At 38.1% G+C, this 53,378-nt stretch carries 43 protein-coding genes, 1 tRNA gene and 3 pseudogenes; 17 read left to right on the forward strand and 30 right to left on the reverse strand.

Annotated features, from left to right (window positions below; all coding sequences use genetic code 11):
* From WA249_RS17345 to efp, 8 genes and pseudogenes are all read right to left on the reverse strand, one after another.
* Window positions 1–373 (reverse strand): annotated as a pseudogene (locus WA249_RS17345) (DUF6714 family protein); the annotation flags it as partial.
* A 187-nt stretch (window positions 374–560) separates the two neighbouring features.
* Window positions 561–971, reverse strand: coding sequence for a hypothetical protein (locus WA249_RS17350; protein ID WP_336170558.1), 411 nt, complete (start codon window positions 969–971; stop codon window positions 561–563).
* Window positions 972–1,207: 236 nt separating this feature from the next.
* Window positions 1,208–2,026 (reverse strand): annotated as a pseudogene (locus WA249_RS17355) (hypothetical protein); the annotation flags it as partial.
* Window positions 2,027–2,290: 264 nt separating this feature from the next.
* Window positions 2,291–4,171, reverse strand: a complete 1,881-nt coding sequence (locus tag WA249_RS17360) for a potassium transporter Kup (protein ID WP_336170562.1) — start codon at window positions 4,169–4,171, stop codon at window positions 2,291–2,293.
* Window positions 4,172–4,457: 286 nt separating this feature from the next.
* A tRNA-Val gene (locus WA249_RS17365) sits at window positions 4,458–4,534 on the reverse strand.
* Window positions 4,535–4,701: 167 nt separating this feature from the next.
* On the reverse strand, window positions 4,702–5,007 hold the full coding sequence (locus WA249_RS17370) for a YbdD/YjiX family protein (protein WP_336170564.1): 306 nt from the start codon (window positions 5,005–5,007) through the stop codon (window positions 4,702–4,704).
* A complete protein-coding gene (locus WA249_RS17375) occupies window positions 5,007–7,103 on the reverse strand; it encodes a carbon starvation CstA family protein (RefSeq protein WP_336170566.1) in 2,097 nt (698 codons plus the stop codon). The genes WA249_RS17370 and WA249_RS17375 overlap by 1 nt, the downstream gene beginning before the upstream one ends.
* Before the next feature lie 164 nt (window positions 7,104–7,267).
* A complete protein-coding gene (gene efp, locus WA249_RS17380; protein WP_004643557.1) occupies window positions 7,268–7,837 on the reverse strand; it encodes an elongation factor P in 570 nt (189 codons plus the stop codon).
* A 73-nt stretch (window positions 7,838–7,910) separates the two neighbouring features.
* Here efp and epmB point away from each other — a divergent pair, with 73 nt between their 5' ends.
* From epmB to WA249_RS17395, 3 genes are read left to right on the forward strand one after another with little or no spacing between them, the layout of a single operon-like run.
* Window positions 7,911–8,927, forward strand: coding sequence for an EF-P beta-lysylation protein EpmB (epmB, locus tag WA249_RS17385; RefSeq protein WP_336170568.1), 1,017 nt, complete (start codon window positions 7,911–7,913; stop codon window positions 8,925–8,927).
* A gap of 15 nt (window positions 8,928–8,942) precedes the next feature.
* On the forward strand, window positions 8,943–10,688 hold the full coding sequence (locus WA249_RS17390; protein WP_336170625.1) for a GTPase: 1,746 nt from the start codon (window positions 8,943–8,945) through the stop codon (window positions 10,686–10,688).
* Window positions 10,685–12,796 carry an EAL domain-containing protein gene (locus WA249_RS17395; RefSeq protein WP_336170570.1) on the forward strand — a complete coding sequence of 704 codons (2,112 nt, stop codon included), beginning with the start codon at window positions 10,685–10,687 and terminating at the stop codon, window positions 12,794–12,796. Before WA249_RS17390 ends, WA249_RS17395 begins: the two co-directional genes overlap by 4 nt.
* 63 nt (window positions 12,797–12,859) lie before the next feature.
* Here WA249_RS17395 and rpmE read toward each other — a convergent pair whose 3' ends face one another.
* The 4 genes from rpmE to WA249_RS17415 form a co-directional block, all read right to left on the reverse strand.
* A complete protein-coding gene (rpmE, locus tag WA249_RS17400; protein WP_016137464.1) occupies window positions 12,860–13,084 on the reverse strand; it encodes a 50S ribosomal protein L31 in 225 nt (74 codons plus the stop codon).
* Window positions 13,085–13,278: 194 nt separating this feature from the next.
* A complete protein-coding gene (locus WA249_RS17405; RefSeq protein ID WP_336170574.1) occupies window positions 13,279–14,250 on the reverse strand; it encodes a bile acid:sodium symporter family protein in 972 nt (323 codons plus the stop codon).
* Between the two features lie 134 nt (window positions 14,251–14,384).
* A complete protein-coding gene (gloA, locus tag WA249_RS17410; RefSeq protein ID WP_336170575.1) occupies window positions 14,385–14,786 on the reverse strand; it encodes a lactoylglutathione lyase in 402 nt (133 codons plus the stop codon).
* Between the two features lie 2 nt (window positions 14,787–14,788).
* Entirely contained in the window at window positions 14,789–16,975 is a 2,187-nt protein-coding gene (locus tag WA249_RS17415) for an AmpG family muropeptide MFS transporter (RefSeq protein WP_336170576.1), read from the reverse strand.
* A 165-nt stretch (window positions 16,976–17,140) separates the two neighbouring features.
* On the opposite strand from WA249_RS17415, the gene WA249_RS17420 reads away from it, so the two are divergent.
* Window positions 17,141–19,759: a Lon protease family protein gene (locus WA249_RS17420; RefSeq protein ID WP_336170577.1), complete on the forward strand. Its 2,619-nt coding sequence runs from the start codon at window positions 17,141–17,143 to the stop codon at window positions 19,757–19,759.
* A 51-nt stretch (window positions 19,760–19,810) separates the two neighbouring features.
* On the opposite strand, the gene WA249_RS17425 is transcribed toward WA249_RS17420, so the two are convergent.
* The 3 genes from WA249_RS17425 to surE form a co-directional block, all read right to left on the reverse strand.
* The gene (locus WA249_RS17425; RefSeq protein ID WP_336170579.1) at window positions 19,811–20,740 is read right to left on the reverse strand and encodes a LysR family transcriptional regulator; all 930 of its coding nucleotides are present in this window, start codon (window positions 20,738–20,740) and stop codon (window positions 19,811–19,813) included.
* A gap of 101 nt (window positions 20,741–20,841) precedes the next feature.
* Window positions 20,842–21,669 (reverse strand): peptidoglycan DD-metalloendopeptidase family protein, encoded by an 828-nt coding sequence (locus WA249_RS17430; protein ID WP_336170581.1) that lies wholly within the window; start codon window positions 21,667–21,669, stop codon window positions 20,842–20,844.
* 111 nt (window positions 21,670–21,780) lie between these two features.
* Window positions 21,781–22,551, reverse strand: coding sequence for a 5'/3'-nucleotidase SurE (gene surE, locus WA249_RS17435; RefSeq protein WP_336170583.1), 771 nt, complete (start codon window positions 22,549–22,551; stop codon window positions 21,781–21,783).
* Window positions 22,552–22,651: 100 nt separating this feature from the next.
* On the opposite strand from surE, the gene WA249_RS17440 reads away from it, so the two are divergent.
* The 9 genes from WA249_RS17440 (at window position 22,652) to WA249_RS17480 (ending at window position 30,198) form a co-directional block, all read left to right on the forward strand.
* Window positions 22,652–23,023 carry an MCR_0457 family protein gene (locus WA249_RS17440; RefSeq protein WP_336170585.1) on the forward strand — a complete coding sequence of 124 codons (372 nt, stop codon included), beginning with the start codon at window positions 22,652–22,654 and terminating at the stop codon, window positions 23,021–23,023.
* 152 nt (window positions 23,024–23,175) lie between these two features.
* Window positions 23,176–23,598 carry an MCR_0457 family protein gene (locus tag WA249_RS17445; RefSeq protein WP_336170587.1) on the forward strand — a complete coding sequence of 141 codons (423 nt, stop codon included), beginning with the start codon at window positions 23,176–23,178 and terminating at the stop codon, window positions 23,596–23,598.
* A gap of 126 nt (window positions 23,599–23,724) precedes the next feature.
* Entirely contained in the window at window positions 23,725–24,873 is a 1,149-nt protein-coding gene (gene dacC, locus WA249_RS17450; protein ID WP_336170588.1) for a D-alanyl-D-alanine carboxypeptidase PBP5/6, read from the forward strand.
* Between the two features lie 90 nt (window positions 24,874–24,963).
* Window positions 24,964–25,515, forward strand: coding sequence for a gamma carbonic anhydrase family protein (locus WA249_RS17455; protein WP_016137453.1), 552 nt, complete (start codon window positions 24,964–24,966; stop codon window positions 25,513–25,515).
* 144 nt (window positions 25,516–25,659) lie between these two features.
* Window positions 25,660–26,148 carry an NUDIX hydrolase gene (locus WA249_RS17460; protein ID WP_151821808.1) on the forward strand — a complete coding sequence of 163 codons (489 nt, stop codon included), beginning with the start codon at window positions 25,660–25,662 and terminating at the stop codon, window positions 26,146–26,148.
* A gap of 4 nt (window positions 26,149–26,152) precedes the next feature.
* Window positions 26,153–27,286, forward strand: a complete 1,134-nt coding sequence (gene mnmA, locus WA249_RS17465) for a tRNA 2-thiouridine(34) synthase MnmA (RefSeq protein ID WP_336170592.1) — start codon at window positions 26,153–26,155, stop codon at window positions 27,284–27,286.
* Between the two features lie 13 nt (window positions 27,287–27,299).
* Window positions 27,300–28,031, forward strand: a complete 732-nt coding sequence (gene hflD, locus WA249_RS17470) for a high frequency lysogenization protein HflD (protein ID WP_004643577.1) — start codon at window positions 27,300–27,302, stop codon at window positions 28,029–28,031.
* A 55-nt stretch (window positions 28,032–28,086) separates the two neighbouring features.
* A complete protein-coding gene (purB, locus tag WA249_RS17475) occupies window positions 28,087–29,475 on the forward strand; it encodes an adenylosuccinate lyase (protein ID WP_336170594.1) in 1,389 nt (462 codons plus the stop codon).
* 81 nt (window positions 29,476–29,556) lie between these two features.
* On the forward strand, window positions 29,557–30,198 hold the full coding sequence (locus tag WA249_RS17480) for a DUF2238 domain-containing protein (protein ID WP_336170596.1): 642 nt from the start codon (window positions 29,557–29,559) through the stop codon (window positions 30,196–30,198).
* A 46-nt stretch (window positions 30,199–30,244) separates the two neighbouring features.
* On the opposite strand, the gene blp2 is transcribed toward WA249_RS17480, so the two are convergent.
* The 9 genes from blp2 to WA249_RS17525 all read right to left on the reverse strand — a co-directional run bounded on the left by blp2 (window position 30,245) and on the right by WA249_RS17525 (window position 43,071).
* Entirely contained in the window at window positions 30,245–32,422 is a 2,178-nt protein-coding gene (gene blp2, locus WA249_RS17485; RefSeq protein WP_336170598.1) for an Ig-like repeat protein Blp2, read from the reverse strand.
* A 242-nt stretch (window positions 32,423–32,664) separates the two neighbouring features.
* The gene (locus WA249_RS17490; RefSeq protein WP_336170600.1) at window positions 32,665–33,282 is read right to left on the reverse strand and encodes a cytochrome b/b6 domain-containing protein; all 618 of its coding nucleotides are present in this window, start codon (window positions 33,280–33,282) and stop codon (window positions 32,665–32,667) included.
* Window positions 33,283–33,420: 138 nt separating this feature from the next.
* Complete coding sequence (gene sohB / locus WA249_RS17495) at window positions 33,421–34,383, reverse strand: protease SohB (RefSeq protein ID WP_336170602.1); 963 nt, start codon at window positions 34,381–34,383, stop codon at window positions 33,421–33,423.
* A gap of 147 nt (window positions 34,384–34,530) precedes the next feature.
* Window positions 34,531–35,433, reverse strand: a complete 903-nt coding sequence (gene pstB / locus WA249_RS17500; protein WP_016137446.1) for a phosphate ABC transporter ATP-binding protein PstB — start codon at window positions 35,431–35,433, stop codon at window positions 34,531–34,533.
* Window positions 35,434–35,446: 13 nt separating this feature from the next.
* On the reverse strand, window positions 35,447–36,844 hold the full coding sequence (pstA, locus tag WA249_RS17505) for a phosphate ABC transporter permease PstA (protein WP_336170606.1): 1,398 nt from the start codon (window positions 36,842–36,844) through the stop codon (window positions 35,447–35,449).
* Window positions 36,841–38,220: a phosphate ABC transporter permease subunit PstC gene (gene pstC / locus WA249_RS17510; RefSeq protein WP_336170608.1), complete on the reverse strand. Its 1,380-nt coding sequence runs from the start codon at window positions 38,218–38,220 to the stop codon at window positions 36,841–36,843. The genes pstA and pstC overlap by 4 nt, the downstream gene beginning before the upstream one ends.
* A gap of 100 nt (window positions 38,221–38,320) precedes the next feature.
* Window positions 38,321–39,352 (reverse strand): substrate-binding domain-containing protein, encoded by a 1,032-nt coding sequence (locus WA249_RS17515; protein ID WP_336170610.1) that lies wholly within the window; start codon window positions 39,350–39,352, stop codon window positions 38,321–38,323.
* Window positions 39,353–39,828: 476 nt separating this feature from the next.
* Window positions 39,829–41,208 carry an amino acid permease gene (locus tag WA249_RS17520; RefSeq protein WP_336170612.1) on the reverse strand — a complete coding sequence of 460 codons (1,380 nt, stop codon included), beginning with the start codon at window positions 41,206–41,208 and terminating at the stop codon, window positions 39,829–39,831.
* A 141-nt stretch (window positions 41,209–41,349) separates the two neighbouring features.
* The gene (locus WA249_RS17525; protein WP_336170614.1) at window positions 41,350–43,071 is read right to left on the reverse strand and encodes an alpha-keto acid decarboxylase family protein; all 1,722 of its coding nucleotides are present in this window, start codon (window positions 43,069–43,071) and stop codon (window positions 41,350–41,352) included.
* Between the two features lie 134 nt (window positions 43,072–43,205).
* Between WA249_RS17525 and WA249_RS17530 the strand changes: the two genes are divergently transcribed.
* Complete coding sequence (locus tag WA249_RS17530; RefSeq protein WP_004643588.1) at window positions 43,206–43,691, forward strand: Lrp/AsnC family transcriptional regulator; 486 nt, start codon at window positions 43,206–43,208, stop codon at window positions 43,689–43,691.
* 70 nt (window positions 43,692–43,761) lie between these two features.
* On the opposite strand, the gene WA249_RS17535 is transcribed toward WA249_RS17530, so the two are convergent.
* From WA249_RS17535 to WA249_RS17545, 3 genes are all read right to left on the reverse strand, one after another.
* Complete coding sequence (locus WA249_RS17535; RefSeq protein WP_336170616.1) at window positions 43,762–45,192, reverse strand: aldehyde dehydrogenase family protein; 1,431 nt, start codon at window positions 45,190–45,192, stop codon at window positions 43,762–43,764.
* Between the two features lie 286 nt (window positions 45,193–45,478).
* Window positions 45,479–47,011: a pyridoxal phosphate-dependent decarboxylase family protein gene (locus WA249_RS17540; protein WP_336170617.1), complete on the reverse strand. Its 1,533-nt coding sequence runs from the start codon at window positions 47,009–47,011 to the stop codon at window positions 45,479–45,481.
* Between the two features lie 2 nt (window positions 47,012–47,013).
* Window positions 47,014–48,387, reverse strand: a complete 1,374-nt coding sequence (locus tag WA249_RS17545) for a diaminobutyrate--2-oxoglutarate transaminase (protein ID WP_016137437.1) — start codon at window positions 48,385–48,387, stop codon at window positions 47,014–47,016.
* A gap of 464 nt (window positions 48,388–48,851) precedes the next feature.
* Between WA249_RS17545 and WA249_RS17550 the strand changes: the two genes are divergently transcribed.
* A complete protein-coding gene (locus WA249_RS17550) occupies window positions 48,852–49,553 on the forward strand; it encodes an SIMPL domain-containing protein (RefSeq protein ID WP_336170619.1) in 702 nt (233 codons plus the stop codon).
* A 63-nt stretch (window positions 49,554–49,616) separates the two neighbouring features.
* Here the strand turns inward: WA249_RS17550 and WA249_RS17555 are convergent, their stop codons facing one another.
* Entirely contained in the window at window positions 49,617–50,240 is a 624-nt protein-coding gene (locus tag WA249_RS17555) for a TetR/AcrR family transcriptional regulator (RefSeq protein WP_336170621.1), read from the reverse strand.
* 118 nt (window positions 50,241–50,358) lie between these two features.
* Between WA249_RS17555 and WA249_RS17560 the strand changes: the two genes are divergently transcribed.
* The gene (locus WA249_RS17560; protein WP_336170622.1) at window positions 50,359–50,823 is read left to right on the forward strand and encodes a hotdog fold domain-containing protein; all 465 of its coding nucleotides are present in this window, start codon (window positions 50,359–50,361) and stop codon (window positions 50,821–50,823) included.
* A 35-nt stretch (window positions 50,824–50,858) separates the two neighbouring features.
* Here the strand turns inward: WA249_RS17560 and WA249_RS17565 are convergent, their stop codons facing one another.
* Together WA249_RS17565 and WA249_RS17570 are read right to left on the reverse strand one after the other, a co-directional pair.
* Complete coding sequence (locus tag WA249_RS17565; RefSeq protein WP_336170623.1) at window positions 50,859–51,953, reverse strand: fatty acid desaturase family protein; 1,095 nt, start codon at window positions 51,951–51,953, stop codon at window positions 50,859–50,861.
* 12 nt (window positions 51,954–51,965) lie between these two features.
* Window positions 51,966–53,033, reverse strand: coding sequence for a ferredoxin reductase (locus tag WA249_RS17570; protein ID WP_336170624.1), 1,068 nt, complete (start codon window positions 53,031–53,033; stop codon window positions 51,966–51,968).
* 140 nt (window positions 53,034–53,173) lie between these two features.
* On the opposite strand from WA249_RS17570, the pseudogene WA249_RS17575 reads away from it, so the two are divergent.
* Window positions 53,174–53,378: pseudogene (locus tag WA249_RS17575) on the forward strand (TetR family transcriptional regulator); the annotation flags it as partial.

Consider the following 53,378-nt stretch of genomic DNA (forward strand, 5'->3'; position numbering starts at 1 on the left):
AATAGTGCTTCATAATCGCAGGAGTATAAAATAAATATGCTTGAGGAGCTAAGTAACTGAAACCTGTAAAGTGCATATTTAGATATAATGAAGGTATTTCTAAAGGGTTGCTAAATCTATTAACCATCTTCTTTTTTTCTTTGATTGCTTGAATAGCCTCTTCCTGATCTGCTGCAAGCCACCCACATGTTTCAAAAAAACCAAGCTCCTGACTCGCCCATTCCTCTGCTGTTAAATGAGAGTCTGGATGTTGTTTATCAAAATACCAATAACTGGTATCCGCATAATCTTCTTCGGCAAGAGTATAGTTATCCCCTAAAGTAACACCCTTATACTCTTGTTCTATTTGCTTCTTTAAAGTATCGATATTCATTTATTGTCCTAGAATCCCCAGATAAATTTTTCCAAAATTTTCAACTTTATCAAATATAGAATGCGAAAAACAGGTATAAAAAAAGGGCTTATATGTTATTAAAACGATCTTGTACATAACTTTCCTTCCGACAAAAAGCTGCCTGTTGGCAGCTTTTTTCAAATACTAATCTTCTGATAAATACCCATTAATCTAATAATTTGATCCAATTCGTTGGTAAAAATTGTTCATCATTTTCTTTATGGAATCCAGCTCTTGTAATTTTTATGCTTCTTGCACTTAAAACAAGTTCCATAGAAGGATTATTAAAGAAGAATGTAAACTTAAACCTGTTATTATTTAAATCCTCAATATCATAATCAGTTATGTAGAATTGCCCAGAACTCAAATCATCAGTAATAGTAAATCTATTAATAACTGAATTTTCAAAGGTAACTAATCCCTTCTCAAGGAAATATTTTCCTGATTCAAAATTTGAAAAAATATGAATATACAGAAGCACATTTAAGTTAAATGTCTTTGGATTAGAATCTAATAAAAACCCATAAAGTCTTGCATCATGTAATACGCCTAAAACGTTATCAAACTTACTGATCATAGCGCAACTCCACATCCACCAAAGTTATGAGCTTTGACAATACAACGACCATCAGGTAATTGATTATTTACATCATAATGCCAGTGAATTGGGCTACCTGTTTTAGCCATACAACCATGAGATCCGACATTTATATCAGGGTTTCTACCATGTCTTTCATAATGTGTTACTTTATTGAATTTTACACCTGCAGGAGGATCACATTCCTTTCTACAGTTAGGGTTAGTATTCGGATCACATTTTTCAGTAACATTATTCTCCAGCTCTTGAACAATAGGTTCAGCCTGAACAGCATCATTTAAAATATTTTGCGTTGCAGCATTAGTTGCAACCTGTGCATCCAAACTACCAGCATCTGCGTTGGAAATGACTTGTTCTGCGACAGCTTCTAGCGAAAGTGTGTTTTCAACATCCGGGTTATAATCAGGATTTACTTCTTTAACATAAAAAGATTTATCTATGCCATAAGGTGATACGTAAAGACAATTAACATCATCAGCACTAACACTAGAGAAACCGATATCAGGTCTCCATTTCTGTATTATAGATAATGAATACTCACATGCAGCTAATGGTGTCTGAAAATAAGTTCCATTACCCCATGAAGATGGAGTGTAGATATATTTTGATTCTAACTTTTGCTTATATCTGATCTGATAATTATCAGGATCCATAACCCAATCAACAGCCCCTAACAACTGCTCTACTGCAATGCTTAAAGCAATTCCACCAATTCCACCACGTAATACTTTGGCTACCTGTAAAGTATTTGGTGTTATTAATGCTGCAGAAACTCTAGAGTCTTTAACAGCATCAATTAATGTCGATGCGCCCATGACAGTTGAATTAGTAATTGACCAACCACTTAAAGGTGATATTGCTGGACTCATCATTAGTGACGAAGCTGCTAACTTGTAATTAGATGTTATTGGTACTGCTAAATCTGTTGTTTGTAATTGTGTCGTCTGTGTATCAGATGGAGACGTATCATTCTGGTTATTATCCCCACACCCCGACAACCCCAACAATATTGCTAATAAAAATAGTTTTTTCATTTATTTACCCTTATTTTCAAATATTTTATTTTACTTTTTGACAAAAAACTATATAAAAAATAAAGCTCTCTAATTGGCTTTAAATCATAGATCTCTTCTTGTGGTTGTATTCTCAGTCAAAGAACGACTAATAATCGAGTTTGGATTACCAATTCTGCCAAATATAAATGAAGAAAACAGGCATAAAAAAGGGCCTAAATCTTCTAAATTTAAGCCTTTAAAAAGCCTCTTATTTCCGCACATATAAAATCAATCAAGGCATCTCTAAATCTCTACTTGGCTCCCCATTTCCACCACTCGGTTAGCTGGTATCTGGAAGAAATCACTAGCAGGACTCGTATTTAGTTGCATAGAAATGAACAGTTTTTCACGCCATGGAACAATGCCATCACCTACGGTATGAATTACACGTTCACGTGATACAAAAAAGCTTGTATCCATAATGTTATATGGTTGATTCAACTTCGTTAAAGCCTGCTCTAATGCTTGAGGTGCATTTGGCTGCTCTTTAAATCCATAATAAGCACTAACACGTAAAAAATGCTTATCTAATACTTCGACATCAATACGTTCCGATTCATCTACATATGGAATGTCACGAGTATTCATGGTGATCAAAATATTACGTTCATGAAGTATTTTATTATGTTTTAAATTATGTAATAAAGCATGAGGAACAACTTTTGGACTACTTGTCATAAATACAGCCGTTCCACTCACCATATAAGCACTAGACTCCAAGCTCTTAATAAATAAATCTAATGGCATAGTGTCACTTTGTAACTTGCTCAGTAGTAATTCACGTCCACGGCGCCATGTCGTCATAATTATAAAAGTGATTGCACCCATCAATAATGGGAACCAGCCGCCATCTACAATTTTTAGTGAAGTTGAAGCAATAAAGAGGAGATCTGGTATTAGCAAAGGTATCGCAATTAACAACATGACCCACGATGGCCATTTCCATAAGTGATACATGATGAAAGCAACTAGAATCGTATCGCAAAACATAGTCAAAGTTACTGCAATACCATAAGCCGAAGCTAGATTAGCGCTAGATTGAAACATAAGCACTAAACTAATAATCATACCAAGCAACATCCAGTTCAATGCTGGTATATAAATCTGACCAATTTCAGATTCAGAGGTATGGTCAATCGCAAAACGTGGTAAATAACCTAATTGGATAGCTTGACGTGCCATAGAAAACACACCTGAAATAACTGCCTGAGAGGCAATCACTGTCGCAGCAGTTGCTAAAGCAATCATAGGATATAATGCTATTTTAGGCACCATCATAAAAAAAGTATTCTCGATGGCCTGCGGGTTTTGCAGAATCAATGCCCCTTGTCCTGCATAGTTTAATACCAAGCATGGTAACGCAACAAAAAACCAAGCTAATTGAATTGGCTTACGACCAAAATGGCCCATATCCGCATATAAAGCCTCTCCACCTGTAATCGTCAATACAACTGCTCCCATAACTACAAATGCAGTCACGGGGTTATTTTCAATGAAAGGAAGAGCCCAATACGGATTAAGCATATTCAAGATAAAAGGGTTCTTGATAATGTGAGATAGGCCAATAAAACCTATTGAGAAAAACCACAGTAGCATGATAGGTCCAAAAAAACGGCCTACTGATCCAGTTCCCTTTTTCTGAATCATAAATAATCCAATTAGAATCACAATCGTAATTGGTATCACATACGGTGTAAAAATAGGGGTTGCTACCGACAATCCCTCTACCGCTGACAATACTGAAATAGCTGGGGTAATAATGCCATCACCGAAAAATAATGAAGCACCAAACAAACCAATCGTAATTAACCCAAAGCGCACTTTAGGCCCAATTTGCTTATTGTGCATATTAAGAGCTAATAATGCTAAGATGCCCCCTTCACCATGATTATCAGCACGCATAATTAACATACTAAATTTCAAGGAAACCACAAGCATCAGTGCCCAAAAAATCAATGATAAAATGCCTAGAACATTCGCCTCATTTATAGGAACATTATGTGATGTATGAAAACATTGGGTAAAGGCGTAAAGTGGACTAGTACCAATATCCCCAAAAACCACACCTAAAGCACCCAATGTCATTGCTGACATTTTTTGACGACCAATCTCATGTGAACTCATCCATATCTCCTTGATATGAAAATATTATTCTTATATAGAAGCACTAACACCTATAGCTCACTATCATTGATCAAAATACAAAAATCAAGAGCATTAATAATCAATAAGATATTACTTCGTATAATAAGGGGACCAGAGGTGTTTACCTCATGCTAATAGGTGCTCCAAAGAAAAAATCTATCTATTCAAATATGGTTATATAAACCAATAAAAAAGCCCTAAACCATTAGAGTTTAGGGCTTTTTCAGTCATATAAAGCTATTTGAGTTTAAATGACTTTAAATCTTGGTAGGTATATCCAGACTCGAACTGGAGACCTCTACGATGTCAACGTAGCGCTCTAACCAACTGAGCTATACACCTAGAATGGAAAGCATAATATTCATTTTTCAAAAGCAAAACAAGTGATTTGCCATTGAAAAAAATACAAATGAGCAGACTTTGAGCAAACTCTTTTTCATTTTCCAAAAAGTAAAACGGTACATGGTTTAACCACATACCGTTTTGTTTAGCTGAATATAAAGCTCAACTTAACAAGGACATTTCTTTAAAGTACCGCCTGCCGTTGGATAACGCGCATCGACACAATAACGATAGAAAGTCTTTGCATCCATAGGTGTTAAATCAGGATGATGAGCTTTCATGTGCTCCAAATAAGTCTGATAATCTGGAACTCCAACCATCAAGCGAAAGCTTTGCTGCAAACGCTGCCACAAGGTTGCAATACGCGACCAGTTCTTTGGAGACAGCAATAGCTCTTTTTGCGAGAGCACTGTCATTTTGATGATTTTCGCAATAATGACAGTTCCATTTTTTGCAAATTTAAAATTCATCATTACTCTCCTCGTGTGGTGACCACTTCAGGATCAGCATATACAGCTGGGGATTCATTTACAGTCGGTGTCGGACTTGCTAAAGCACGGCGTACAATACCAATTGAAGCAATAATCATGACAATCGATACAATCATAAAGAAGCCACAAAGTGCAGCATTAATCTGATTAGACATCACAATGTTTTGCATCTCAGCAATAGTTTTGGCTGGTTTAAGAATTTCACCACGAGCAATCGCATCAGAGAATTTATGTGCTTGCGCTAAGAAACCAATCTTAGGATTTTCGTGGAAAATCTTTTGCCAACCCGCAGTCATACAGGTCACGAATAAGAAAATTGTTGGGATGATCGTCACCCATACATATTTTTCTTTTTTCATTTTAAACAAAATGACTGTACCCAAAATGAGAGCCATTGAAGCCAACATTTGGTTACCAACACCAAATAAAGGCCATAAGGAGTTAACACCACCTAATGGATCAATCACACCTTGATAGACGAAGAAGCCCCATCCACCTACCGCAACGGCTGTTCCGACCAAATTACCAATAAATGAACCAGAAGTTTTAACCGCAGGAATAACAATACCAACTGTGTCTTGCACCATGAAACGACAAGCACGAGTACCCGCATCTACAGCAGTTAAAATAAACAATGCTTCAAATAAAATAGCAAAGTGATACCAGAACGCCATCATTGAACGGCTATTGAAAATTTCCGAAATGATATGTGCCATACCAATCGCAAAGGTAGGCGCACCACCCGTACGCGATAAAATCGAAGATTCTCCGACTTCCTGTGCCAACACAGTTAACATTTCAGGGGTAACAACAAATCCTAAATTACGTACAGCTTCTGCCGCTGATTCTACAGTTGTACCAAGTACAGCCGCAGGTGCATTAATTGCAAAGTACACGCCTGGGTCTAAGACAGTTGCACAGATCATCGCCATGATACCGACGAAAGATTCCATGAGCATACCGCCGTAGCCAATTACACGAATATCAGCTTCGTTATCGATGAGTTTTGGTGTGGTTCCACTCGATACAAGCGCATGGAAACCAGAAATAGCACCACAGGCAATGGTAATAAATAAGAATGGAAATAAACTGCCTGAGAAAACAGGACCAGTACCATCAATAAAATGAGTCACTGCTGGCATTTTCAATTCAGGTAATGCAATGATAATACCGACTGCTAAACCGAGAATGACACCAATTTTAAGGAACGTTGATAGGTAATCACGTGGTGCTAACAGTAACCAGACAGGTAATACTGAGGCGATAAATCCATAAATGATTAAACACCATGTGAGCTGTGTTCCAGTTAAGGTAAAAAACTCACCCCAATAAGGATCTGCTGCAACGTGTCCACCATAGACAATGGCAAGCATCATTAAGACGAAGCCAATAATAGAAACTTCAGCAATACGTCCCGGGCGAATAAACCGCATGTAAACGCCCATAAATAATGCGATTGGAATAGTCGCTGCAATAGTAAAAACACCCCATGGACTATGGGCAAGTGCTTTAACCACAACTAAAGCCAATACGGCAAGGATAATAATCATTACCCCAAGCGCACCAAGCATTACAACGATACCAGCAAAAGAACCCAGTTCCTGTTTTGCCATTTCACCAAGCGAACGACCGTCTCGACGCGTTGAAATAAATAAAACTAAAAAGTCTTGTACTGCCCCCGCGACAACCACACCGACCAGTAGCCAGAGCGTTCCAGGTAAAAAGCCCATTTGTGCAGCCAAAATTGGCCCGACTAACGGCCCCGCTCCTGCAATTGCCGCAAAGTGGTGACCAAAAAGTACATATTTGTTGGTGGGAACATAATCCAGACCATCGGCTAAACGATGTGCTGGGGTTAAACGTCTTGGGTTTAATTCAAATACTTTAGTTGCAATAAATAGACTATAAAATCGATATGCGATGCTATATACACATGCTGCAGCAAGTACAAGCCAAACCGCATTAACATGTTCACCACGACTGAGTGCCAGCATCCCAAAAGAAATCGCACCTATAATTGCCACTAGGCTCCAGACCAGCTTGGAGGGAAGCGTAGATTTCGCTTGCATTGTGTCCATTCTTAACCTCTCAATAAATAACTACAGCATTTTTATATTGTTATGTACTGTTCTATCAAATCCTTGTGACTGTACTCCTCCTTTAATTTTTTTCCTCTTATACTTTCGCATAAAAAAAGGGATGATTTACATCATCCCTTCGATAATAGTTTATTTTTTAACTATTATGCACGCTCTAAATAATCGCCAGTACGAGTATCTACACGAACGCTATCTTCTTGCTGAACAAATAACGGAACACGAACAACCGCACCTGTTTCAAGCTTAGCTGGTTTACCGCCACCGCCAGATGTATCACCGCGTACACCTGGATCAGTTTCAACAATTTTTAATACTACGAAGTTCGGCGCACTTACAGTTAAAGGCACGCCGTTGAACAACATAATAGTACATTTTTCATTTGAATCATCTTTTAACCATTTAGCTGCATCGCCCATTGCAGTTTTGTCTGCAGCGATTTGCTCAAAAGTTACAGGATCCATGAAGTTCCAAAGTTCGCCATCATTGTATAAGTAGTCCATTTCTACTTCTACGATGTCAGCAGCTTCTACAGTATCGCCAGACTTAAAAGTTTTTTCTAAAACTTTACCAGTTCTAAGGTTACGTAATTTTACGCGGTTGAACGCTTGACCTTTACCTGGCTTTACGTATTCATTTTCCATGATTGAACATGGGTTACTGTCAAGCATGACCTTAAGGCCCGGCTTGAAATCATTTGTAGAATAATTGGCCATGACTGGCACACTCCAAACTTAACAAGTCAACTATGCGATATAATGCGTTCTTGCATTATCTTAATCGTGTCAAATGATAAACTATTTATACCAAGAGCAAAACTGGCAATCGCAACTGAGTGACCTTATTACTGATCCGTCGGAGTTGCTCAACCTACTCGAGTTATCCACCGATCAGCTATTATCAGGTGCGATTCTGGCTTCTGAACAGTTTAAATTGCGTGTTCCTCGCGCGTTCGTCGGAAAAATGAACGCTAAAGACCCGTTTGATCCGCTTTTGTTACAGGTTTTACCTCATCATTTAGAACTCGAAGAACATCCTGAATTTGTAACTGACCCTTTGGGCGAAGAAGCAGCAAATCAATTACCCGGCGTATTACATAAATATAAATCACGCTTTTTACTGACTTTGACGGGCGCTTGTGCCGTACATTGCCGTTATTGTTTCCGTCGTCATTTTCCCTATCAAGAAAATTTGCCGAAAAATGATGACTGGCTAAATATTAAAAATTATATTGAAGCGAATCCTCATATTAATGAGATCATTTTGAGTGGTGGAGATCCCCTTACGCTTTCTAACCGTAAATTAGCACTTTGGCTAGAACGTTTATCATCTCTCAAACAAATTAAGATTCTGAGAATTCATTCACGAGTTCCAATTGTTATTCCAAACCGGATCGACGAAGAGCTGATTTCTTTATTAAAAAACAGTAGGCTGCGTATTATTCTGGTGGTACACTCAAACCACGCTTCTGAACTCGATGACTTTACCTGTTCAAAATTGTTGCAGTTATCTGCCGAGCACATTACTGTACTTAATCAGGCAGTATTGCTTAAAGGTGTTAATGATTCTGCACAAATATTAATTGATTTAAGTTATCGTTTATTTGAAGCTCGCGTTATGCCTTATTACTTACATGTTTTAGATAAAGTAAAAGGTGCGCAACATTTTGATTTAATACCATCTGAGATAGATGATATATATCGTGATGTGTTAGCGAACCTACCGGGGTATTTGGTTCCTAAACTCGTCAGGGAAATTGCGGGCGAAAAGAATAAAACACCGCTTTTTGGGGCAACAACATTTTGAGTTATATAATAAGTGATGATGAATAATGCACTATCAGACATTTTTCACAATCAAACCGAGCTCACTCGTGAACGGTTAAGCTTTTGTGAAGCCAATATTAAAGATCTTAATGAATGGGTCACTACCCTTTCTATTATGCAACTCGGCGATACGTCAAAAGCATTGTTCACCGCTATTTTAGAGCTCAATGAATTAAAATGTAGCGAAACCTTACGTTTTGATCTTATACAAACGCTTCATCCCACTATTAATAACGTTCTTGCAAGTCTAGAAAAAAACTTTTTCAATCAGGGTGTTATTAGTACAGATCGTAATGAGCATATTATTGAGTTAGCAATGTTGCTGCGTTGCTATTTCGCCAGTATTTATTTAAATATTGCGCAAAATAGCCATGAGCAATTACAGCATCAAAAGTTTTCTCTATTTGCCTATAAACAAAAAAAGAATTTGCAAACGGCGCGTACTTTATCAACTTTCCATGCCCTACAACAATTAACCAATCTCTTATATCAGCAGCACATGCTCTATAGTGAACCGGTCAAAGGGCAATGGTTAATTGCACATCAACTCTATGAAACCGCAGTTCAACATAAATATCATCTGGTAAACATTAACCATATTCAGGGCGTACATCACCCTCTCGCAAATATTACCCAAGCGTATGCTCAGCTGATTTTGCTCGATATTTTAAATACAAATCAGATTCGCCAGTCAGAAATTCAGGCTTTATTCCAATGTAGTTTTGACTGGGCAAGAATGATTCATATTTTGCCGAAAGATACAGCTTTAACCAAATATGTGGTCGACCCAAATAAAGACCATCCGCCGGTTTACAACACCAAACGCAGCTCTAACTTTAGCCCAAGCATTTTTATAGGCACACAGGCTTTACTTGAGCATGTCACTGCAACCATGCACAAAAATGCACAATACATTTCCAAGAATGAAAAGTTTTATTTAAGCCCAGCTTTAAAGTTTCATGTTCAAACAATTTTAGGTACAACGGCTCAACGTCGCCATGAACGTTATGAATATAATGCAGAGCTACAAATTTGTTTCGGTTTAAGTACTGCTCATTTCTATCTATCGAAAGCAAAAAACTTTGAAGAAACGCTACAACTTAACAATAACTACAACTTACAAAGTGAGTCTAAAGTTTTATCCAATTTAGAGAAAAAAGAACAACAAACGTCATCCTATCAACGCTTAAGTCGTGAAACTAAAACCATTTATCAAACGACTGTTCTCGATATTAGTGTAAATGGATATCGTATTAAATGGTCTGGGGAAGCACCGAAAAATCTAAGAACCGGTGAATATATTTTAGTTAAAGAAACCTTGCATGGACAATGGCGTGGTGGCGTAATCCGCTGGATTAAACAGTCGACAGAAAAATCTCTAGAGTTAGGTCTAGAGATTTTGTCACAGGCGATGTTCCCTTGCGCAGTACATATTCAAGCTGAGCGTCATACACGCAATTATCATCCTGCACTATTACTACAAACACAAAATCTAGAAGAAATACAAAATACGTTGATTTTACCGGGGTCACAAATTTTTAGAGAGCAACAAACAATTCATTTACGATTGGGGACAGAAGAAATCAAAGTGTATCTACTCAAAGCACAACTCATTACTCAAAGTTTTATTCAATTTCATTTCGAACTTTTGAATGAGCAGCAACAAAATCTGCTTGATCAGTTCATGATGAAAAAGAATAGCAACTCTAGCAGTCAAGATTTATGGGAAGCACTAAAGTGAGAAACTCTTTATTATCTAAAAAGTTAAAACGTACTGAAACACGTTTACTCATTATTGATGACAACCAGCTACGTTATAACCAGATTTTAAATTTATTATTGGGGAATAATTATCAAGTCCACGCTTTACTACTTGATGATCTAAAAAGTTTCGAAAAACAGTTAAATACGCCTTGGGATGCTATTATTTTTGGTCGTGCTTATGACCTAAAAATTGAACAAACTCTCTCCCTTATTCAAGCATCTGAGCAGCCACATTTACCTGTTTTATTATTGCAACCAGAAGATTATCAACCTCAGCAATATCAGGCGTATATTCATAAAGGTATTTATGATGTAGTTCCATTAGAACCTTTAGATTATTTTTATATCACGCTTATTCGGACCTTGTCGTATAGTCACTTATTGCAAACCGAGCAACGTCTGATAAATGAACTAGAGACTATTCACTCTCATACACAAACGTTAGTCAATAACAGCCATAAAGCAGTTGCCCTCTTTCAAGAAGGCATGCACGTTAAGGCAAATACAGAATACCTTAACCTTTTTGGCTTTAAGCAAGAAGAAGAGATTATTGGCCTGCCCATCTTAGATGTTTTACAACCCAATGATTTAAATATTTTTAAACAAAGATTTAAGAAGATTTCATTAGGCCAATTTGATCAGGCGCGTTTTGAAATTCAGAGTCAGCACGCAGCAATTTCAGGTAATAATGCTTTAAAACTTGAATTTATTCCTAGTCAGGAAGAAGACGCCGTACAGTTAACCATTGACTATCAAATGGATTTACAAACACCTGCAAATACAGTTTTTTCTGAAAAGAGTTACGGGACAATTACACCGTGGCAACAGATTAATCGACAGCTATCAACACACCCTGCTCAAGCGAATGCATTGGTTTTATTTAGATTAAGTCAGTGTCCAGAACGTGTGTTTCAACTAAATTGGCAAACGCCTGGGCAATATTTTAATCAGCTGCAAAGTTTCCTGAAAGAACAGGCTCAAATGCCGATTTTCAATCTTGAACTTGGAGCATATCTTGGGGTCTTGCAAGCCGAAAACAGTACAGTCCTTCACTCCCAATTGGCTAGTCTGCAAAGTTTGCAAAAAGAGCATTTATTAACGATTGATGAACTTAATTACTCAGTACAATTCAAACTGAGTTATGCCCAAATTACTGAACAGTTAAATGAAACTAACTTTGCAAAGCTTATTGATCAAACAAATCAGCAAGAGCTACCTAAGGCAAAGTCAGAAATTGAGTTAGTGCCAACCATCGATATTATCTCTTCTGAACCTACCAGCTCTTCTCTGTCACTTGATTTAAGCCTTCAACAGGTTGATGCTCCTGTGCAGTCACCGCTATTGCAGCAATTAAAGCAACAGCTAGCACGGGGTGAAATTCATTTAAAATATCAGCAGATCTATGATAAGCATGATCAAGAAACCCATAACTATGAAGTGACTAGCGGTTTTATTGCAGATGAACAGTGGCATGATTTAAATGATTTAGTCGCATTAAGAGATGATAGCGAACTTTCTATTCAATTAGACCGTTGGATTTTGGTCGAAGCTTGCAAGCAGTTACATAATTTCATTACGCAGTACCCGAAAGCTAAGCTGATTATTAACTTGAATATTGATATCTTACTCAAAGATAAATCAGCCCCTGAGCTTATTTCGAAATTACTCACCATTATTGGTAGTAAGCAAGAAAGCCCGTTGATTTTACAATTTTCAGAGCAAGCGATTCAGCCACACCTTGCAATTGCGCAGCAGCTCATAGCCCGTCTACGTCAACACGGCGCAGAAATTTCAATTCGAGATTTCACATCTTCTATGTATAGTGAATCAATATTACAACAACTTGATGTTCAATATTTAAAATTGCAATCGAAGAAGACAGAGCTATTAAACTCAGACGCTGGCTTATCACAATTACAGGAAAAAATTCTGAATTATTTGACTGTAAAACCTGTGGGGATTTTACTTGCAGATCTTAATGATATGAACTTATTTGCGAACGCTTGGAATGTGGAAGCACGTTTCTTACAAGGTCGCTATTTCCAGAAAAAACTTGATCGCTTAACAGACGTACAAGACCAATAATGGTCTTGTCGTTCATAAACAAAAAACGGGCATAAAGCCCGTTTTTTGTTTCGTTTTTCAGTATTAACGCTTGATAGTGCGAGACATACCAGAAAAACGTTGTTTGAATTTGTCGATACGACCACCAGTGTCTACATTCTTTTGCTTACCAGTGTAGAAAGGGTGGCAAGCTGAACATACGTCAAGGTAGATAGTGTCTTTACCTAAAGCAGAACGAGTTTCGATTACGTTACCGCAAGAACAAGTTGCTACTAATGTTGCATATTTTGGGTGAATATCGGCGCGCATCGTCGATTACTCCTAATTTAGAAAGGCTTAAGCTGTTATCGCAATTGATCACTCTCAATATAAATCGAGGAAAGCTCAAAATGAGCAGATCAACACCACAACAGACCATTCTTTTGGCTCACCGAAACCCCTAGGGTTAGAGCTAAGCACAACAAGTGGACAAGATTATACGTCAAATAATTTTTATTTGCGAATTAATCTTTAGATTTAGCCCAGTAATTTGCAATGACCCCGCAAACCATTAATTGGATTTGGTGAAAGATCATAATAGGTAACACAATCATGCCTAAAGGCTGGCCAATAAATAAGATTTGCGCCATCGGCACACCACTTGCCAATGTCTTTTTTGAGCTGCAAAAGAAAACCGTAACTTGATCTGCCCGGTTAAATCCCAAAGCACGCGGTAAATAAAGTGCTAATAGCATAATGATGGTTAAAAGAACTGAACAAGCCACCACTAAAATAAGTAAGGTTTTCCAGTTCACCTGATGCCAAAGCCCTGCGACCACTGCCCCACTGAATGCACCATACACCACCATCAAAATTGAGCCTTGATCAAATGCTTTAACAATACTTGGAACTTTTGCCATATAAGGAAAAATATAAGGACGTAATATTTGCCCTAAAATAAATGGCACTAACAACAACAACGTAATTTGTATAATTGAAGCCGTTGGATCGAACCCATGTTGGCTTTGGCCTAAAATAAAAAAGCTCACCAACACGGGTGTAATAAACATACCAATCAAATTTGAAAAAGATGCACTACAGACCGCTCCTGCCACGTTCCCTTTTGCAACTGATGTAAATGCAATAGAAGATTGAACTGTAGAGGGTAAAAAGCACATAAACAAAAAACCCCAGTAAAGCTGCTGACCTAATAGCGGTAACAGAATTGGCTTAGCTAACAAACCAATCACTGGAAAAACAAAAAAAGTAAATGCGAATACTAGTAAATGCATTTTCCAATGCAAAACGCCTTCGATTACAGCCTCACGAGACAACTTCGCCCCATGCAAAAAAAATAAGATTGCAATCGCGACTGTGGTCAGTGTATTGAAATATTGCGCTGCTTGACCAGTGACTGGAAAAAATGTTGCTAGCAGTACCATTCCAACTAACAAAACTGTAAATCGATCAAGTGCCAATAACTTCAACATAGCCACATCCTATGATTATTTTAGATAAATAAAAAACCCAGCTGATAAATTGACCATTCGGTCAGCTATTCATCATACTGGGCTCTAAAAATAAAGCTAGGCTTTTAAGACCTAAATCTTAAAGTCCTTAAGTCATTTATTTAGTTATTTTTGGCATTAGCATCTTGTTGAATGAGTTCGATTTTGTAGCCATCTGGATCTTCAACAAAGGCAATAACCGTAACACCACTCTTCATTGGGCCAGCTTCACGCACAACTTTGCCACCACGCGCTTTAATTTCTTCACACGCTTTATAGGCATCGTCAACGCCAATGGCAATATGGCCATACGCATTGCCTAACTCATAACTTGATGTATCCCAGTTATGAGTAAGTTCAAGCACCGTATTGGTTTCTTCATCACCATAACCAACAAATGCCAGTGTAAAACGCCCTTCTTCATAATCACGCTTACGAAGTAACTTCATTCCTAATACTTCGGTATAGAACTTTAAAGATTGTTCTAAATTGCCTACTCGCAACATTGTATGAAGCATTCGCATGTTTATTCACCTGCCTTTTCTGTTTCATGTGTTTGATGATCTTTGAGTAGTTTTCCAACCCAAACCACTAAAATTAAGATTGGAATCCCGATCAATGTAGTCATCAAAAAGAAGTTTGGGTATCCAATATTACTCACTATGGTACCTGAATATCCACCCAAAAGTTTTGGTGTGAGTGTCATGAGTGAACTAAAGATTGCATATTGAACAGCTGTGAATGAAACACTCGTTAAACTCGAAAGGAATGCAATAAATGCCGCACCAGCTAAACCTGAAGCCAAGTTATCAAGAACAATCGCGCAGTAAAGCCATAGTGAACTATAAGGTTTGATGACTTTACCACTCATCTCAACTTCTTTACCTGATTGAGTATCAATGTATGGTAGAGGTTCAATGTTTACATCCAATTCAGCTTTTGGTGCAGAATTTGAAGCTACTTCATAGGGGTGAGAAATCGATAATACTTTTTGATTTCCTTCAACAACCGAAGCAGTAAGTTGCTTACTTGGTGATGACAATAGTTTCTGCATATCAATTGCAGTATTAAACACGCCTTTTTGATCTGTCATTTTTGCATCAAAATTTTGCCCATCAAGAGTCACCACAATCTTTTGAGTAGGCGATAAAGCTTTTCCAAAATATTGACCACGAACCACAATACTTCCTTCAGAAGATTTAGCAGTAATTTGGTCACTTCCCATTAAAGGTAAAATTTGTAGAGGTGATTTAGCTAATTCAGTGGTGAGTAATGGCTGAGTACGGATTACAGATGGCACAGTATCTTGTGCAGCATAAGCAGCTTTTACATCAATTTGTTTTGTGCTATTAAAAGTAGAACTTGGGACTTTAAGCTTCCAATACCCTACTTCATCTGGCTTAACTTTATAATGATTATCGCCAACTTGAACATCAACCATATCAAGCGGTTTTCCGGATTTTACTAAACCAATAAAAATGAGATTAGTAGAGCTTGCCAATACAGCACCCACAAACATGAGTTTCATAATGTTCATGCGCTGCGCTAATAAGCCACCTAAGAAGCCGCCAACCAAGCTAAAAATAACACCGTAAACTTTTACAGCTTCAGCAATTTCTTCTTTACTAAAGTTTAAATCTTGATAAAAGACATTTGAAATAACGCCAGCAATAATGTCTGAAATACGGAAGAAACCAATCAAAAGTAATAAGACTAAAGCAAGTTTGACACCATAACGTTTAAAGAAATCTAAAATCGGTGCAATCCATGTCTCTTTAGCCATTTGTTGGTTAACCAAGCCAAATTTAACCAGTAAATAACCCATAAAAATGGCACAAGCTGTGGCTGTTAAAAATCTTAAAGCTTCTAAACCAAACAAACTTGCACTATCGTGAATATTGCCAGCTTTTGAAATTGCCTCAGTAATTTGGCCTGAGTAAATATAAGTTATAACAAATGAGATGACCGCTATAAAAAACACTAAAACCAAACGGTAATAATCTGTGGTTTTATAGTTTTTATATACTCGATTAACTTTAGGTTCACGAACAAGCAGAGTTGTAACAATACCTACTGACATAACGGCTGCCATTGTTAAATAGGTCGTTTTCCAAGCCTCGTAAATATAATTACCTTTTGCGGTTCCTAAATGTGCTGCTAAGAATAATGCACCAGCACCCGCTACAATCATACCAATACGGTAACCCGCATTATAAGTAGATGCCAACACGGTTTGCATTTCTGTTTCAGCTAATTCAATACGGTAAGCATCAATTACAATATCTTGCGTTGCAGCTGAAAAGCCAAGCAATACTGCACCTGCCGCCATTTGAACGAGGTAACTATGACCCAAAGATGGGTCAGCAAAAGCCATCGTACAAATTGCAAGCACGATTAAACACTGCGCGATAAGCAACCAAGCACGTCTTCGACCTAAAACCTTGGTCAAAACTGGTACTGGTAACTCATCAATTAAAGGAGCCCAAACAAACTTAAAGGAATATCCCAAAGCTGCCCAACTGAAGAAAGTGACTGCACTTTTATCGATACCCGCCTCTCCAAGCCATAAAGAAAGACTAGAGAAAATTAATAAAATTGGAATTCCGGCAGAAAAACCAAGAAATAGCATAATTAATGCACGGCGATCTAAAAATGCTTTAAAAGCCGAGACCCAACCCGAAGCTTGTGTGGTCATTCGTTTTTTATTTTCCATAAATTATAAATGTGCCTATTCAAACTCTTCTTACAATTGCTTTCAAGATTCTTTATGCAAACATTTTGGGTTTGGCGATAAAAACCGCAAGTTTGCTTGATATTTTATGCTAAACCTGTATACCTTTAGGCTTCAAACTTCGTTTTCTTTTGCTGGATATCAACAGTGACACAAAAACTTGATCAAGTGACTATTTCAACTTTATCACTCGCTAAAACAAACACCACAAACGTCACAGTAAATGCATTTCCTTCAGCTTTTGAGAAACCTGATATAAAAATGACCTTAGATAAGACAGTTTTAAAACCTGAACAACTTACACATATCCCAGATTTTGAAAAAATTCCAGCTTCGACAAAACGCATCAAACCTCTTAATAATTTTTTAGGTCAAGATCGTGCCAAAGCATCTGTAGAGGCAGGAATTTCTTTGCCCTACTCAGGCTATAACATTTTTGCAGTAGGAACTGCTGGTTTAGGCAAACGTACGATGATCAAACGTTTGTTACAGCAGCACGCCAAAACAATGCCAACGCCTGATGACTGGGTGTATGTCTATAATTTCAAACAAGCACGTCAACCTATTGCCCTACGTTTCCCAGCAGGTCAAGGGACTAAGTTTCAACAAGCACATGAGCAAACTTGGCAAATTATTTTAAAACAACTTGAACGCCGTTTTAGTGCAGAGACTTATCACAACCGTATTGAGCGCATCCGTCAGGAAACAGGTGATGTACAACAGCAAGCGCTTGTTGAACTGACCAAAGAAGGCGAAGAACTCGATTTAAAACTTATTTCGCGTAATGAAAAACACGGCTTTGTGCCTATACAAGTCAAAGACGATCAAATTCAAGAACTTACCCAAACAGATATTGACGCTTTAAATAGTAAACAACGCGCGGAAATTGCTGCCAATATTCGCTATATGGATAAAAAGCTGGATCGCCTTGGTCTACATTTAGGTGATTTAGAAGACGTTGCACGTGACAAAGTGTCTGTGTTAAATCGAGATATTGCAACGCAAGTCGTTATGCCAAGAATGGATCTTATTTTAAATAAATATGGTCAAGTTAAAGGACTCGAAGATTACTTAAAACAATATGCGCAAGATATTATTGATAATGTAGAACTGATTTTAGAACAAGATGAAGATGATTATGCTCCATCAATGTTCAATCGTGTTCCTGCACGTTATCAAGCCAATGTCATTGTTGCAAATAAACCAAATAGCGGCGCTCCTGTTATTTTTGAAGACTTTCCAACACACTATAATTTATTGGGTCATGTTGAACAGCTCACCCATAACGGCACAATTATCACAGATTTCACTTTGATCCGTCCGGGTTCATTGCATCAAGCCAATGGCGGCTTTTTAATGCTTGAAGCTGAGCAGTTACTCGAACAGCCTTATGCTTGGCAAGGTTTAAAACGCGCGCTTAAATCTGGGCAGCTTAGATTGTCTTCACTCGAACATATGCTGACTTTAACAGGCAGTATTTCGATTGAACCAGCTGCAATTCCGCTCGACATTAAAGTGATATTAATGGCGGAACCTGAAATTTATTATGAAATTTTAGAAGTTGAGCCGGAACTTGGCAGTGTTTTTAAAATTCGTGCAGATTTTACTGATACTCTTCAACGCAATGAAACAAATGAACAAGCTTATATGCAGTTGATTGCTGACTATGTACAAGCTGATAAATTATTACCATTTGATCGTAGTGCTTTAGCAGCTTTATTAACTGATTCTAGCCGCCAAGCTGAAGATCAGAGCTCGTTATCATTACATGCCTCTACTCTAGGTGATCTCATCCGAGAAGCGCACCACCATGCGTTTAAAGGTGAAGATAAGATCGTCACTGAACAGCATATCAACCTTGCTCTACAACATCGTCAATACCGCTTAGGCTATTTAAGGGAGCTTTACTGGCAAGATCTTTCACGTGGTACACAATTAATCGAAACGTCAGGATACCGTTTAGGTCAGATCAATGCCCTCTCCGTCATTCATTATGCGGATGTTGAGTTTGGTTTACCTTCACGTTTAACAGCATCTGTTTATCAAGGTGGTGGTGATATTCTTGATATTGAACGTAGTGTAGAACTGGGTGGTTCACTTCATGCTAAGGGCGTGTTGCTCATGTCTAGCTTCTTGAAAGCTCACTTTGGCCGTGAACAGATTTTGCACTTCTCTGCTGCGCTTGCATTTGAACAGAGTTATGGTCAAGTCGATGGTGATAGTGCCACTGTTGCTGAGCTTTCAGCATTAATTTCTGCGATTAGCCAAATACCAATTGATCAATCATGGGCAATTACCGGCTCTATGAACCAGTTAGGACAAGTTCAGCCAATTGGTGGTGTAAATGCAAAAATTGAAGGCTTTTATGATGCATGTAAATTGCAAGGTCTGACAGGTAAGCAAGGTGTCATTATTCCTCGTCAAAACATGCAGCATTTAATGTTACGTCAAGATGTTATTGATGCTGTTCGCAGCGGTCAATTCCATATCCATGCGATTGATACGATTGATCAGGCACTTGAAATTTTAATGGCTCGTCCGGTCGGTACACTCGATAAAAAGGGTAAATACAGCAAAAATTCAATTTATGCGGCAGTGATGGAACAACTTGAATATTGGCAAGCCATTGAAGATGGTGCTGAAATTGAAGAAGAGCCAAAAAAGAAGAAGAAAAATAAGAAAAAAATTAAGAAGCATGAAGAACTTACTGCTAATGATCTGTCACAAGAAAATGCAGAAGAAGTTGCCACATTAAAACAGAAATAATAAAAAAGGACCTGTAAAATACAGGCCCTTTTTACTTTTAGACTTGCAAAATTAACGAACGATTTGAATCGCCCGTCCTCCTGCTAACTGGCTAAAATATTGTTTAAGTGCTTCAACACAACGTTGAATTTTCATTGGTTGTTGGTCATGCTTAGCGACCTCTGCATACAATGTAAACGTTGGTAATTTCCAATCTGGCATGAGTTCAATCAAAGAACCATTTTTTAATTCTTTTTGAGCATCTAAATATAAAATTCGTGCAATACCATGCCCTTGCTGACATAACGCTTTTGCAACTTGTAAATTATTGCTCTGCAAACGGCTTTGCATTTCAATATTAAGTGTTTCACCTGTTTTTACATGTTGAAAATTAAAATGGCGCGAATCATTCATGACATTAATCGATAACAATTCATGATCTTTTAAGTCGTTCGGGTGAACAATTGGACTAGATTGATTCAGATAACTTGGAGAAGCTACCAAAATTTGATCCACAAAAGCCATCGGGATGACCGAACTGCTTTCTTCTACCGGAGTAGAGCTCATGCGCACTGCAATATCAATTCGCTCTTCAAGTAAATCGATATAACGATGCCCAACTTCGAAATGCACAGATAAACCGCGATGAGCAGACATCCAGTGAGATAATGCAGGAATGAGGTGTTGAACTGCTAAATCAGGAGTTGTTGCAATACGCAAATCCCCGATTAAGTCATCCCTCAATTCATTAATTCTGATTTTTCCCCTTTCAGCAGCCGCCAACATCTCTTGACAGCTTGAAAAAAAAGCCTGTCCGGCTTCTGTCAAACTAAGTTTACGAGTGGAACGATGTAATAGAGTTACATCCATTTCATTCTCAAGGGAGCGAATCTGTTGGCTCACCGCACTTGTTGTAATTCCTAATTCACGTGCCGCACCACTGAATGAACTTTTTTCGACCACACAAGCGAAAACACCCATCGCACGAAGCTGATCTAACATAGGTTTCCTCAAATCTAATTTTAAATTTATAAAAAATGCTTATTGTTGTAATGAAAGCAACCAATTACATTATACGAGGAAACCTAAGTTTTTTGCATTAGCTATTTTGGTAAAAGATTTATAGGATTAATCGGTTTGCCATCCAAACGAATCTGGAACTCAAGCATGACCTGAGATGCGCCAGTAGATCCCATTTCGGCAATTTTTTGTCCAGCAGTTATATTATCACCGCTTTTCACCAACATCTTGCTATTGTGGGCATACGCACTGATATAGCCGTCAATATGCTTAACTAAAACTAGATTTCCGTATTCTTTTAAGCCATCAGCTGCATAAACAACTTGACCATCGGCTGCGGCATAAATAGGGTCACCCTGATTTCCACCATAACGGATTCCCTTGACATTATTTGCCAAATTAAACCCTTGAATTACGGGGCCATTAGTCGGTTTTATCCAACGTAAGCTCGAATTTGGTGCAACCGAAGTCACAGTAGTATTCGTTGACGGTACGGTAGCTGCTGGTGGATTTACCGGAGTAGCAGGCTGTGTTGTTGGTAAAGCAATCGTTTGACGCTTAATCTTTTCAGGCTGTGCCATGACTTGCGTAGATACTGTTCTTGGTGAAGAAGATTTCTTCAAACGCAACGATTGATTGACATAAATACGATATGGTGCAGGAATATCATTCATTTCAGCAAGACTGATATAGTCCAGACCATAACGCATTGCGATACCACTTAAAGTATCACCTGAACGAACTGTGTAATAGTTAGGAGCCACTGTATAGCGAGAACTATTATTAATTTGTGGTTTAGAAGCACATCCAGCCATAGCCACAGTAAAACCTACAGCCACAGACAACAACATAATTTTCATTATTTTGTCTTTTTGGATATTCACCTTGCTTTGTTGCCCAATTAAATGCATTGATCTCCCTCACTAAATGCTACAAATCATTTCGGCTAAGAGTACCAAAAAAGTAAGAGGAAACACGTTCCTCTTTTTCTTTATTCACAAAGTTATAACATTCGAAGCAAATTATTGACTCAAACTGACCTGTAGATCTTCTAAAACGGCGTAATTTGTTGCATCCATTTGAATAGGCGTAACACTCACATATCCGTTTGCTACCGCAAAGAAATCCGATTGAATCTGGCTTGAAACACGCTGTGGATCTGTAACTGCCTCACCTGCTAACCCAATCCAGTAAACTTGACGTCCTCTAGGATCGACGTGGCTGGTAATAGGCTTAGATTGAGCACGACGTCCCTGATAAGTAATTTGTGCTCCTTGTAACTGCGGCACATCAGGAATATTGATATTAAAGATATGTCTTGGAGGCAAAGCTGGCAGCCCGCTTGCAATAAAATCATGAACCCACTGAGCAGCCTGAGCATAATCTTCTTTATTGTTATAAGCTCGTACATCAGGGCCAGCTAAAGACACAGCAATTGCTGGTTGCTTCATTAAACGGCCTTCAAATGCTGCACCGACTGTTCCAGAATATAAAACATCATCACCTAAGTTTGCTCCACTATTGATTCCACTCACGACCAAATCAAATTCGAAATCAAACAAACCATTCATGGATAAATAAACACAATCTGCTGGCGTACCATTCACTGCCCAGACATCTTCGGCAATTTGAATTGGGCGCAATGGTCGATCTAATGTTAATGCACTTGAGAAACCACTTCTTTCACTTTCTGGTGCAACCACAACTACACGGCCAAGTGGTTTTAATGCTTCAGCTAAAGCCTGTATACCTGGTGCAAAAACACCGTCATCATTTGCAATTAAAATATTCACAAAAATCTTTCTCTACAATAAACCTAAAGGTTTTCACAATTGAATTATTTGTTGAATTATATATATTTATGCCTCCATAGCATTATAAAATTGTGAAAAAATGAAAACTTTCGCTCCTTTTTTTCAGGTATTGGGGATCAGTATCACATTGTGTACGCAAGCGGTTTTTGCAGATGAGGATATATCAGCACAAGAAGCTGATAGCTTAATTAAAGATGACATTGCCGCAACGCAAGTTTTGCAGGAAATTTGTCCAGCTTTTGTAGGGACAAATAAAAAACTTGAGTCAAATACTCAAAAAATTATCGCCATGTATCTTCAAGGGTATTCGAATAAATCAATTACCCTCTCTACTCTACAAAATGATGCAGAGTTTAAAACCTTGTTAAATGAAGCTCGTCAAGCTGCAAAACAAATGGACCACCATGAGCAGCATGAACTTTGTGAAGAGATCATCAATTATAAAGAATAGTTTTTTGCTCTTTTAGAGTAGAGATTTATTTATTGAGGTTTTCTGCTTGGCATTAAGCAGAAAACCAACATAACAATACATTTTTTCCATTTTTTTAAACTATAAATTGGTTAAGCTATCGACATATTTAAAAATTTTATTTCGGGTTATCGATGTTTATGAAGAAAGTCTTAGTTCAATCGCTCTCTTTGGTTTTACTTATGAGCATGGCAACAGTTGGTTTTGCTGCTGATAAGAAGAAAACAACTGAAAAGAAAACCGAAAATGAAAATGTTGTTGAAGTGACTCCTCAACAAAGTATCACTCCTGAAGAGTTGGCTGCAATTCAAGTACTTTCTGAAATTTGCCCAAGCCTTATTGGTAAAAAAGATGCAGAATTTGCTCAAGGTTATGAGCGTCTTGTAAAAGACTATTTACCAAATGAAGCTGATCCAGTTGCAGCTTTAGAGAAACGTACTAAAGACAAAAGTTTCAAGAAAGTCTTAAAAGAAGCACGTAATGATGCAAAAGCTGCTGGTAACGAGCAAAACACTTTAGTTTGTCAAGACGTAAAAGCTTATCAATCGCAAAACTAAATTAGTAAAAAACTCTTGAGTTACAATACTGTTTGAAAAAGCCGACTTCCCCCATAGAAGTCGGCTTTGCTTTATCCTAAAATGCTAGGTTCTTCTGCTTCATACAAGATATTGGAATTACCTAGAATGACTCGAAAAAGCGCTATTGCTGCACTCCTCCTCTTACCAAGTTTTTCTTATGCAGCAACTGTCTTATCAGCTCCGCCAGAATTAAATAATAAGTCTTATGTATTAATGGATTACGAGACAGGACAAATTCTCGCTTCTAAAAATGAAAATGAAAAGCTTGCTCCTGCGTCTATGACTAAAATGATGACAAGCTACATCATTGAACAAAAACTATTAAAAGGTGAGCTTACTGAGAGTGAAAAGGTTCGTATGAACGAATCTGCATGGTGTAAAGGAAGTAGCTCTGAATCATGTATGTATGTTCCTTTAAATGGTACAGCGACTGTTCTAGAAATGCTTCGTGGTATTATTATCCAATCAGGTAATGATGCATCGAAAGCAATGGCTGAACATATTGCTGGAAATGAAGGCACTTTTGCTCACATGATGAATCAGGAAGCAAAACGTATCGGTATGACAAATACCCAGTTTATGAACTCAACTGGTTTACCGGCAGAAGGCCACTATTCAAGTGCTAAAGATATGGCTGTTTTAGCACAACATATTATTAAAGACAGCTCAAGATATTACCCAATTTACTCTGAAAAAGAATTTACTTTTAACGGCATTAAACAAGGCAACCGTAATGCCTTGCTTTACACAGACCCAAGCGTAGATGGTTTAAAAACAGGCCATACTGATGAAGCGGGTTACTGCTTAACAACGTCAAGCAAACGTGGTCCGATGCGTCTCATTTCCGTTATTTTCGGAACTGATAGCGTTAATGAACGTGCCAACCAAACACGTACATTATTGTCTTGGGGCTTTGCAAACTTTGAAACTGCAAATATTCAACCAGCCAATCAAGTTCTTGCAAAAGCAAAAGTGTGGTTTGGTAAAGAAGATGAAGTTCAAATTGGTCTGGCTGAAAACTTTAGTGTGACTATGCCTAAAGGCAAAGCTAACGGCATTAAAACGCAGTTAGTTGTTCAACCAAACTTAAATGCACCACTTCAAAAAGGTCAAGTCGTGGGCAAACTTGTTGCTAGTCTTGACGGCAAAGTAATTGCTGAAAAGCCATTAGTTGCATTAAAGCCAGTTGAAGAAGCAGGCTTCTTTGCACGCTTAATCGACCATGTTAAACAATTCTTCAGCAACTTATTCTAATTTTTGAATAGTTGAATTAAGCACTCACGCTATTTAGCCTGAGTGCTTTTTTATTTTATAATCCTTCTAAATTTTATTTTGATACTACTCATGGCAAAGAACATACGTCCTTATCTTGAACACCGTCCTCAAGTTGATACAACATGTTATGTCGATGACATGGCCGTTGTAGTTGGTGAAGTCAGCTTAGCCGAAAATGTTTCTGTCTGGCCTTTTGCCGTTATTCGCGGTGACGTAAATAGTATTCAAATTGGTAAAAACAGTAATGTACAAGACCATTGTATGTTGCACGTTAGCCATAAAAATGATGCAAAACCTAATGGCTCACCTCTTATTATTGGTGAAGATGTAACAGTTGGACATCATGTGACTTTGCATGGCTGTACCATTGGCAATCGAGTTTTAATCGGAATCAATACTGTTGTTCTAGATGACGTGATTATTGAAGATGATGTGATGATTGGTGCTGGAAGTTTGGTTCCACCGCGTAAAGTCTTAAAAAGTGGTTATTTGTATGTAGGAAGCCCAGTGCAACAAGTGCGACCACTAACCGAAAAAGAATTAGCATTTCTTCCTTATTCAGCAAGACATTATGTAAAAGTACAAAATAATCATAAAGCGGCTCAAGCAGAGCAAGATTAATTAGCTCTATGAAATATCAGCAATAAAATTCTGATTTTTTAAACGATATGGTTTTGTAGTATTACTCATATCGTTTAGCAGATCACCGTAGCCAAAAACCCCTAAATTTCGTATCATACGTCTTTTAAATCATGGTGCTTTTTTATGGCCGCATGGACTCCTCATGTCACTGTTGCTACAGTCGTCGAAAAAGACGGACGCTATCTTTTTGTTGAAGAACATAGCGAAGGTTTTGTACACACAGTATTTAACCAACCTGCTGGTCATGTGGAATGCGGTGAGTCATTAACTCAAGCAGCCATTCGAGAAACACTTGAAGAAACAGGTCATCATGTTGAAATTGATGCCTTGCTTGGTATTTATACGTATACCCCGCCCATGTTTCCGGATCGTACCTATTACCGCTTTTGTTTTCTGGCACATGTAACTCAGGTTGAAAATAACCCTCAACTCGATACAGGTATTGTAGCTGCTGTGTGGATGACACCAGATGAGCTCAAAGAATCTGCTCGTGCCCGTAGTCCACTCGTACTCAAAGCAGTTGAAGATGCCATAAAAGGCCACCATTATCCTCTATCGCTTATTTATGAACACCCTTTCTCTCCCTCATTAACTTCTCATTTGGATGCCTAGTCCTATGCAACAACGTGTCATCGTCGGTATGTCTGGTGGTGTAGACTCTTCTGTTTCTGCAGCACTTTTACTTCAACAGGGATATCAAGTTGAAGGTCTTTTCATGAAGAACTGGGAGGAAGACGACGGCACGGAATACTGTACAGCAATGGAAGATTTAGCCGATGCTCAAGCAGTAGCAGATAAAATCGGTATTAAACTCCATACCGCAAACTTTGCTATGGAATATTGGGACCGCGTATTTGAACTTTTCTTAGCTGAATATGCAGCTGGGCGTACCCCAAACCCAGATATTTTATGTAATAAAGAAATTAAGTTCCGTGCATTTTTAGATCATGCCATAACTTTAGGTGCAGACTTTATCGCGACTGGTCATTATGCACGTCGTGGTGAAACTGCATACAACTCGAAAGGCGAAGCATACGCACCGTTATTACGTGGTGTAGACAATAACAAAGACCAAACTTATTTCTTGCATGCTGTTCATGGTAAAGAAATTAACAAAACCCTATTTCCAGTGGGTGAGATTGAAAAACCAGAAGTCCGCAGAATTGCTGAAGAACTTGATCTTGCTACAGCCAAGAAAAAAGACTCTACAGGAATCTGTTTTATTGGCGAACGTCGATTTAATGACTTCCTTAAACAATATTTGCCCGCTCAACCTGGAAAAATTGTACTTGATACAGGTAAAGAAGTTGGTGAACATCACGGTCTGATGTACTATACGCTCGGTCAACGTGGCGGAATTGGTCTAGGTGGTTTGAAAGGTGCAGCTGAAGGCGCATGGTTCGTACTACATAAAGATATTGCCAATAATCGCCTTGTTATTGGTCAAGGGCATGAACACCCACTCATGCAAAGCACACAGCTTTGGAGTGAGTCAATTGACTGGGTGGCAGGTGAACAGAATATTCCTGTTGAAGGTTTACGCTGTACAGCTAAAACACGCTATCGCCAACCTGATCAGACATGTACAGTTTTTATTGATGAAAATAGTGAACACGGTGTACGAGTTGAGTTTGATGAACCTCAGCGTGCTGTTACACCGGGTCAAAGCGTTGTATTTTATTCAGATGAAGTTTGCTTAGGCGGGGGTGTCATTCACCATACAAATGCCCCTACACCAAATTTTATTTAAGGGAATGAATGACATGGTGGAGTTACCATTTCAACAATCACAAGCCTTGAATGTTCGCCAAAACCGTGCCCTTGCCTTGGCTGGGGTATTTCAGGCCACCCAGCTCACGCACATGACAGCTTTAACAGGTCAGCAGAGTATTGGTGAAAGTGGTAACTTCTATTTTGAACTGTTAATCAAAGCGAGTTTAAATATTCGCCCTACAGTCAACAATGGTGTTCAAACATTAGATTTTTTTAATCAGTTGGCAGATATTTCTTTGGGGCTTAAAACCCTCGAAAATTGTATTACCCAACCTTTTACAAATATGCCCAAATCTCGCCTTCCGAAAATGGGCACTGCCAAGCTTCCAATGTCATATGCGATGTCGCTTTTGCAATTAGAAAAGAAGGTCTATAGCAACCCTGAATACGTCGCAATCATTGAAAAAGCTCAGCAAAAGATTTTAAAACAGCTTTCTTTTTTTGATAATAACTACTTACACCCAAGCATTTTAGCCAATTTGGCTCAAACTTATGTTGATACTGCTGGGCAGATTAACCCTCGCATTCTCGTTCGTGGTAATGCAGAAGCATTTAAAGATACCAACCATACTAACCGCATCCGTGCTTGTCTGTTTACTGGCTTACAAATGGCTCATTTATGGCGACAACTTGGTGGTAGTTCGTGGAACATGATTTTTAGCAAACGTAAATTGCTACAAGATATTCAAGCACTTGCTCGTTTACAGTACCAAGTCATCTAAGGCTGTAAAGAGATTATTTTTTGTTTTATGTTTATTCCAACATTAAGGAATCGTTATGAACGCTTTAACCGCACTGTCACCATTAGATGGACGTTATGCCAGCAAATGTGATGCGCTACGCCCTTTTCTTTCTGAGTTTGGTTTAATTCATGCTCGTGTCACTGTAGAAGTGCGTTGGTTACAAGCGCTTTCTAACCGTCCAGAGATTGTTGAAGTTGCTTCTTTTTCAAATGAAACAAATGCAGCTTTAGATGCAATTGTTAGCAACTTTTCTGAAGAAGATGCAAACCGCATTAAAGAAATTGAACGTACAACTAACCATGATGTAAAAGCTGTTGAGTATTTCTTAAAAGAGAAAATCGCAGGTATTACTGAATTACAAAATGCGGGTGAGTTCATTCACTTTGCATGTACTTCAGAAGACATCAACAACTTGTCTCATGCACTCATGCTTAAAAACGGTCGCGAAGTTTTAGTATCAAGCATGAAGCAAATTTTAAATGCGATTTCTGCTTTGGCAACGACTCACGCTGAACAACCAATGTTGTCACGTACACACGGCCAAACTGCGAGCCCGACAACTTTGGGTAAAGAAATGGCGAACGTTGCATACCGTTTAGCTCGCCAAATCAAACAATTTGAAAATGTTGAGCTACTAGGCAAAATCAATGGTGCTGTAGGTAACTACAATGCTCACCTTTCTGCTTACCCAGATGTTGATTGGGCTGCGCATGCTCAAGCTTTTGTTGAATCTTTAGGTTTAGCATTCAACCCGTACACTACACAAATCGAACCACATGACTACATGGCAGAGTTGTTTGATGCGTTACGTCGCTTCAACACGATTTTAATCGACTTTAACCGTGACGTATGGGGCTACATTTCTTTAGGTTATTTCAAACAAAGATTGAAAGATGGTGAAGTTGGTTCTTCAACTATGCCACACAAAGTTAACCCAATTGACTTTGAAAACTCTGAAGGTAATTTAGGTATTGCAAATGCTGTATTGGCACACTTAGGCGAAAAATTACCAATTTCTCGCTGGCAGCGTGACTTAACTGACTCGACTGTACTTCGTAATATGGGTGTTGGTTTTGCACAAAGTTTAATTGCTTTTGATGCTTGTTTAAAAGGTGTTGGTAAACTCGAACTCAATGCAAACCGCTTACTTGAAGATCTTGATCAAGCTCAAGAAGTGTTAGCAGAGCCAATTCAAACTGTTATGCGTCGTTATAACGTTGAAAAGCCATATGAAAAGTTAAAAGCATTAACTCGTGGTCAAGCAATGACTCGCGACATGATGGTTAACTTCGTAAATGGTGATGAACTTTCTCAAGTACCAAGCGAAGAGCGTGCGCGTTTAGCTGAACTTACTCCTGCAACTTACACAGGTAATGCAGCAGAACAAGCCAAACAAATTAACGATTTAATTAGCAAAATCTAATTAAAAAGTTCATAAAAAGCGAAGCTTCAGCTTCGCTTTTTTATTACACTCATAAAAGCACAATAAAGTTATATTTCTAAAATGATCGAAAAACAATTCAAACTTAAACACTATATTGCTCTTATTCTACTTTTTATTGCCATCATCATTACAGGTATTCAGCCTCTTGAGTTTGAAGCTTATTTGCTTCATCAGGTGGGTACTATTTTCATGTTGGTTCTACTTTTTATTATTTTTAAAAAAATTGGACTTAACTTTTTAAGTTTTTGCTTTTATTTAGGATTTCTGTTGATTCACATTATCGGTGCACACTACCTATACTCATATGTGCCTTATAATGATTGGATTCAACACGTGTTCCATTTTAATCTAGATCAGTACATGGGATGGTCTCGTAATATGTATGATCGACTTGTCCACTTTTCATACGGTGCGTTGCTCTACCCTCTTATTTATCGCGTTTTTCAAGTTTGGCTACCGACTGCAAAACCCTTTAGCCTATTTTTACTTGTACTCCAGTTCGTGATGGCATCTAGTGTTTTTTATGAACTGATTGAATGGGCTATTGCTATTGGCTTATCACCTGAACAAGCCGAGAATTATAATGGACAACAAGGCGATATGTGGGATGCTCATAAAGATATGTTATTAGCAACGATTGGTGCAATTGTCTATGGACTTGCGGCTCTGATAAAAACGCCGAAAATAAATAATCAGAGATAAATAAAAAGCGCTCATAGAGCGCTTTTTATGTTTTATATAGAGTATTTTAAACAACTGGATAACTTTGCTCTAAAATATTTTGCAAAGGTGAAGAAGCCGTATTTGGTAAAAGATGATCAAGATTTGTCGTTGTCTGGTCAATGGAAGCATTCACATCGCTTTGCTCAGACGCCTGTGTAGGTTTCGCTATCGATGATAGAAGTTTTATCACTGGATCTGCGTCACTCGCAGAACTTTTTAATAAATCTGCTAAGGGAACAGTTTTCTGCTGGATATTCGTCTCAGGTGTTGTATTTTGCGCTACTTTTAAAGTACTTAATCCAACACTATCTACCAAAGATGGCTCATGTGCACCCAAAGTATCTACTGAAGCATCAGCCAGACTTACAGTTTTCGGTGCGACTACATAAAAGGTAAATGGAGAACTTGCTTCACTGGTCAGCCCTGCTGCATCCGTTTGAGTTAAAGTAATTGTATGCTGACCAATAGTGAGATCTTTATCAACTGTAAATGTCCAAGATCTGCCACTTGTGACAGTTACCACCCCAATTGCAATACCATTATCATAAATAGTGAGGGTCGCATTTGCTTCACCTGAGCCTGTGAGTTTTGGCCTAGCATCATCCATTTCTGAACCTGCTGTAATAGCGCCTTTTATGTCACCTACGTTATCTTCCACAGTCGTTAATATAGGTTTTAATGGAGGTATAGTATCTTTTGTACCAATAATATCCAGACTTTCAGATCTGTTTCCTGCACTGTCGATAGCAGAAACAGCACCGTGGTTGTTATCAGTTAGTGCTGGCGAAATAGTAATCGTAAACTTTCCATTCGCATCTGCCGTTCCGGTACCAATAACCTTACCAGTTACATCTTTAATTTCAATTTTAGCGTTGGCTTCAGCCGTACCTGTTACAGACGTGCCATCTGTATTAATTTGAGCAGTTGGCTTATCTGGTGCAATCGAATCAAAACCTGGCTTAATTTCGACAGGTTTTGATGTATTACCAGCGGCATCTTCAGCAATTACTGTAGCTTTTTGAGCCTCTTTTAAAGCAGGTGAAAGTGTAATTTGAAAATCACCTTGAGCATCAGCTGTACCAGTTCCAATTACTTTGCCATCTGCATCTTTGATTTGAACTTTTGCATTTGCTTCGGTTTTGCCATGTATCGCGGACCCATCTTTGTTGACTTCAACAAAAGGAGAAGCTGGCGGTACCGTATCTTTACCTGCAATAATTTTAACTTCCTCAGATTTATTACCGGCAGCATCTTCGGCAATCACCTTACCACCTGCTTCACTAGTTAACGGCGGAGTAAGTTTTAAAGAATAAATACCATCTTTATTGGCAAAAACAGTTCCTAATACTTTGCCAGTGGCATCATAAACTGTAATTTTTGCATTCGCTTCTGCTTTACCAGTCACCAATGAACCGTCATCGCTCAATTGAGCTTGAGGAATATCTGGAGCGATCGTATCTTTTGTCCCAGTTACAACAGTAGCTTTAGAATTATTACCAGCAGCATCTTGAGCAATAACAGCCACTCTATCGCCGTTTACCAATGGCTTATCAAGTTTAATAGTAAAATTACCATTACTATCGACAGTGCCCGAAGCAAGAATTTGTCCCTTTGCATCCTGAATATAAATCTTTGCATTCGCCTCTGCTTTACCAGTGATCGTAACAGTATCATCAGCAAGAGTCGCGGTCGGTGCAGCAGGTGCAATTAAATCGGGAACAGTTGAATCGTTTTTATCATCTTTATTAAAGGCCCATAGGTATAAACCTTCCGCAGCTAAAACTGCTAAGCCTGCTTTTAGCGCATTGCCCATCGAAAAAGTTGGAGAATCATCAACTGCCATCGTTGAAGCTGGCTGGCTAGTACTTGTATAGGCTAAATCTGTGACATGATTTAAACCTCTATAATCTATAAGCTTACCTTGTGCATCAAACTGGGCTTCAACAAATTTTCCATGTTCAGTCGGAAAAACAAGTGAATGCTCTGTTGTACTATTTGCTTCATTAAAGAAATTTTCTAAGACAATGGTCTCGCCATTTTTTAAATGGATGACTAGACTTCCACCCTGCTTTTCCATGGATGCGACATCTTTTTGACTTACACCAATTTGAATAATAGTAGGCTTATTTAAAACTACTTTATTAATTTGACCATCTTGCAGAACGTCCAAACCCTCTTTGGATGCCACAATTATTCTTGTCATTATTTCCTATCCTGAATTTCAGTTATATTTTTAAATGTCTAACTTTTTAAATGATTCATCTAAAAGCTATTTTATTGGTGTTTAAAATATCAAAATCATGTGTTTATCACAATTCAAAAAGTATATTTATCAATAATTATTTTTGACCGTTTATTAAATATATAAAGTTTCTATAAAGTTCATCTAGAGCATTTCTAACTTTAATATCTATAAAAACTTCTATTTTGAGTTCTATAATAATTTTATATTTTCAAGTAAAGAAAACTAAAAGCGCCTACGAGAATCAAAAGAAATAAAGTAGCAAATTTAGTTATTTTCGAATCTGATAGAGTCATTTTTAACATACTCCAACCCTGAAAACGTTTTGCAAAAATGCTATTTAGAATCAGAGTTGAAACATGCAACAAGACCAAAGCTAAAAATAAATTTGCAAAAAATGCGTGTAAGCCTCTTAGAGAATAATAAAAATGCTCAGTCGCATACCCGAGCCCTACCACAATTGGAATTACGAGAAAAATAAGTACAATTGAAACTTGAAAAAGTGCAATGCTGATTGAATGAATTGAATTTTTAGAAAAAATACGCTTTAGATTTGCATGACTCAAAGATTTTTTAATTGCATTCATTGCCACATTACTCCGCTTTTTAATACCAAACGGTGCTGTACTTGAAATACGTGGACTTAAAAAATGCCAGATCACTCGCACAATAATACTAATGAAGAGTATGTAACCAAACATCATATGGACTTGGTGTAGATCTTCATTATCTCCGGTAAAATAAGCACCAATAAAGCCAAGCATAATAATTATATGTAAAATGCGTATGAGAATATCAATGTGTGACCATGTTTTTGACATCACAAAAAATCAGAAGTGAAAAGTTAACTATAACTTTGACAATTGAAACTTAAATAAATATTAATCAAATTCCTTTCATCACCCACATAAAAAAAGAGTACCTATATAGGTACTCTTTAATTCAAAAATTTAGCTTAATTAAAATCTAGTATCGCGCATTTGAACTAAAGTTGAATTAGCTTTTGCCAAGCTATCTACAACTTTATTCATTACAGCTGGAATCAAGCTATCTGCCATCTGTGCCGCTTGCAAACCCAATTTTTCACCTAAGGTCGCTTTCCTACGAGTGTTAATCACATAGACATCATGCTGTGCTAATAAAGCCAATAGATACTCATCAGATGTTTGTAATTTATCAACAAGGTTGAGATTAAGCGCATCTTCACCATACCAATGTTCACCTGTAGCAACTTTATCAACATTAAGTTTTGGTCGATACTTTTCAACAAAGTGTTTAAATAACACATGTGTTTGTTGAAGCTCCTCTTCGAACTTCGCTTTACCTTCAGGTGTATTTTCACCAAACATAGTCACAGTACGCTTATACTGCCCTGCCGTGTAAAGCTCAAAATCCACATTGTGTTGTTTTAAAAGACGGTTAAAGTTTGGAACTTGAGCAACCACACCAATTGAACCAACAATAGCAAATGGCGCTGCAATAATTTCATTTGCGATACAGGCCATCATATAGCCACCACTTGCTGCCACTTTGTCCACACAAATCGTCAGATGGAAACCTGCATCGCGTAAGCGTACCAATTGAGCTGCTGCTAGACCATAACCATGTACCATGCCTCCTGGGCTTTCAAGGCGAACGACAACACGATCACGCCCTGCCTTAGCAGTTGCTAAAATGAGGGTAATTTCTTCTCGTATGTTTTCAACTGCTGAAGCTTGAATATCACCCTTAAAATCCAACACAAAGATTTTCTGGTTATTTTTACGGCGAATTTTAGCTTCTTTAGCAAGTTGTTGAGCCAATTGTAAAAGTTCTAAACGGCTTGCAGTGGTTTGTGCAATTTTTTTTCTCTGTTCATTTACACGTGCATTTAAATGACTAACACGTATTTCTGCAGGGAGTTTAGGCAAATGGAATAACATAAAATTCTAAGCTCATAAGTTATCTTTTATAGCCTTAAGATGTGGTCCTTTTGACTAAAATTCAATAGCGATTTTGCAAAATAGAGTCATTTTCATTTATAAAATAAAAAAAAGAGCACATGGCTCTTTTTTTGTATGGATGACTAGTTAACCGAATCGTCCAGTAATATAGGCTTCCGTCAACTGATGGTCTGGTTGAGTAAAGACTTTTTCAGTTGAGTTGACTTCAATCAAATCACCTAAATGGAAATAAGCAGTCCGATCAGACACACGTGCCGCCTGTTGCATTGAGTGAGTCACAATGACAATTGTATATTGATTCGACAATTCAGAAATCAATTCTTCGATTTTTGCTGTTGCGATTGGGTCAAGCGCAGAACATGGCTCATCCATTAAAATCACTTCAGGACTTACTGCAATGGTACGTGCAATACATAAACGTTGTTGCTGACCACCCGACAAACCCGTCCCCGGTTGATTCAAACGATCTTTCACTTCGTCCCATAGACCCGCTTTACGCAAGCTATTTTCAACAATTTCTTCAAGATCATATTTATTACGTGCTAGACCATGAAGTTTAGGACCATACGCCACGTTATCAAAAATAGTTTTAGGGAATGGATTTGGCTTTTGGAATACCATACCAACCTGAGCACGTAATAATACGACATCAAGATTTGGGTCATAAATATTGTGGTTATCGAGTGTAATCTTACCTGTTACACGACAACCATCAATGGTGTCATTCATGCGGTTTATCGTACGAAGAAAGGTCGATTTACCACAACCAGACGGTCCAATAAAGGCAATAACTTCATTTTGGTAAATATCGAGGTCAATACCCTTAATCGCTTCAAAATCACCATAATAAACATGGGCATCTTGTGCACTAATTTTGATTTCGGTTGAGTTCTGCTTTTTTGAAGTGTGTGGTTCAAAATGCGAAACATACGAAGTGCCATGATTCTGCGATTTATCTGTAAATTGAGATTGTTCAGTGTTCACTAACTTATCCTTTTCTAAGGAATTCGTAATATCAATAGTATTCATAATTTATCCTCTATTACCAACGCACTTCGAACTTTTTACGTAACCAAATTGCAAGACTGTTTAAACCAATCAATAGTGCAAGTAGTACGATAATCGCAGCGGCAGTACGGCCTTCGAAGAAGTTACGCAACTCATTACCTTGCCATAAGTAAACTTGGACAGGTAAAGCGGTTGATTGATCAAATGGAGTTGTTGGAATACTTGCAACGAATGCACTCATTCCAATTAAAAGTAAAGGTGCAGTTTCACCAAGCGCATGGGCAACACCAATAATCGAGCCGGTCATAATGCCTGGTAAAGCTAATGGTAAAACGTGGTGGAAAATGGTTTGAAACTTAGAAGCTCCCAAACCAAGTGCAGCTTGTCGAATAGAAGGTGGCACTGCTTTTAATGAAGCACGTGTCGTAATAATGACGGTTGGTAGTGTCATTAAACTTAAAACTAAGCCACCAACAAACGGAGCAGATAGAGGTAAATGCATCCAGCCAATAAAAATTGCTGCACCGAGTAAACCAAACACAATTGAAGGAACGGCAGCAAGGTTATTGATGTTAACTTCAATAATGTCTGTAAGAATATTTTTTGGAGCAAATTCTTCAAGATAGATTGCGCTGGCAACACCAATTGGAATTGCAATAATGATCACAATCAGCATCATAAATAATGAACCCATGAATGCTCCCGCAAGACCACTAATTGCTGGTGAACTACGAGAGTCCGGATTCTTAAATAAGTTCAAATTGAACGTATTTTCAAGAACACCTTTTGCTTTTAGCTCATCTGCAAGTTTACGAACTTCTGGATCAAGTTGCTGCTGATCATCTGGCAATGAACGGTCAATATTACCTTTTAACCAGACATCCACATTGGCATCACCCAAGAAATTAAGATTTTCTTTTTTACCAATGAGTGATGGGTCAGCAAAAACCATGTCACGTAAACGATAAGCTTCTGAACTTGCATAAAGACTACTTAAATGATCACGTTCATTAGCAAGTGCAGGGTCTTTGGCAATCATTCCATTTACAATAATGCCATCCCAATCCACCATACCCATTTTGGTTTGCCAATCGATATAACGCTCTTGATAATGTGCAGGTGCTTCCCCCTGCCCACGAACAGGCACAGGACCTGCATCAATCACTTTCGGATCAAAGTAAATTGGAACATTCATACTCGTTTGCCAAAAAGCAGGTAAACCTTTTGCCAAAATACTGCTAAACAATAGCGCAACAAATGCAAGTCCAATTACGACTGCTGAGAAACCAGCATAACGAAAAGCTTTTTCTTTGCGATGACGTTTAGCCAAAGATTTTTCAATGACCTGTTTACGTCGTTCACGTGATTCAGCAGCAGCTTTTGGATCAAATACGTTCTGATCCAAAGGAGACGATGTATTTGATGTACTCATTCGTATTGCTCACGGTATTTACGCACAATGTACAGTGCAACAATGTTTAAACATAAGGTAATCACAAAGAGTGTTAGGCCTAACGCGAATGCAACCAAAGCTTGTGGGCTGGCAAAGTCAGTATCACCAGTTAACTGTTTTACGATCGTAACGGTCACTGTCGAAACGGCTTGAAATGGATTTGCATGTAAAAGTGGACTGTTCCCTGCTGCCAAAACCACAATCATGGTTTCCCCTACGGCACGAGAAACAGCTAATAAAAAGGCACCTGTAATACCAGGTAACGCAGCGGGTAAAACAACTTGACGAATTGTCTCTGACTTAGTTGCACCAAGCCCTAAAGAACCATCACGTAAAGCACGAGGTACTTGAGTAATAATGTCATCTGATAAAGACGAAACAAAAGGAATAATCATAATCCCCATTACGAAACCAGCAGTTAAAGCACTGGTCGCATTAATTTCAAGACCCACATAGGCACCAGCTGCCTTGAAAAATGGTCCAATAATCATCATGGCAAAAACACCATAAACAATTGTTGGAATACCCGCTAAAACTTCAATTGTTGGTTTTGCCCATGAGCGTAAAGACGAAGATGCATATTCAGCTAAATAAATGGCAATCATTAATCCAATTGGCACGGCAACTAATAAAGCAATACCGCTGACCATGAGTGTGCCCCAGAGCAATGGCAATAAACCATAACTACCTTCAGCATTACCCGAAGTACTAAAGCCTGGGTTCCACTCAGTTCCAAAAAAGAAATCAAGCGGGCTTACAAAACGGAAGAAGTGCATTGCTTCGCCAAACATCGACATCACAATACCGATGGTTGTTAAAATCGCAACACCTGAACACAAAATCAAAGCAACATTAATGGCACGTTCAACTTGGTTACGCGCACGATATTGTTGATTAATTTTTTTCTTTGCCCACACTAAACCCAATAAAGCTGCGCAAACTACAACAGCAAATTTGGCAAAAGAGCCAATAGTTTGAAATTTTGCGAACTGTTGAGCAGCAGCTAATTCATAGGCTGCCGGTTTATCACTTACCCCAAAACCTGAAGCAATCGCTTGAACACGATCAACCAATACACTTCTACCAGCTTCATCAAGTGAAGCACTTATGGATGCTGGAATATTATTAAAAATAATATGGTTTAAAATACTTGGTTCAACCAAGCTCCAAATGATCAAAATTAAAAAAGCAGGGATACCGCACCACAGTCCAACCAGTGCTCCATAATAACCAGGACGAGAATGTAACGTCGCCGAGTTGCTTCCCTTACCTGCTAGGCTACGGCTCTTTCTTAGCCCAAGTTGATATGCGATGGCCACAAGGGCTAACAACACACCGATAAGTAGCAGATTCATGTACTCTCCACTGTTTTCTCAATTGTCATAATTTGGAAAAAACAAGTTAGACAAAAAGGCTGATGAACTCTCAAGATCACCAGCCCCTATTTAAACTAGCTTATTTAACAGTTTTACCTGCTTTAAAGTCAGCCAAAACTTTTGCACGTTCAGCATCAGACATTGCGATTAAGCCATCACGCTCAGCTTTAGAACCTTTACCTGTTGCTTTTTTGCTTACGAAATATTCTACATATTGCGGTAAGCCTTTAACTGATTTTAAATGTTCGCCTTTCACATAGAAGAACAATGGACGAGATACAGGATATGTACCGTTCAATACTGTTTTCTCAGATGGAAGAACATTATTTACTGATGCTACACGTAACTTGTCACGGTTCATGTCATAGAAACTTAAACCAAATACGCCTACTGCACTTGGAGAAGTCTTTAAGCGAGCCAATGTTTCTGTGTAGTCACCAGCAATTTCAATTACACGACCGTCTTTACGGAAAGTCGAACATGCTTTCTTCTGAGCATCTTTATCTAGGTTTTTGAAGTAGTCATATGTTTCACAACCAGCATCAACCATTTTCTCTTGGAAAACTTCACGCGTACCGTGGTTAGATGCAGGAATTACAAGAGTAATTGGTTCGTTTGGAAGTGATTTATCAATCTGGTTCCAGTTTGTATATGGGTTTGGAACCAACTTACCTTTTGAAGGTAACTGTGCAGCTAACGCAGCAAACACATGGTAAGGTTTTAATTTATAAGCTGCTTTATGTGAGTTAGACGCAAATACGATACCGTCGTAACCAATTTTGATTTCTTGAATTTGTTTTACACCAGCTTTGTTACAAGCTTCAATTTCAGTGCTTTTAATTTTACGAGAAGCGTTAGCAACGTCGATTGTGTTATCGCCAACGCCTTGACAGAATTGTTTCAAACCAGCAGAAGAACCGCCAGAACCAACTACAGGAGTTTTAAATTGAGGGAATGTATTACCAAACTCTTCAGCTACAACGCTGGCAAATGGTAGTACAGTTGAAGAACCAGCAATTTGAATCGTATCACGAGCTGCATTTGCAGTCGTTGCTACAGCTGCCCCAGTTACTGCTAACGCAATTGCGATTTGACGTGGATTTAAGCGCATTCTGTTCTCTCTCATTAATGCAATAGGTTGTACGTCACTTTTTGTTGAGTGCTTGTACGCTCTTCGATAGCTGCATTGTGAATAGAAAATATGACAATTAAGTTACAGTATGATGACGCTTTAATGATTTCGATATTGTTAATTGTCATATTATTATTTTTTATCTATTATCAAATATTTAATTCAAACCGAGTAGGTATTCTACTTTATATATTAGTCTATATTATGACACTGATTAAATAAACAGAATTTAAATATTAATAAAATATAAAATTAGAATGTATTATAAATATTTTAAAAATCGATAATTTAACTCTATTTTCACTTGTACGATTAAAAATAATTTTATAACTAAAATTTTTATTAAATTTTACGATAAATAATAATTTCTTTGTAACATGAAAATAATTTGACAAAAGATAAACGGCTACCTACCTTAAGTCAGGTAACCGAAATATCATTGTCAATTTAAACCATCAACTCGATTGTACTTCTGGAAGCACAACCATTTTTTTACGATATTTTAAGAAATACATCAGTGCTAAAACAGCAAGCCAGATTGGGCCTAAAATAACAGCCAATCTCATATCTGGCGTCATTGCCATGATAATAAGAATAAAGCATACAAAGCTAATGGTTAAATAATTACTCCATGGACTCATAATGCTTTGAAATTTGGTTTGACGTTTTTGTAATCTCATTGCTTTCGTAAATTTCAAATGAGTTACTGAAATCATGAGCCAGTTAATGACAAGTGCAGCCACAACGAGCATCATAAAGAGCTGAAAAGCTTGGCCAGGAATCAGATAATTTACGACCACACAAATTGCTGTGATTGATGCAGAAAGAACTGCGGCTAGAACTGGAATACCACGACTGTTTACTTTTTTCAAAAATGCCGGAGCATTACCCTGCTCTGCTAAACCATGCAACATACGGCTATTACAATAGATACAGCTGTTATAAACCGAAATGGCAGCAATTAAGACAACAAAGTTTAAAACGTTCGCAACGCCATTACTATTGAGTGACTGGAAAATCATTACAAATGGGCTACCACCTTCTGCAACCAAATTCCATGGGTAAAGGCACAGTAAGATCCCAATTGCACCGATATAAAAAATTAAAATACGATAAACAATCTGGTTCACTGCTTTTGGAATAGTCGTTTCAGGTTTTTTAGTTTCAGCCGCAGCAATACCAATTAACTCTAAGCCACCAAATGCAAACATAATGACAGCTAACGCCATGACAAAACCGTGAATCCCGTGCGGGAAGAAACCACCGTGTTGCCATAAATTTGCAATGCCTGCTTGCGGACCAGCAGACCCTGTAAATAAGAGATAAGTACCGAAACCAATCATGCTTAAAATCGCAATAATCTTAATGCAGGAAAATAAGAATTCAGACTCCCCAAAAAAGCGGACATTCACTAAGTTAATGCCGTTAATTAAAATAAAGAAAAATAAAGCAGTCATCCAAGTGGGAATTTCAGGCCACCAGAACTGAATGAAGGTACCAATTGCACTGAGTTCAGCCATGCTCACCAGTACATACAACACCCAATAGTTACAGCCAGACATAAAACCAGCCATTTTTCCCCAATACTTATTAGCAAAATAACTAAATGAACCACTTACGGGTTCTTCAACAACCATTTCACCTAAATGACGCATAATTAAGAAAGCAATAATTCCGGCAATTGCATATCCTAATAAAATTGAAGGACCTGCCAGTTTAATCGTTTGAGAAAGACCTAAGAATAACCCTGTTCCGATCGCACCTCCGAGCGCGATGAGTTGAATATGCCGATTGGATAAGCCTTGTTTTAACTCGTGCTTATTGTTTGCATCCATAACGTTATCTCCAATGTTGGTGTCACTTCCTGTACACCTTTATTCAGCACCATATCCGAAGATCAGAAACCGACCTTCGGACATAAGTTTGCTTTAATATGAGTCCATTTAATTTTTAAGAAGACTTGTCCTATCTTCTATTTAAAACGAGCTTGCATCCTTACATTTAATCGGCTGGGAACGCTCCTTTAAAATTTCATAGCCACGATCACCATAATCAAAACGCGCGATGACTGAAGCAAATTTTTTCAAACTCACTGGCGCATCCATTGCTGGTAGTTTTAATTCAATAAAAGTTAGCTGATCATTTAGATGGACATTATCTAAAACACTTCTAAGCTGTCCGGCAGTTTCTACCACATAGGTGGTATGGCCTTTTTTACCGTTAAATACCGCAGGAATTTCAGTATATTTCCAGTTTTGCACGTCGTTATAGGCTGCGTTTTCACCCATAATTAAGCGCTCAATGGTATAGCCACCATTGTTAAGCAAGAAAATGATTGGTTTTAAACCATGACGGATAATCGTAGAAAGCTCTTGTACCGTAAGCTGGAAAGAGCCATCACCAATAAAGAGTATTTGACGGCGTTCAGGAGCTGCCAGCAAGCTACCAAGTAGAGCCGGTAAGGTATAACCAATTGAACCCCAAAGTGGCTGAGCAATATATTTAGCTGTAGCAGGAAGTTTTAAACCAGACAAAGCGGAGTTTGAAGTTCCTACTTCACCAATAATCACATCGTCTTCTTTTAAGAAACCTGCAATGTAGTTCCAAAGTACATCTTGGCTTAGCTTTTGTTGGGCTGGAGCTTCAAGTACTTTCTGTGGTTGTTTTTCAAGAAAAGGCATTGACGATTTACGTGGCGCAACTTTTTTATTTAGCTCAACAAGTAACTGTCCAATTTCAATGCCTGGAAAATCCTGACCAAAAATATTTAAGCCATAAGATTTAATTTCAATATAGTTCTTAGTCGCAATTTGATGAGTAAATACAGCCGAACCGACATCTGTAAAACGTGCACCAATACCAATTAGGCAATCAGACTGCTCAATGATATTTTTCACATGCGGTTGGCTTGCCCCACCCACATAAGTCCCGATATAACGAGGTGAGCCTTCATCCATAATATTTTTTGCAGTATTCATACCCGCAAATGGAATTGAGCATTTTTGAGATAAATCATTTAGAAGTGAAGTTACACCAAAAACTGAAGCTTCATTATCAATAAGAAGTGCTGGGCTCTTTGCATTGTTCAAAATATCGCAAAGTTTATTAACTACGCTGTTTAATAAATCTGGCTCAACCGCTGGATAACTTAAATCAAGTGGTCGCTCAGTAACTTCAATTTTAACGTGAGTAATATCCCCTGCTAACTGGATGTGTACAGGGCGGCGATCAAGGAAACACTGACGTAATACACGGTCAATCTCAAAGGCTGCATTTGCAGGTGTTAGACGAGTTTGGGCAACCGTGAACTCTTTCATACAGTTCATAATGTTGTCGTAGTTACCATCAACAAGCGTATGGTGAATTAAAGTGCCCTTTTGAACTGCATGTAAAGGTGGAATACCAGAGATATGAACAAGAGGTACATTTTCTGCATATGCACCTGCAATGCCATTAATCGCGCTTAAATCGCCTACACCATAAGTAGTTGCCAAGGCAGAAAAACCGTTAATTCGTGCATAACCATCGGCTGCATAGGCAGCATTTAACTCATTACAATTTCCAATAAATTCGAGTTCTGGATCTGCTTCAACTTGTTCGAGATATGAGAGGTTAAAATCACCAGGTACACCAAACAGATGTTGGATACCCATTTGTTTTAAACGAAGATTTAAAAAGTCACCGATTTCTATGAACATTGCTCTATATCCTTTGAGACAAATTTTTATTCCATAGAAAAATAATATTTCATCTACCTTTTAGATTTCGTGCATAATGAAAACGCATTTTAATAAAAATACATGATTTGTGTATCATAAAAGGATTTTATGCAATGGATAAGTTCGACTGGCAAATCATTCAGGCACTACAAAAGAATGGACGGCTCACCAATCAGGAAGTTGGAGATTTAATCGGTTTATCTGCTTCCCAATGTTCTAGAAGAAGACAGCTCCTTGAGCAAAAAGGCATAATTTTAGGTTACACCGCCCGCATCCAACAACAAGCGCTAGGACTAGAAGTCACGGCAATGATTCACATTAATTTAAGAACACACGAAGCAAAATCGCAGCAGGCTTTTCAAGAGCTCATTGAAGCGGAAGATAACATTCAAGATGCATTTTCGATCAGTGGCGATGCGGATTTTATTTTAAAAGTCGTTGCTGAAAACTTAGAACAGCTTTCTCAATTTGTAACCGAAAGATTGCTTTCTTATAATTTTATTGGTCACATAAAGTCTTACATTGTTCTAAAAAAAATTAAAGAACAGAATCATTTTTTGATCAAACCTAAAGGTCACGGTTACCATCACACGACTTAAGCAAATTAGTTTTTTAATAAAATAATTTAAAATAAAAAGGCGGATACTAGATCCGCCTTAAAATTAATATTTAGACTTTACTTATATGGACTGTTTGCCCAATCGTATTTTCAAGTAAACCTTCTAAACCGAACTCAGCACCTAAGCCTGACATTTTCCAGCCACCAAAAGGTGCATGAGGCAGAACTTCTGCATGTGTATTGATCCAAACAGTACCGCATTGAAGCTGAGTCGCGTAAGTTTGAGCAGCTTTAATATCAGAAGACCAGATTGAACCACCTAAACCAAATTCACTGTCATTGGCACGAGCAATTGCATCATTGATATCGGTATATTTTAAGACAGGTAACACTGGACCAAATTGTTCTTCTTGTACCACACGGCAAGAGTCAGACACTTCAGTCAAAATGGTAGGCGCAATAAAATAACCCTGCTCTGGTAATTGCTGCTGACCAGAAAGCGCTTTTGCACCTTGCTCTATGGCTTCAGTAATAAGAATTTTCACTTTGTTATATTGCATTTGGTTTTGTACTGGACCAAATGTTGTAGAAGACTCCATTCCATCGCCCACAATTTGAGCATTGGCAATGTCAGCTAACTTTTGGGATAAAGCATCGTATTGGCTTTCATGTACATATAAACGTTTTAACGCCGCGCACGTTTGCCCAGCGTTCAAGAATGCCATGTTAAAAATCTTAGTTGCAATTTCATCGATATTTGCATCTGGCAATACAATACCCGCGTCATTACCGCCAAGCTCTAAAGTTAAATGTTTTAACTGTTGAGCTGCACCCTTCATAATGTGCTGACCAGTTCGAGTTGAACCCGTAAATACCACTTTTTGTACATCTGGATGAGAAGATAATACTTCGCCAATGTCACCAGCACCCACCACAATTGAAATAACACCGGCTGGAACTTCTTGCTGAATGATTTCACATAAACGCAAAGTCGATAGTGGCGTGTATTCAGAAGGTTTACTAATGACAACGTTACCAGCACGCAATGCAGGCATGATATGCCAAACCGCAATCATGAGCGGCCAGTTCCAAGGGGTAATTGAAGCCACCACACCTAATGGCTGGCGATGGCGCTCAATACGCTTGGTTTCGCTGTCTTCAATCACTTCAACAGGTAAATCCATAGCAGCGGCATAGCGAGTCCAACCAATTGCACCCTGCACTTCCATTTGCGCAAGCGCCAGTGGCTTACCTTGCTCAAGCACAACAAGTTCTGCAAGCATCTCAGCATGCTTTTCAATGCCATCTGCAATTTTGTTTAAAATCGATTTACGTTCATCGTGTGAAACTTGCTGCCAAGCTTTAAAAGCCTGCTTAGCTGCACTCACTGCTTGATTTACCTGCTCAACTGATGCTTTTGCACAACGTGCAGCAGTTAAACCTGTAGCAGGATTAATAATTTCTAATTCACCTTGTTCACCTGAACAAAGTTGACCGTTAATAATCAGTTTAAATTCATTGAGCATATTCGCTTGTTGCATTTCTTCTTCCTTGTCTTAATTGTAATTACAGCCACTTACTTTTTTCAGTTAAAACGGGATTATTTAAAGTAAGTACGATCTTGATATATCAATGTGACCAAAAATATTGGGGACATACCAATACAATAAGAAATTTGTTCCCCATAAATCATGCATAATTATTTATGTTTTTTGAAAATATGCATCTTTTGTGTATATATAGCTACTCTCATGCACACTTTAAATAAAATTAATATGGAATAAAAAAAGCCCGGTAATAAACCGGGCTTTTTTGTTATCAACTCAATTAGACAATTGGTGGTACATAGTTACCAGAAGCAATCGCATCTTTAATGCGGTCAGCTTCAACCAATACTTGACCTAAAAGGTTTTTAACATTTTCGAATGTCACAACAGGGCTTAATGTTGTCATCTTCAATGACTGTACATTACCCACTTTTGTTACACCGATATTTGCTTCACCACGTGCAAACAATTCGTCTGCTACGTTTTGGTTCAAGCTATCGATAAACTCAACTGGGTAGCCCTGTGGAACAACGCGGAACAATACCGAAGCAAATTGTGGTTCAACTAAAAGCTCTAAACCGTCAGTTGCCTTGATGTAATCTGCAACTTCACGAGTCAGTTTTACACCATGGTCAATCATTGAACCGTAAAGGTCTTCACCCAATGATTCAATTGTCATCCACAATTTCAATGCATCAAAACGACGAGTCGTTTGTAATGACTTAGAAACAAGGTTTGGTACCCCATGTTCTTCGTCATAAGCAGAGTTCAAGTATTCAGCTTCGTAGTGCATAAAGCGATAGTTCGCTTCGTCTTTCAACAAGAACGCGCCACAGCTAATGCTTTGGAAGTAATGCTTATGGAAATCCAGTGTAATTGAGTCTGACAATTCAATACCATCAAGCATTGCACGATAGTCGTTTGACAGAATTAATGCACCGCCCCATGCTGCATCGATATGCATCCATGAACCATATTTATTGGTAATTTCACGGATTTTCTTCAATGGATCAATTGCACCAGCATCGGTAGTACCAGCTGTCGCAACGACACAAGCAACTACTTTGCCTTCTGATTGCAAATGCGCCATCGTTTTTTCGAGAGCATCTACATCCATCTGTGCATTTTCATTCACAGGAACAGTCACAACTGACTGGAAGCCCATGCCCATCATTGCCATGTTCTTTTGCACAGAGAAATGTGCATTTTCAGAACAAATGACTTTGACGTTTTTCATTGCTTCAGCTGGAATACCATCGCGCTGTACAGACCACGGATTACCGTTTTCGTCTTTCCAGTTTTTCGAAATGCACCAGTCACGCGCAAGCAATACACCCATTAAGTTAGATTGAGTACCGCCAGAAGTGAAAACACCCGCCTGACCAGAACCATAACCAACTTTTTGGCGTAACCAATCAATGAGCTGAACTTCCATTAATGAACCGGCTGGGCTTTGATCCCATGAGTCCATAGACTGGTTAGTTGCATTGATTAACACTTCCGCAATCTGGCTCATTACCATCGTTGGACAATGTAAATGTGCTAATGAGTGCGGATGATGTACTTTTAAGCTTTTATTTAAGAAAAGCTCAATCATACGTTGAAGTGATTCTTGTACACCCATACCTTCTTTTGAAGGTTGGAAAGAAATTGCTGAACGCAATTCTTTAATGCTACCGCCTGTGTACATCTTTTCATTTTGCAACCATGCTGAAACGGCTTTTACCGCTTCGCCCATTGCTGACTCATAGTCAGCAATGGATTGTGCATCATTGCAGAGTAACGCTTTACGATGTTCTGCAAAATCCACCATATTTATGCGCCTCGTACTGCAACCAATGCTTCTGCAATTGCTTTCTTAAAGCGAGCAATTACCTCAACACACTCTTCTTGAGTGATGATAAGCGGACAAAGTAAACGAATTACAGTGCCGTTACGACCGCCTTTTTCAAGCAATAATTTATTGTTGAAGCAAGCAGTTTGAATTGCAGCAGCTAATTGAGAGTCTGCAGGAAGCGAACCAATACGATCAGCTTGCTTACGCTCGTCAACAATCTCAACACCGATCATCAAACCACGACCACGTACATTACCGATACATGGGAATTCTTGAGCTAATTTTTTAAATTCAGCTTGTAGATAATCACCACGCTCTTGCGCATTTTGAGCAAGATTTTGTTCAGTAATCGTTTTTAATACGACAAGGCCTGTACCCATAGCAAGTTGGTTACCACGGAAAGTACCCGTGTGACCAGCAGGTTGCCAAGCATCAAATTTACGTTTAATACCTAATACTGCAAGTGGTAAACCACCACCTACTGCTTTAGACATTACAACAACATCAGGTTCAATACCTGCATGTTCAAATGCAAACATTTTGCCTGAACGTGCAAAGCCAGCTTGAACTTCGTCTAAAATTAAAACGATGTTGTGCTTTTCAGTCACTTCACGGATTTTTTGCAACCATTTTACTGGAGCTGTAACTACGCCGCCTTCACCTTGAATCGCTTCAAGAATAACAGCAGCCGGTTTTGTTACACCGCTTTCAACATCTTCGATAAAGTTTTCAAAGAAGTAAGTTAAAGCGTCAACACCAGCTTCACCACCCAAACCAAGTGGGCAGCGATATTCATGCGGATATGGCATGAATTGTACGCCTGGCATTAAACCGTTAACTGCATTTTTTGCACTTAAGTTACCAGTCATAGCAAGTGCACCATGGGTCATACCATGGTAACCACCAGAGAAACTGATCACTGAACTACGGCCAGTGTAAGTCTTAGCAAGTTTAATTGCTGCTTCAGTTGCGTCTGCACCAGCAGGACCACAGAACTGCAAGCAATATTCTTCTTTACCACCAGGTAAATATGCTAACAATGCTTCAGTGAATGCATCTTTTAAAGGTGTGGTTAAGTCTAAAGTATGCAATGGCAAACCACTTGCCAATGTATCTTGAATACTTTGAATCACCGCAGGATGATTATGACCTAAAGCCAATGTACCTGCCCCAGCTAAACAATCAAGGTACTCTGTACCTTCAACATCAGTAACCCAGCATCCTTGTGCTTTCGCTATCGCTAACGGTAATTTACGTGGATAGCTACGAACATTTGATTCCATTTGACTTTGGCGAGTCAAATAATATTCGTTAGTAGCATTAGTGGCAGGGTTAACGGAAGTAACGCTCATATCGGATTACCATCTCTGATAGGGGGAAAGAAATAAGTCTGGTGACGATTGGTCCTTTGACTCGGTGCTTTATAGAACTAGTAAAGACACTTATTTTATATCTTTTAACTAGGAGCGCGATGATACCTAATTTTACAAGAAAAAAAACGTCTTTTATGTACTTTACTCATCTAATCTTATTGAAAAAATGTATCATCCCAATAGTTAAGATGAATTATCATCATACTATGTGACAACCTAAAGAAAATATTCTTTTTTTATATTACTTTGATTTTTTAAGTTACATTGAAATACTTTATTTTTAAGTCTTTATTTTTAGAAGAGTTTATCTATACCAAAATTTAAAAAAACTGATCTAAATATTACAAATACGCCACAAAATCTGCAAAAGTTATGCATAACTTATGTTTAACATTTCTTAATGAAAAAAATTAAATTTATATTAATTTTTAAAGGAAAAATTTATGCGTACTTTAGCTGTCTCAACCCTTCTTTTAGGTTCCCTCCTTAGCCCGTTGGTTTTTGCTCAGGATAGTAATGCTTTGAACTATAATATTGTGAATGTGCAAGCTGAAGCTTCTCGTCAAGTTTCTAATGATGAAATGCATGCAACTTTATATATTGAAAAAAGTAACAAACAACCAGCCGAACTTTCAAATCAAATTAATCAATTGATGAATCAGGCACTTGCCGTTTCCCGTAAATATCCGCAAGTAAAAGTGGAAACAGGTGCACAAAGTACTTATCCAATTTACGACAACGACAGTAATAAGCTAAAAGAATGGCGTGGTCGCGCTGAAATTCGTCTTGAAAGTAAAGATTTTAAAGCAGCAAGCCAGTTAGTAAATGAATTGCAACAAAACTTCCAAACTCAATCAATTAATTTTACGGTTTCAGATGAGCAACGTAAAAAAGTTGAAAATGATTTGATGGTCGAAGCGTCTAAAAACTTTCAACAACGTGCCCAAATGTTGACTCAAGCATGGAATAAAAGCCAATACACACTAGTTAGCTTGAACTTAAACACTAACAATTATTTCCCACAGCCTTTAATGCGAGCGAGTATGGCTAAATTCGCTGCTGCTGAAGCGGCTCCAGCTCAAGACATGGCGGCTGGTGAGTCTAAAATTACCGTGAATGCAAACGGTTCAATTCAATTTAAATAATTTATTGATCTAAAAAAGCCGCATGAAAGATGCGGCTTTTTTTGTATGTGCGATTCATTATATTTAACTTAAATTTTGCAAAGAATCCCAAGCAGCTTTAGCCAAAATATCTTTATAAACTTTAGGATTTGAAGGAACGCGTTGTGATAACCATGCACGACAGTAATTTTCTGTAGATCCAATCACCAGTGAAAGTAATAGCTCATGAGGGATAGATTTTAAAAACTCAGCCTCAGCATAATTTGAAATTTCGCTAAAGATCTTTTGATTTCTTAATTTATTTTTCTGAACAAGACGTTGTTGATCCTCACCTTGCATCACACTAAAACGAGCAGATATTAAAAATTTGGCAAACTCAGGCTGTTCACTTACCCAATCAATGTAACTATGAATAAAAGCATATAAAACAGCTTGAAGAGATTTTGTGCCTTCCAGATAGTTATCTCTTCGTACCACCTGATCATCTAAAGCTGCAAAGAATAAAGTCGCAACAATTCCTTCTTTATTTTTAAAGTGGTGATAAATAGCCCCTACGCTACTATCAGATTTCGAACGAATCATCTCAATACTTGTAGTTTCAATTCCATTTTCTAAGAAACAAGACAAGGCATCTAATAAAATCTGTCTTTTTAAAGCAGCCCTTCTGCCTGGATATAACCGTTCTAATAACTCTTGTGCAGATTGCATTGTTTGTTCCCTAACCAGTTATCGGAGATATTCTGAATGACTTGACTCACTTTTGTAAACAGAATTATATTCTTCAACAGAATATAATTCTGTTTTTATTAATATGGAGCTTTAAACCATGGCAACTACTTTAGAACTTTGGAACAAAGTGTCTGCTTTCCCGAAAGGAAAATGGACTTTCTCACGCATGCTATGTTTAAAAGCGCCTTATTTCGGCAGTATTTCACCGCTCTTTATCGATTTAAAACCGAATTATTGTGAAATATCGATTAAGAAAAAACGTTCTGTTCTCAATCATATTGGAACAGTTCATGCGATTGCGATGTGTAATATGGCCGAGCTTGCAGGTGGCACAATGACAGAAGTTACTGTGCCTTCCACACATCGTTGGATTCCCAAAGGTATGACTGTCGAATATTTAAAAAAGGCAGGAACAGACCTAATTGCAGTTGCAACACCTGTAGAGAAAAATTATGACTGGGATAAAGCTGGCGAATATTTAGTGAATGTAGAAGTCTATGATTCCCAGAATGAGAAAGTCTTCCAAGCTATAATTACCATGTGGATTTCTAAAAAGAAGTAATAAAAAAGCCCTGAACTGATCAGGGCTTTTTTTGATTATTTTTTAAAGGGTAAAGCATATTTCAAGATACGACCTACAACCTGACCAAACTGTTTAGTCAAACTTGCGTTGTTATAGTTCAGACCATATTTTTTACATACAGCTTCAACTTTTGGAGCCATTTGGCGATAACGACGCGCAGGAACATCAGGATATAAATGATGCTCAATCTGATGGCTCAAATGTCCGCTTAAGATATGTAATGCTTCTGAACCTTTTAAGTTTGAAGAACCACGAATCTGGCGCATATACCAATGGCCACGGCTTTCGTCTTGTAAAACAGACTTTGGAAATACTTCTGCATCTTTAGTAAAGTGACCACAGAAAATAATCGTAAATGTCCAGATATTACGAAGACCATTCGCAACCAGATTTCCAGTAAATACAGGTAACGCCGCGGGCCCTGCAATTAATGGGAAAAAAACATAATCTTTGAAAAGCTGGGTACCAATCTTTTTATTAACAGGTTTTAATTCTTCCACGAATTTTGCCATGCTCTTACGCTTATAAAGAACGCGACCAATTTCAAGGTTCTGAATCGCTACCCCCCATTGGAACAATAAGCAAAATGGAATGCTATAAACCGGTTGAAACAAGAAACCAGGTTTCCAACGTTGCTCTGGGAATAAGCGAAGCAAACCATAACCAATGTCATCATCGATACCTTTAATGTTGGTATATGTGTGATGTTTATAGTTATGAGTTTGACGCCAGTTATCAGAAGTACCGACGGTATCCCATTCGTAAGTTTGACCATTGAATTTAGGGTCATTCATCCAGTCGTATTGGCCATGCATAACGTTATGACCAAGTTCCATGTTTTCCATAATTTTAGAAAAGCCTAATAGACCTGTTCCTAAAACCCAAGCTGGTGGGAACCAACCTGCAAATAAACATACTCGGCCTAAAAAGCTACTGTAGCGAACTGCTGCATAGACGCGACGGATATATTTAGCATCTTTCTCACCCAAATCATCCAACACTTCTTGTTTGATCTGATCAAGCTCTTTTGCAAATGCGTCAAGTTCTGCTGGAGTCAAATCTCGATTTTTAGGATTTTTAAAATATTCGACTTTCACTGGCATATTCATAAAAGTTCTCTCTTAAAGATCAATAACTAGATCAGATTGTGCTGAGTTCACACAAATTTTGAGTAATTGGCTTGGTTCGGTATTTTCACTACCATTGAGTAAGTTACGTGTAGAACCTTGAGCTTTACTACAAACGCACTTATTACAAATTCCCATACGGCAGCCATGTGTTGGCTTAAGGCCTTCATGTTCCAGACTCACCAAAATTGATTGGCCTTTTGGAATTGCAATGATCTTATTAGACTGGGTTAATGTGACATTTACATAACCAACTTCAGCCGTACTATCACGAGTCAAGCTAAAAGCTTCTGTTAATACAGTCGGTGCTTTTTCAAAAAGCTGTTCCACTGTTGAAACGAAACCAGAAGGTCCACACGCATATATAGTGCTATTTTCCAAATCGTCTACTAAGGCTAAATGCTCTGCATTTAAACGTTCATCATTTGGTGTTTCTTGTGTATAGAAAACCTGATAACTAAAATTTGGGAATTGCTGAGCAACTTTTTCAAAGTATTCAATAAAAGCTGCATCTGAGCGTTGCTTTACCCAATATAAAAGCTGTACTTGAACTTTATCTAACTGCTGGCTTTGTTTAATTGCAGTGATTAAGCTCAACATTGGGGTAATACCACTACCCGCAGCTAGCATAATTAATTTCGGTGTTTTGATATTTTGCTGCATATCGCCATAAGGCTGACCAAGCTCAAAAACATCACCAATTTGGCTTTCAGTCATAAACCAGTTACTGACGATACCATCTTCCACTTTTTTAATGGTTAAACGTAAATGTTGTTCGTCAATTTGCGTCAAGCTATAAGTACGTTCATAACGACGACCAGCAATTTCAACAATGACAGGATGATGCTGACCAGCAACACCTATTTTCACTAAACGGTTACATTTTAGTGTAAGACTTACCATGTCATGAGCGACAAATTCTTTTTTTACAATTTGAACAAGCCCATGTTTTACAGACCATAAAGGATTAACTTTTTGTAGCCAGAAGTTAGCCATTTCTTTATCAAAAATGGTTTGTGTCAATGAATTGAATAGAGAATTTCTCTTTTCGATTGCTTGCATAGCTGGAGGCTCTGTCGCTCTTTTTTAATTATTATACACATGTATATATATTTGTATATACACCCGTACTTTTAATTACAATTTCACAAGTTCAGCTTCTAAGGCTATAATCCTAAGAGTTTACAAATATATTGAACAGCATGACCCAATCTTCACTTTCTCAGAACCTGAATGACACACCTCTACAACAAGATGTCATTGAAATTAAAACAGCTACGCGTTCTGTGGGAAGAAAAGCGACAATTACTAAAGAAGAACTTTTTCAGGCTGCTCTAAATCTGATTGGCCCACAAAAAAGTATTGCTTCATTAAGTTTACGTGAAGTAGCACGAGAAGCTGGCATTG

The sequence above is a fragment of the Acinetobacter sp. 161(2023) genome (assembly GCF_037027805.1).
In the GTDB taxonomy this organism is placed as follows: domain Bacteria; phylum Pseudomonadota; class Gammaproteobacteria; order Pseudomonadales; family Moraxellaceae; genus Acinetobacter.

Bases quoted from the DNA above. Each gene is read 5' to 3' on its own strand.
- WA249_RS17550 (WP_336170619.1), top strand. From the start codon at position 48,852: ATGCGTACTTTAGCTGTCTCAACCCTTCTTTTAGGTTCCCTCCTTAGC.
- dacC (WP_336170588.1), top strand. From the start codon at position 23,725: ATGACTCGAAAAAGCGCTATTGCTGCACTCCTCCTCTTACCAAGTTTT.
- WA249_RS17350 (WP_336170558.1), bottom strand. From the start codon at position 971: ATGATCAGTAAGTTTGATAACGTTTTAGGCGTATTACATGATGCAAGA.
- WA249_RS17535 (WP_336170616.1), bottom strand. From the start codon at position 45,192: ATGCAACAAGCGAATATGCTCAATGAATTTAAACTGATTATTAACGGT.
- WA249_RS17455 (WP_016137453.1), top strand. From the start codon at position 24,964: ATGGCAAAGAACATACGTCCTTATCTTGAACACCGTCCTCAAGTTGAT.
- WA249_RS17565 (WP_336170623.1), bottom strand. From the start codon at position 51,953: ATGAATATGCCAGTGAAAGTCGAATATTTTAAAAATCCTAAAAATCGA.
- rpmE (WP_016137464.1), bottom strand. From the start codon at position 13,084: ATGCGCGCCGATATTCACCCAAAATATGCAACATTAGTAGCAACTTGT.
- WA249_RS17370 (WP_336170564.1), bottom strand. From the start codon at position 5,007: ATGATGAATTTTAAATTTGCAAAAAATGGAACTGTCATTATTGCGAAA.
- WA249_RS17460 (WP_151821808.1), top strand. From the start codon at position 25,660: ATGGCCGCATGGACTCCTCATGTCACTGTTGCTACAGTCGTCGAAAAA.
- WA249_RS17530 (WP_004643588.1), top strand. From the start codon at position 43,206: ATGGATAAGTTCGACTGGCAAATCATTCAGGCACTACAAAAGAATGGA.
- WA249_RS17375 (WP_336170566.1), bottom strand. From the start codon at position 7,103: ATGGACACAATGCAAGCGAAATCTACGCTTCCCTCCAAGCTGGTCTGG.
- WA249_RS17430 (WP_336170581.1), bottom strand. From the start codon at position 21,669: ATGCATTTAATTGGGCAACAAAGCAAGGTGAATATCCAAAAAGACAAA.
- WA249_RS17445 (WP_336170587.1), top strand. From the start codon at position 23,176: ATGTTTATGAAGAAAGTCTTAGTTCAATCGCTCTCTTTGGTTTTACTT.
- gloA (WP_336170575.1), bottom strand. From the start codon at position 14,786: ATGCGAATGCTTCATACAATGTTGCGAGTAGGCAATTTAGAACAATCT.
- purB (WP_336170594.1), top strand. From the start codon at position 28,087: ATGAACGCTTTAACCGCACTGTCACCATTAGATGGACGTTATGCCAGC.
- WA249_RS17490 (WP_336170600.1), bottom strand. From the start codon at position 33,282: ATGTCAAAAACATGGTCACACATTGATATTCTCATACGCATTTTACAT.
- WA249_RS17360 (WP_336170562.1), bottom strand. From the start codon at position 4,171: ATGAGTTCACATGAGATTGGTCGTCAAAAAATGTCAGCAATGACATTG.
- WA249_RS17555 (WP_336170621.1), bottom strand. From the start codon at position 50,240: ATGCAATCTGCACAAGAGTTATTAGAACGGTTATATCCAGGCAGAAGG.
- WA249_RS17560 (WP_336170622.1), top strand. From the start codon at position 50,359: ATGGCAACTACTTTAGAACTTTGGAACAAAGTGTCTGCTTTCCCGAAA.
- epmB (WP_336170568.1), top strand. From the start codon at position 7,911: ATGATAAACTATTTATACCAAGAGCAAAACTGGCAATCGCAACTGAGT.
- pstB (WP_016137446.1), bottom strand. From the start codon at position 35,433: ATGAATACTATTGATATTACGAATTCCTTAGAAAAGGATAAGTTAGTG.
- WA249_RS17390 (WP_336170625.1), top strand. From the start codon at position 8,943: ATGATGAATAATGCACTATCAGACATTTTTCACAATCAAACCGAGCTC.
- sohB (WP_336170602.1), bottom strand. From the start codon at position 34,383: ATGTTATTCCATTTGCCTAAACTCCCTGCAGAAATACGTGTTAGTCAT.
- WA249_RS17415 (WP_336170576.1), bottom strand. From the start codon at position 16,975: ATGGAAAATAAAAAACGAATGACCACACAAGCTTCGGGTTGGGTCTCG.
- WA249_RS17540 (WP_336170617.1), bottom strand. From the start codon at position 47,011: ATGGTGGATTTTGCAGAACATCGTAAAGCGTTACTCTGCAATGATGCA.
- WA249_RS17425 (WP_336170579.1), bottom strand. From the start codon at position 20,740: ATGTTAGATCAGCTTCGTGCGATGGGTGTTTTCGCTTGTGTGGTCGAA.
- hflD (WP_004643577.1), top strand. From the start codon at position 27,300: ATGGTGGAGTTACCATTTCAACAATCACAAGCCTTGAATGTTCGCCAA.
- pstC (WP_336170608.1), bottom strand. From the start codon at position 38,220: ATGAATCTGCTACTTATCGGTGTGTTGTTAGCCCTTGTGGCCATCGCA.
- WA249_RS17520 (WP_336170612.1), bottom strand. From the start codon at position 41,208: ATGGATGCAAACAATAAGCACGAGTTAAAACAAGGCTTATCCAATCGG.
- efp (WP_004643557.1), bottom strand. From the start codon at position 7,837: ATGGCCAATTATTCTACAAATGATTTCAAGCCGGGCCTTAAGGTCATG.
- blp2 (WP_336170598.1), bottom strand. From the start codon at position 32,422: ATGACAAGAATAATTGTGGCATCCAAAGAGGGTTTGGACGTTCTGCAA.
- WA249_RS17570 (WP_336170624.1), bottom strand. From the start codon at position 53,033: ATGCAAGCAATCGAAAAGAGAAATTCTCTATTCAATTCATTGACACAA.
- pstA (WP_336170606.1), bottom strand. From the start codon at position 36,844: ATGAGTACATCAAATACATCGTCTCCTTTGGATCAGAACGTATTTGAT.
- WA249_RS17480 (WP_336170596.1), top strand. From the start codon at position 29,557: ATGATCGAAAAACAATTCAAACTTAAACACTATATTGCTCTTATTCTA.
- WA249_RS17545 (WP_016137437.1), bottom strand. From the start codon at position 48,387: ATGAGCGTTACTTCCGTTAACCCTGCCACTAATGCTACTAACGAATAT.
- WA249_RS17525 (WP_336170614.1), bottom strand. From the start codon at position 43,071: ATGTTCATAGAAATCGGTGACTTTTTAAATCTTCGTTTAAAACAAATG.
- mnmA (WP_336170592.1), top strand. From the start codon at position 26,153: ATGCAACAACGTGTCATCGTCGGTATGTCTGGTGGTGTAGACTCTTCT.
- WA249_RS17515 (WP_336170610.1), bottom strand. From the start codon at position 39,352: ATGCGCTTAAATCCACGTCAAATCGCAATTGCGTTAGCAGTAACTGGG.
- WA249_RS17440 (WP_336170585.1), top strand. From the start codon at position 22,652: ATGAAAACTTTCGCTCCTTTTTTTCAGGTATTGGGGATCAGTATCACA.